Here is a 57,671-nt window from a genome sequence, read left to right on the forward strand (position 1 = left end):
GAATAAATAGTTGATTGGTGTTTAACCTTAGAGGTGTGGCTATGGTTTTGTTTAATAAATCGACGAATTGGTCTTATCTTGTTTTTTTAATTAAATTTGTTGTTTGAAATTTTGATTAAATTAAAATTTTATGTTTATTTTTAATTCAGGAAATTTTCTTAATATTTTAGTTTTTATTAAATGGGTGGTTTTATATTGAGAGTTTTTAAATATAAGATGGTGGGTTTATTTTTTAAATTACTCAAGAAGTTTTGGGGTTTTATTGACCATACTATTCTAATTCTACAAGGCAGTAATATAGGAGGGCGGATATTGAGTGTTAGTACAAATGCTCAATTCCTGTGTAAGAGTCAGTACAAAATATGAATTTTTATCTTAAATAAGTGTCTCAATAAATATGATGTAATGGCTACGACATGCCGTTTTCCTTGATAAACAAATGAGCCAAGGAAAGTTTTCCGAAGTCAGAGTACGCGTGCACACACGATTTTTTATGGAAAAGCTGAATTGAAGAAAGGGGGGAATAGGACGCGTTTTGCTTAAAAGATCAGCATTAATAAAAGCTTTTGTCACATTTTTTCAGTATATTGCTATTAATTTCTTTATTTATAAATTCTAAGTTTGTATGGAACAGGACCAAGCTCGCATACCTAAATATATTCCTATTCGCGATGCGATTGCCCATGATATTGAATCGGGTGTATTAGAAGCCCACGCAAAACTCCCTTCGGAAAGAGTGCTTTCTGAACAATTCCAAACTACTCGCGTGGCTGCGCGTGAAGCTTTGCTGGCTTTGGAAACCGATGGTTTGATTTATCGTTTAGATCGCCGTGGTTGGTATGTTCGCTCTCCTCGTATTATTTACCATCCGCAATCGACAAAAAACTTTAATCAATTTGTGATTGAACAAGGCTATGAACCTTCTACAGAAGTGATTTCGAGTGAACTTACGCAAGCTACTTCTTGGGATGCCAAGCATTTAAAAGTTGAAAAAGGGCATCCGATTTATTCAGTTTGGCGACGTCGTTGTATTAATGGACGACCTGTTTTGGTTGAACATTTACGTGTGAATGCCGAGCTTTTTCCCGAGTTTTTAACTCATGATCTCAAGCAATCCATTACTTTACTGATGGCAAATCAATATAACTGCCATATCACCAGAGCTGATATTAACCTCTATCCAACGGCTTTATCAGAACAGCAGGCCAAAGCACTGCATGTGAATGTTGGCGCGCTTGGTTTATATATTTGCCGTAGCAACAGAAATGAAGAAGGTGTGATTACCGATGTTGACCAAGAATATTGGCTACATGATGTTTTAGATTTACATTTCGAAGCGCGAGCATAAAAATACAATCTGGTTTAAACCAGATTAATTAAACTGTCATATAAAGCTGTTGAAATACCATCATCAAATAATTGCATTCGATGGTTTGCAGATGAAACAGTATATTCAACAGACAATTAAACTTGGCACTGTATCAGTTTTGGGTGTGGTAGTCGCTATTCAAATGGGATGTTCATCAGCAACATCAAAACAATCAGAAGAAATTACAGTCTATACGGCAGTGGAAGCCGATCAGCTTAAGCAATACCAAGAAGAATTACACAAAGCCTATCCAGAGCTAAAAGTAAAATGGGTACGTGATTCAACAGGGGTGATTACCGCTAAACTTTTGGCAGAGCAGAAAAATCCTCAAGCGGATGTGGTTTTTGGTGTGGCTTTAACTAGCTTACTGGTCATGGAAAAAAAAGACATGCTCGAGCCTTTCAAACCTGAAGGTGTGCAAAATTTAAAACCAGAATTTGTAAGTCAAAAATCTATATCAACTTGGACGGGTATGGACGCATGGGAATCTGCAATTTGTGTCAATAAAGTCGAATTAGAAAAACGTAAGCTACCGATTCCAAAAACTTGGAAAGATCTAACCAACCCAATTTATAAAAACCTGATTGTCATGCCAAACCCAGCCTCAAGTGGCACAGGCTATTTGGATGTCACGGCTTGGATGCAAATTTGGGGCGAAAAGCAGGCATGGGATTATATGCAGGCTTTAGATAAAAACATTTCACAATATCCTCACTCTGGCTCAAAACCTTGCAAGATGGCTGCACAAGGCGAAATCCCAATTGGAGTTTCTTTCGGCTATCCGGCATTTAAATTAAAAGCAGAGGGTGCGCCTTTAGAAGTGGTTTATCCAACTGAAGGTTTAGGCTGGGAAATGGAAGCCTCAGCAATTGTGAAAGGAACCAAGAAATTAAGCAGCGCACAGAAATTTATAAATTGGTCGGTAAGCAAAGCAGCAAATGAAGCCTATGCACACAACTTTTCAATGGTGGCCTATAAAGGCATTGAAAATACAACGATGAGCTTCCCGAAAAATCTTCCTCAAATGTTGGTAAAAAATGATTTCTATTGGGCGGCCGAGCAGCGTGAACGTATTTTGGCTGAATGGTCAAAGCGTTTTGAAAAGTGATCTTTTGGATAAGGGCCTCATTATGCAAATTCCTTCTTCATTGCAATCATCGCTGTTGGGTCAAAACCAAAAGGGCGAGTTAGCAGGGCATTTATTGTCGACACTAACGACCTATAAATATCCTGAACATGGCCCTTCGGTTTTAGAAGTGGTAGATATTCAAAAAAAGTTCCAACACTTTCAGGCTCTAACGCATATTAATTTAGACCTGAAAGCTGGCGAGTTCGTGAGCTTTTTGGGACCTTCTGGATGCGGTAAAACCACATTGCTACGCATTATTGCGGGTCTAGAAAAGCCTGATTATGGAAAAGTCATAAAAAAGGGCACGGACATTACCTTGTTGAGTGCTGAAAAACGTCACTGTGGCATTGTGTTTCAGAACTATGCGTTATTTCCAAACTTAAACGTCGAAGAAAATATTGCTTTCGGCTTAGACAAAAAAAAGTGGGATAAAGCACAGCGTAGTCAACGAGTTCAACAGTTATTAGAACTGATTGAATTACCCGATATTGCTAAAAAATATCCAAATCAATTGTCGGGCGGGCAACAGCAACGTGTTGCGCTTGCTCGGGCAATTGCACCGAAGCCTGATATTTTACTGTTGGATGAACCATTGTCTGCACTCGATGCTCAGGTGCGTCTAAATCTAAGACAAAAGATTCGTTCGATTCAATCACAGCTTAATTTACCAACCATTATGGTCACGCACGACCAAGAAGAAGCATTAAGCATTTCTGACCGTGTTGTTGTCATGAATCATGGGGTCATTGAGCAAATTGATACACCGCACAATATTTACTACAAGCCACAAACCCAATTCGTTGCAAAGTTTATTGGCACCATGAACTTTTTGACAGCCACTTGTTCAGTCGCCAATCAGCTCGAAGTTTTAGGTTTTATTCCCCTAAATTTAGAGCAGCAAAAACTTAAAGCAGGGCAAAGCTATAGCATTGGTTTTAGACCCGAAGCTGTCGAGTTGGTTGATGATTTTGGTAGTGATAAAGAGTCGTTGTATTTGCCAGTTAAAGTATTAAGCACTGAATTTTTAGGTGCAAAACGCCGTTTATTTTGCGCTATTCATATCGATGGAATTGAGCAGGCAAAACACCTTTTGCAAATTGAGATTGAAAATACAAAGTTCAAATCTTTGCAAGAACTCATGTTTATAAAAGTGCCTAATCAGCTCATTCATGTCTTTGACGAACAAGGGTACGCACTATGTTAAATGAAGCTGCTTCAGCGGTTTTAAAAACACAGCCGCGTCGAAAAACTGAATATTCATTAAGATCAAATATTGCTTTGGCTAGCGTTGCAATTGCTTTGACTTTAGCGATTATTGCTCCTTTAATGATGCTGTTTGAAACTGCATTTTTTGATGAAAATCAAAATTTTGTTGGTCTTGAAAATTTTTATAATTATTTTGGTAGTCCAGCTTTACTCAGCTCTGTATTTAACTCGGTGTGGGTTGCTTGTGCTGCCACTGTCATTACAGTAATGCTTGCCAGTATTTATGCTTTTGCACTCACCAATGTGAATATAAAAGGTAAAGGCTTCTTTAAACTGGTGGCTTTTTTACCCATTTTAGCGCCATCACTTTTACCTTCTTTGGCATTGGTTTATTTATTTGGTAAGCAAGGTGTGTTTAAAGCTTTGCTGGGCGATATACAAATTTATGGCCCAATCGGTATTTTAATCAGTTATTGCTTTTGGCTATTTCCAGCAATTTTGATGTTGATGATGGTGTCTTTTCGCAGTGTCGATCAGCGTTTAATTGAGGCATCTCTGTCACTGGGTAAAAATATCTGGAAGACGCATTATCACGTCACACTACCTGCAATTCGGTATGGACTCATCAGTGCAAGTCTAGTGGCTTTTATTTATGTGCTGACCGATTTCGGAATTCCGAAAGTCATTGGCGGTTCATTTAACATGATGGCGCTTGATGTCTATAAACAGATTATTGGTCAGCAAAACATGAGCATGGGTGCAGTGATTTCCATCTTCTTATTGCTACCAGCAGTGTTTGTATTTATTTTTGATCGAATACAAAGCAAACGCCATGCGCGGTTTCAGGCCTTTCAGGCTAAACCTTATGTTTCAGCATCGAATAAAAAACTTGAAGTTGTTCTAAGCATATTTTGTGGTTTGGTTTCAGGTTCGATTTTACTGATTATCTTTACTGCAGTGTTGGCTTCATTTATTCAGTCTTGGCCTTATGAGTTGTCTTTGACCTTAGCACATTACAGTTTTGAATATGTCGATGGCGGCGGTTGGGCAGCGTACTTTAACTCGGTTCGCATGGCACTTTTTAGTACGGTTTTTGGAACAGCACTGATTTTTATGGTGGCACTGTTAACCGAACGTTTTAAGGCACATCCACTTATTAAAAACTATGTACAAGCTTTGGTTTTATTGCCACTCGCTGTGCCGGGATTGGTCTTGGGTATTGCTTATATTTTGTTTTTTAACCAGCAAAGCAACCCGTTAAATGTGCTGTATGGAACCATGACCATTTTGGTGATTTCAACCATCATGCATTATTACACTGTGCCGCATCTGACTTTAACCAATGCCATTAAACAGATTCCGATACAACTCGATCAGGCAGCAGGAACTCTAGGTACATCGAAGTGGAAAACCTTTTGGAAAGTCTATTTGCCCATGTGTTTCCCAGCGCTATGCGATGTATCGGTCTATGTTTTTGTAAATGCCATGACCACTGTATCGGCTGCTATTTTCCTCTATTCACCAGACACCAGTTTAGCTGCGGTGGCTGTTTTAAATATGGATGATGCAGGAGATAGCGTTGCTGCTGTTGCCATGAGCATTTTGATTTTAACCACCTCATGTGTTGTAAAACTCATTCACTGGTTATTTACCCGAAAAATTATGGCAAGAAGTCAGCAGTGGCGTGAAAGCTCTCATTAACTAGCGTTTAGCTAAACACAATTTTTATTTAAGCGACACAAACGAAATGCTTTGTTCAACAAGGCAAGGGTTTGTTCATCCTGAATTTCGCAAATTGGAAGTCTTATGAGTAACGTACAGTTTGATTTAATTATTGTCGGTGCTGGTATTTTAGGCTTGTCCGCTGCCATACAAGCGCAAGAACAAGGCTTAAAAGTTTGTATATTCGAGAAAAATGCCAAGCCTGTGGGGGCAACTCGTCGTAATTTTGGTATGGTTGGAACATCGACTTTAACCCATCCAGAGCAACAGTGGCAAAAGTACGCGCTTGAAACACGTTCTTTTTACCAACGTATTCAAGCTGAAACCGATATTTCATTTGTTCAAAGACAAGGTGTTTATCTCGCCAATACGGCACTTGAATGGCAGGTTTTAAATGAGTTTGCCGAGCGTGCAAATAACTACCAAATTCCTGTGCATTTACGAAGTCATGATGAGCTGGTCACCCAATTTTCTTATTTAAATCCTTCGCAGCAGTTTCAAGGCGGCTTGGTTTTTGAAGAAGATTATTCGGTCGAACCACATGTGATTGGGCTGCGACTGTTGGCATATGCCGAAAGTAAAGGCGTAAAGATTTATACCAATGCTTGTGTTGTTCAAACTCAATATCAACATAGAAGCTGTCACGTTCGTTTAGCAAATGGCGAGGTATATCAGGCAAATAAAGTTTTGATCTGTCACGGTGAAATCATCGATGTTTTATATCCAGATCTATTACAAAGCTTGAATCTGAAACGTTGTGGCTTACAAATGGCGCTGACTCAACGGTTTCGCCAAAACTTAAATGCTTCTCTTTATTCAGGTTTATCCATTTCACGTTATCCAGCTTTTGAAATTTGCCCAAGTCATGCTGAGCTGGTTAAAGCATCGCAGCAGGGGCTGATCAAAGAGTTCGGCATTCATATTCTGATTAAACAAAACGAATTTGGCGAACTGATTGTGGGCGATAGCCACGAATATCATTCGATTAATGAAGCGCCTCAGTTTGAGCAGCGTGAAGAGATTAATGAGTTTATTCAAACGTACTGCCACGAAAAACTAGGGCTGACTTTACCTCCAATTCAAAAACGCTGGAATGGTTATTACCTGACCCATGAACATGAGTTGGCCTGTGTCACTGAAGCTGAAAAAAACATCTTTCTGGTGAGTGCGATTGCAGGTAAAGGCATGACCACAGGGGCCGGATTTATGAAAGAAGTTTTAATACAAAATATTTATTAGTTTGTAATCTGATTTAAACCAGATTGATGTGTATTGAAATTAACGCGAACAAGATGAGCAACATTATGAACATGCAACCACAACTCGATATGGACTTAGAGAACAAATATTTGCTTCTAACGCCAGGTCCGTTATCAACATCAGCGACAGTACGCCGTGCCATGCAAAAAGACTGGTGTACTTGGGACCAAGAATATAATTCGCTTGTACAAGATATTCGCTCTCGTCTAGTCAACTTAGCAACCAGCCAACCTGAAAAATATACGGCTGTGTTAATGCAAGGCAGTGGAAGTTTTGCTGTGGAGTCTGTGCTTGGGTCAGCTATTCCGCGTGATGGCAAAATCTTGATTATCAATAACGGCGCATACGGTGCACGTATGGTGCAAATGGCGCGTTGCCTAAATATTGAAGTTGTCGAACTGAACTACTTAGAAACCCAAACACCAGATTTACAAGAGATTGAGCGCGCTTTAGAAGATAAAACCATTAGCCATGTTGCTTGTGTGCACTGTGAAACCACCACAGGTATTTTAAATCCGATTCAAGACATTGGCCGTTTGGTGAAAGCAGCAGGAAAAATCTGGATTGTAGATGCCATGAGTTCATTTGGCGGTGTACCCATGGATATGGCTGAGCTTGAAATTGATTTTCTGATTTCAAGTGCGAATAAATGTATTCAAGGTGTTCCGGGCTTTGGTTTTATTTTGGCGAAGCGTGATTGCTTAGATGCATGTAAAGGTTTAGCTCGTTCAGTCAGCCTCGATTTATATGATCAGTGGAATATCATGGAGCAGCATAACGGCAAATGGCGTTTTACCTCGCCGACTCATGTGGTACGTGCTTTTTATCAAGCATTGCTTGAGCTTGAGGTAGAAGGTGGAGTTGCTGCACGTTATCAACGTTATTTACAAAACCAGCAAACCTTATCGAAAGGTATGCAACAGCTTGGTTTTGAGCTAGTACTCGGTGAAGAGTGCCCGCAATCACCAATTATCACCACATTCCTTTACCCGACAGTTGAAACATTTAGCTTCCAGTCATTTTATGAAACGCTAAAAAAATCGGGCTATGTGATTTATCCGGGCAAAGTCACAGATCTCAACTGCTTCCGTATTGGCAATATTGGCGAAGTTTATATTCACGACATTGAAGGACTTCTTACTGCAATTGCGAGTTACTGCAAAAGCCATCTAAATCAAGCTGTAACAGCATAATTTTTATTAAATTAAAAGGAATACATCATGACAACCAACAATACACAAATTCAGGCTGTTGTTTTTGACTGGGCTGGCACCACTGTAGATTTTGGCTCACGTGCACCCATTTTAGCTTTTATGGCGTTATTTAAAGACAACAAAGTTGAAATTACGGTTGAAGAAGCGCGTGCTCCAATGGGCTTGGAAAAACGTGACCATATTGCTGCTGTTTTAAAAATGCCACGTGTGGCAGCTGCATGGCAGGAAGTCTATGGGAAGCCTGCAACTGAAGCAGATATTGACCGTTTATATAAAGACTTTATTCCGTATCAGTTAAATTCTATTCCGAAATGTTCTGCTTTAATTCCGGGTGCATTGGAAACGTTTGAAAATATTAAAAAGCGTGGTGCAAAAATTGGCAGTAACACGGGCTATGCATCTATGATGATCGGTCGTTTGGTTAAAGATGCTGCCGATCAGGGCTACCGTCCAGACTGTATCGTTACTGCCAGCGATGTGAAATTTGGCCGTCCATATCCTGAAATGTTGTGGAAGAATTTAATTCAACTTGACGTATCCGATATTAAAACCGTTGTAAAAGTAGACGATACCGTGGTGGGTATTGATGAAGGTTTAAATGCAGGATGCTGGACAGTCGGACTTGCGATTAGTGGCAATGAAGTCGGCTTAAGTTTTGATGAGTGGTGTGCATTATCAGCCGATGAACAGATTGTTCTAAAAGATAAGGCATATCAAAAAATGAATGCATCGGGCGCTCACTATGTGATTGATAGTGTCGCTGACTTGCCAAATGTATTAGATGATATTGAACGCCGTTTGGGGCAAGGTGAACGTCCTTAATCAAATATTTGCGTAAAAAAACTGCTATAAAGCGGGTTTTTGAAAGCTGGAAATGCTTTTATTGGTGAGATTTAAAAGAAGAATATGTACATTATGAAGTCTTTTATAATTATTTATAAACTTCATAATGTATTTTTAGGTATTAATGAATCTTCTGGAGTATCTAATAAGATCTTAGGAATTAGTTTTAGTACTCACTATTTTAATAGGTTGATTTTAATATTTTAGCTAGACAACGCATCTCGTCCTATAGTTAAAATTGCAATCGTTAAGAATAGAAGTGATGGAACATAATCAAACCATGATGCTTTTTGTATAATGGATTTTAATTTGCGAGCCATTACACCTACAGTCATATTTACACAGATCCCACCAAAGTTAAATATTAAGCCATATAATAGGAAATATAGCCAAGCTGGATGAGAATCCGAAGATATAAATTGTGGTAACAAACTAACAAAGAAGAGACCAATCTTTGGATTAGACAAGTTAATTAACATACCTTTGCTAAATGAATAACGAGCTGATTCTATAGAATTTTGTGAAGGAATATTTGAGCTTTCTATTGATTTACGTTTGGGCCACGCTACATAAGCAAGATATAGTAAATATAAAGCGCCAGTGAATTGAAGAATTTTATATAACAGAGGAATTTGTTGAAATACAAACATTAATCCAAATGCTGATAACAATACATAGAAAAATACGCCAAATTCAACTCCTGCTGCTGCTTTTAGTCCTGCTTTTATTCCATATTTTAATGATTGATTCATTACATAAAACATAGCAGGGCCGGGTGCTAAATTAATTACTAGCGCAGTTAGAACAAAAGATAAAAAACTATAATTCATTACTTGTTATTTCCATCAAGTTGTTTTTTAGAATGCAAAGTCGGAAAAGGCTTATAATGCTTCAAAATATAATTTATTTCTATGTTTTTTATAATTTTGTTTTTTAAATTGATTGATTAATATATCGGTTTTTAATGGTTGTGAAATTGGATTTTATTGTTAATATTAATTTAAATTTATCTTAACTTTATTTTAAGTAATGTTAATAAATTAAATCTTTTAATTGAGAATAACAAAAAGTGTATTAAGGAATATCTAATATTTTGAAAAATTAGCTATAACAGAAAAACGATCCCAAATTTGAATTTGTTCAGTAAGTTTTGTTGAGTACTATTTATAGTAAAAAAATTTATATCGTATTTTTCTACAACTACGGGGGAATTGAAATGCGAAATTTTACCTAGTGATTAAATTTGTAATTTTAGACTCATCAGTTTTTGGTAGGAAAAACCAGTTGAGCCAATGAAATAGAGGGTTAACATAAGCATTAAAACGTGAATTTTCATCAAATATTGAAGTTGTATAAGGACTAAGGAAAGAAAATCATGAATGCTTATTATCAATTACTGAATAGAACAATTGGTCCTCAAGGCGAAGTTATTGCTCATTATTGCTCAACTGTTCATGCGCAAGGAGCTTGGAACCCTCATGAACAGCATATGGCCCCTGCAAGTGGCGTAATCGCAGCAGAGTTAGAGCAGTTTTCACCACGACAAGATATGCGAATTGGTCGAATTAGTTTTGATATTTTTGGATTGATTGCATTTGGTGAATTTACGATTAAGACACATGTGATTCGTGCCGGTAAAACCATTGAACTGATTGAAGCTGAAATGCAAGCACAAGGTAAAACTTGTATTGTGGCTAGAGCATGGCGTATGTGTACTCAAGACAGTTCCGATATTGCTGGGCTTGAAGATCAGCCAGTTCATCATCCAGATACTTTTACCGAATGGACAGGTATGAAAAGATGGCCGGGTGGTTTTATCCAGACACTAGTCACTAAAACTGATGATCAGCATCGCGCGGGTAAAGGCATTGTTTGGCTCAATAACGATAACGAAATGGTTGAAGGGCAGCCGACGACAGATTTTGCCCATTTGATTGGCATGATAGATACAGCAAACGGGATTGTGCCAAGACAAGAAGGCGAATTTACGTGGGGCTTCCCAAATCTTGATTTGCAAGTTCACATGCACCGTTATCCGCAAGGTAAATGGTTAGGTCTGGAAACCGTTCAGCAATATGGCTCAGATGGTATTGGTTTAACCAGTGCGGTTTTACATGACGTGTATGGCCCATTTGGACGAAGTGAGCAGATTTTGACGTTACGTAAAATGACTAAATAAATTTTTGAGCCAATAAAAAAGTCATCCCTATGGATGACTTTTTTATTTTGAGATTTAATTTTTAGTTACGGACTTTTAGCAGTGTTGGTGTAAGTTCATCCCAACGTTGTTTTGCAGCGTCCATTGCTTTCATTTTGATATGTCCATAACCGCGGACTTCTGCTGGTAATTTTGCAATTTGCTCAGCAACTGCCAAGTTATGATTGTCTGGTGCTTCAACAAGTGCTTCAACAAATGCGATGTAACGATCACGCCATGCTTGTTCGTGTTGACGTTCTTCTTGACGTGCAAATGGGTCAAGGAAAGTTTCACGAAGCCATTGTAAGCGAGCAAGCATCATCATTGGGAAGCGCATCCAGTAACCAAACGCACGTTTACGGACATTTTTCAGACCACCAAGTAATGCTGGTGGAGCAAGATGATATGTTAAACGTAAGCCTTTACCAAACTGGGTTTCAATCGATTCTTTGAAGCTCTTACCTGTTAAAAGACGGGCAACTTCATATTCATCTTTATACGCCATAACTCTATAAAGCTGAGTTGCAATGGTACCCGTTAATTCTTCTGGTAACTTTTTAGCTGCAAGTTCTACAAGTGTGCGGTATTTAGCTGCATAAGCTTCATTCCAGTAGTCTGTTAAACGAGCAGAACGGTCTTCAACAAGTTCAGTCAAAGTTTGCGGAGTTTTGGTTTTTGGCATTGCCGCAACTAAGCGTGCAGCTAAAGTCGGGTCACTTGCAAGATGACAACCCACACGGAAAGCTTCTAGGTTCTTTTCAACAGCAGTACCATTTAAGCGAATTGCTTTTTCAATGCTTTCACGTAATAGCGGAATGCGACCAGACTGCCATGCCATACCGAGTAATAACTGGTTGGTATAAATTGAATCACCTAAGAGTTGTGTTGCAATACGAGCTGCTGGCAAAGAAACCAGTTGACCTTGACGAACACGACCACGGAGGCGATCAATTAAATCGCTAATAGGTGCATACCAGTCACGAGATTTAATAAACTCAGAAGTAGGAGTACTGTCTTCATTCACAATGACTAGAGCATCATCTTTTAAGCGAGAGAGAGCAGCACTACCACCAGCGACTACCGCATCTGCACCAATGAGTAATTCACATTGACCTGCCGGAATTTTGGTAGAAGAAATTTGCTCATCAGTTGCTGCAAGTTGTACGTATGAATAAACCGTACCGCCTTTTTGGGCAAGTCCAGCCATGTCCATAACACGTGTTGCTTTACCTTCGAGGTGAGCCGCCATACCAAGCAGTGCACCAATAGTCACAACACCTGTACCGCCAATACCACCGACCATAATACGACTTGGAACATCATATAACTGAGGAATAACGGGTGATGTCGGCCAGCCTGCACCAATACCTTCAAATTTAGCTGGACGTTTCATATCACGTGTATGAACAGTCACGAAACTAGGGCAGAACCCTTCGGCACAAGTGAAGTCTTTATTACAGCTACTTTGGTTAATTTGACGTTTAGTCCCTAAAGCAGTCTCTACAGGTTCAATAGATAAACAGTTTGATTTTTTAGAACAGTCGCCACAACCTTCGCAAATATCACTATTAATGTATAAACGCTCAGCTGGGTCAGGGTAGGCATCACGTTTACGGCGACGGCGTTTTTCACTGGCACAGGTTTGTACATAAATTAAAGCGGTTACACCTGAAACTTCACGTAGCTCACGTTGAACTGCATCAAGCTCATTACGGTGGCGAATTTCTACACCCGCTGCAATACCGTCTTCTTCATTTAATAATTTAACTTCATCAGTGACAATCACTTGTTTTTTAATACCTTCGGCAGCGAGCTGGCGAGTTAACTGTGCAACGCTCAAATGCCCATCTACATGCTGACCACCTGTCATAGCGACCGCATCGTTGTAGAGAATTTTGTAGGTAATATTAATTTTTGCAGCGATAGATTGACGAATTGCTAAGTAACCAGAGTGGAAATAGGTTCCATCACCAAGGTTTGCAAAAATGTGTTTTTCATTGGTAAATGGTGATGCACCCACCCAACTTACACCTTCACCGCCCATTTGAGAGAACGTTTCGGTACCACGGTCAAGTGAAACGGCAATATAGTGGCAACCAATACCACCAAGTGCACGGCTACCTTCAGGGACGACTGTTGATGAGTTATGTGGGCAACCACTACAGAAATACGGTTTACGTTCAGCAAGGTCAATCACACGTTTTGATTCTTGCTCTGCTTTTAGCAGTAAGTCGATTCTGCTTTGAATTTGTACTTTTAAGCTTTCTGGAATATCGAGTTTTAAGAAGCGAGCAGCCAGCATTTTTGCAATCGGTTCAGGCTGATACTCATAGTGACCAATGAGTGGTGCTTCTTCAATAGAGGTACTCCATTCACCTTTGCCATCAATCGCTTTACCAATAACACGAGGACGTTTGTCATCAGGAAGTGAGTACAACTCATCTTTAATTTGTGTCTCAAGAATTGGTCGTTTTTCTTCAACAACAATTAGCTCTTCTAAACCTTCGGCAAATTCACGTAGACCTTGTGGTTCTAGAGGCCAAATCAGCCCAACCTGATAAACACGTAACCCAAGCTGTTGGGCAGTTTCATCTTCAATACCTAAAATGCGTAAGGCTTCAATCGTATCTAAATAACCTTTACCACTTGCAGCAATACCAATACGGGCATTTTCACAAGGCCATGTAACGGTGTTGATTTTATTCGCACGGGCATAAGCCAAAACAGCAGGTAAGCGATATTTATAAAGACGTTCTTCTTGCTGAATGCCATGATCTGGCCAACGAATATTGACGCCACCCTCTGGGAAATTGACATCTTCAGGTATAACCGGGGTAACACGGTCTAGGTCGACATGAACTGAAGCGGAAGTTTCCACAATTTCACTGACTAGCTTCATTGAAGACCAAAGGCCAGAAAAACGTGAAACTGCAATGGCGTGAACACCAAAGTCTAAAATTTGTTGAACGGATGTTGGGTAGAAAATTGGAATACCGCAACCAATCATGACATGTTCAGACTGGTGAGGGATTGTAGAAGATTTACATGAGTGGTCATCACCAAATAAAGCAACGACACCACCACGTTCAGAGGTACCAGCTAAGTTAGCATGGCGGAGTACATCGCCTGAACGGTCAACACCCGGGCCTTTACCATACCACCATGAAGACACTCCATCATATTTGCCTTGGCCTGAAAGGTTAACTTGTTGCGTACCCCAAATTGCGGTAGCAGCCAAGTCTTCGTTTACACCAGGTTGAAATACAACATTATGGGATTTAAGTAATCCTTGAACTTGCCAAAGGAAACTATCATAGTTACCAACAGGAGAACCGCGATAACCAGAAATAAAACCAGCAGTATGATAACCATTAATTGCGTCACGGCGAGTTTGGGCAAGGGGCAACCGAACAAGTGCCTGAATGCCAGTCATATATGCTGTACCGTTATCACTTACATATTTATCTTCAAGTGACACATCCTTTGTTGCAATAATATTTGGAGTGACTTTTGTAGCTATATTCATTTATATCTCCTTAGAATTTTTAGTAGCTCGGACTACTTTCTTTTTTCAACATCCAGTTGAATATTTGGAGCAAGTGACATACGAAATAAAAAAAGATCGGTTCCTCTTCTTAAAAAGAATTAGTGCCAATGTATGTACATTTAGTCATTGTGGTTGAACTAAACTGGTGCAACAATCCGTAATTTAGGAAAACATATTTACGTTATGCGCAAAAATCTCGATGGTGGACTATTGCATGCAATGCATGCATTCCTGAAAGTGATTGATAGCGGGAGTTTCACAGCAGCAGCTGAGCAGATGGATCTGACCACAGCACAGGTTTCACGTCTTATCAGCGAGCTAGAAACACGCTTAGGTACAAAATTAATACAACGCTCAACCCGCCAGCAGGCACTGACCGATATTGGTGCGACTTATGCGGAGCGGTGTCGCCAAGTTATTTCAATGGTGGATGAAGCGGAGTCAGAAGTAACAGGAACGGCTTCTAAACCGAAAGGACGTTTACGTGTATTAAGCATGGGCAGCTTTGGGCATCATTATGTTTTTCCAGTAATGGCCGAGTTTTGTAAGCATTACCCCGAACTAACCGTGGAATATACGACCTCACAGTACGTTCCAGATCTATTGGCAAAAGGGGTCGATGTCAGTCTTTATCTGACTGAATCATTAACAGACTCTCGTTTTGTTGCGCGCAGAATTGGCACTATTTTTTCTGTTTTATGTGCTTCACCTGCTTACCTCGAAAAACATGGTGTGCCTGAGTCCCCAGAAGACTTAAAAAATCATGCCTGTTTACGCTTAGTAAACCCGTCTATTACACCAGATTGGCACTTATTAAATGCAAAGGGTGAGTCTTACCAAATTGATACTGGCGGGCAACTCATTGCAGATAACCCTGAATTATTGTTAGATGTGGTGCAACAAGATATGGGCGTGGCGTTATTGCCGATGTTTTCGGCTTTAGATGCGGTTCAAAATGGAAGATTATGTCATATATTGCCAGAGTGGCGTTCGCCCGATATAGGGGTTTATACCTTGTTGCCTTCACGCCATTTTATCGATGCCAAAACACGTGCATGGTTAGATTGGGTGGAAGAATATATTTCCCCAAGAATTGAAATGGATGCATCTTATTTTTATAAATAATGAGATAAATTTTTAAGGATTAAGCTAGAAAAGGATGAAGAATAATACGGGTTTAGAACAAAAATAGGTTAGAGAATGCTTCTTTTAAAAGAGGCATTTAATACAGAGATAAATAATAGATTTTAAAAAAATTGCATGAGGGATTTATTCCCAATTCCTGAACAGAATGAGATAAAAAAGAGAGAGGATGATCTGGTACTTTGCCTAATATTAAGCCTTATACCAGATGCAGACCTATTTTAATTGATTATTAGGCACACTTGGTTTGCCAATACGCATTTGCATAGTTCGACAAGCTTTTTCGGTTTAATACGTTGCTAATATTTTTGCTGGCTTGCATCAGTTTTTCTAAGTCAATGCCAGTTTCAAAGCCCATGTGTGACAGCAAATAAAATAGATCTTCGGTCGATACATTGCCAGAAGCACCTTTGGCATAAGGGCAACCGCCAAGTCCTGCAAGAGACGAATCAAAAACACGAATGCCTTGTTGTAAAGACTGATAAATATTGGCAATCGCCATGCCATAGGTATTGTGGAAGTGCCCAGCCAAAACCTTGCTGTCGAGTTCAGCGAGGCATGCTTGCCAAACCTTTTGAACGCGATCTGGTGTTGCTGTGCCAATAGTTTCACCTAAAGACACCTCATAGCAGCCCATGTCATAGAGCCGTTTCACAACTTTCACCACTTGCTCAGGAGCAATTGCACCTTCATAAGGACAGTCGACAACACAAGAGACATAACCGCGCACACGGATGTTATGTGCTTTTGCCGCGCTCATGACATCGCTAAATTTTTCAAAGCTTTCATCAATAGAGCAGTTGATATTTTTGCGGGTAAAACTTTCAGAAGCTGCGGTAAACACCGCAACCTCTTTGCATCCTACCGCTTGAGCAGTTTCAAAACCTTTAATATTGGGAGTGAGCAGACTAAATTGCACATCGGTTGTTTGAGGTAATAACTTAAATAGCTCGTCACTTTGAGCCATTTGCGGTACCCATTTTGCCGAAACGCATGAACCGACTTCAATGGATTTTAGGCCTGCACTGATTAGGTCATTAATAAAGTTTAAGCGTTGTTCGACAGTTAAAGCCTGCTTTTCATTTTGGAGGCCGTCTCTGGGACCGACCTCCACGATTTTGACAAACTCACTCATGCAACTTCCTCCTGAGCAGGCTGAAATTCCACAAGCTCATCGCCAGCTTTGACCTGATCACCGACTTGGAAATAGGAGTCTACAATCACGCCATCTTTAGGGGCGCGGATGGTATATTCCATTTTCATTGCTTCAAGCGTCATTAAAATATCGTCTTTCTTCACGCTATGATTTGCACTGACTAGCACTTGTGTAACCACACCCGGCATTGGTGCTTTTAAGTGACCTTCATCGGCTTGGCTATCTGCCTGATTAAAGTCTTGGCGAATATAAGCAAACTTATAGCTTTGACCATTTTGGAACAAGGTAATGCCTTGCTGACTTTGGTTAAAAGGTAGCTTTTGCTGAGTCTCACCAATTTGAACAGAGGCAGTATGTGCATCAATCAATTGACCTGAAATTGGGTAGCTTTGCCCATTATATTCTGCGGTGAAGCCATCTTCATTTGAGGCAAATTTAATTTGAATATTTTGGTTTAAATAGTTCAGTTTAATACTGTGCTGATAGGCAATATTTAAACGCCAAAGCGGTTGAGCCTGCCAAAGCTGTTTTTGGCTTGAACTGTTGTTATTAAGTTGGCTTAAAAACTCAATAAATGCCGCTGCTACCACCAGTTCCGGTTTGATCTCTTCAGGGCTAAACAAGAAGTTTTGTTCACGTTGAATCAGGTTGGTATCAAGCTTGGCTTGTTTAAACGATTCGCTACGAACAATCTTTTCCAGAAAGGCAATATTGTTGCCTAAACCATCGACATGGAATTGGCTTAAAGCATTTTGCATTTGAATAAGTGCAGCTTCACGGTTTTTACCCCATACGATGAGTTTGGCAATCATTGGGTCGTAATAGGTCGTGATTTCATCGCCTTCAATAATACCGCTGTCTACACGCACATATTGGTTTTGAGTTGGATAGCGCAAATAGTCGATTTTACCAATAGCAGGTAAAAAGCCTTTTTCTGGTTCTTCAGCGTAAATCCGCGCTTCAAGCGCATGTCCGTGAATTTTTAATTCGTTTTGTAGTTTAGGTAAAGGTTCGCCATAAGCGACGCGAAGTTGCCACTCGACCAAGTCTTCACCTGTAATCATTTCAGTAACAGGGTGCTCGACTTGCAGACGGGTATTCATTTCCATGAAATACGCCGTACCGTCTTGTTCCACAATAAACTCAACCGTACCTGCACCAACATAATTTACCGCTCGTGCAGCATCAATTGCAGCTTGGCGCATTGCATCGAGCTTCTCGCTTGGCATTTGTGGAGCAGGGGCTTCTTCTAACACTTTTTGGTGACGGCGTTGTACCGAACAATCACGTTCAAACAAATGTACATAGTTGCCATGTGTATCGCCAAACACTTGCACTTCAATATGGCGCGGTTGAATCACATAACGCTCAATCAAGACATCATCATTACCAAAGCTCGATTTGGCTTCACGTTTACAAGAGGCTAAGGCATGCAGAAAATCTTCACTGCGTTCAACTAGACTCATGCCTTTACCACCGCCGCCAGCACTGGCTTTAATTAAAACAGGATAGCCAATTCGGTCTGCCTGTTGCTTTAAAAAGTCAGCATCTTGGTTGGTTCCGTGATAACCCGGTGTTAAAGGAACACCTGCTTTTTCCATTAAAGCTTTAGAGGTTGCTTTTAAGCCCATCGCTAAAATGGCGTCCACTGGCGGGCCAATAAAGCAAATGTTGTGTTGTTGGCAAGCGAGTGCAAACTGGTCATTTTCAGAAAGGAAGCCGTAACCCGGATGAACCGCTTGGCTGCCTGTATCAATCGCCGCTTGTATAATACGGTCAACCTGTAAATAACTTTGTGTTGCAGGGGACTGACCAATATAAACCGCTTCATCTGCAAGTTTGACGTGTTGTGCATTTGCGTCTGCATCTGAGTAAACGGCAACCGTTCTAATACCTAATTTTTTAGCTGTACGAATTACGCGGCAGGCAATCTCGCCACGGTTCGCAATTAAAATCTTTTCAAACATGATGATCGTCCTTAATTGTTGTTATTCGAGTTAGAAACCCAAGCAGGCTGTTGTTTATTTAAAAAGGCACTTAGACCTTCTTTTGCCTCACTGCCTTGACGAACTTGAGCAATATGATGTGCTGTCTGTTGCAGCAAGTCATTGCTCATGGTCTGGTTGCTCACCATTTGAATGAGTTGTTTTGAAGCCGCTTGAGCGTGCGGGCCACCGAGTAATAGAGCATCAATAATTTCTTGAACTTTTTTATCTAAGTCTTCAGCATCTGCTACTTCGTGTGCTAAACCAATTTGCTTGGCTTCACGTGCTGAAATCCGCTCGGCAGTTAAGAAGTAACGGGAAGCTTGTCTTGCACCAATCGCACGAATCACATAAGGACTAATGGTAGATGGAGCAAGACCTAAACGAACTTCAGAGGTTGCAAACTTGGCATCAGTGCTGGCAATGCAAATATCACATGCCGATGCTAAGCCCATACCGCCGCCAAAGGCAATGCCATGCACGCGAGCAATAGTCGGTTGTTTAAGTGTTGCAAGTGCATCAAGCATTTGCGCAAGTTTTAATGCATCTGCTTCATTTTCTGCTGAAGATGCCTGACCTGCCTGTTTCATCCAGTTGAGGTCGGCACCTGCCGAAAAGCTTTTGCCGCGACCCGCTAAAACCACAACACGAATATCATCACGTGTATTGATTTGTTTAAAGCAAGCATGCAGCTCTTCAATGACTGTGGTGTTGAATGCATTGTGCAATTCAGGGCGGTTCAGCCAAATATAGGCAACCTGACCTTGTTGTTCGAGTTGTAAAAATTGATAGCTCATATACACCTCTTACATGCGGAACACGCCAAATTTGGTTGGCTGGATTGGAGCGTTCATAGCGGCGGCAAGGCTTAAACCAAGTACCTGACGAGTTTGAGCTGGATCAATTACGCCGTCATCCCAAAGGCGGGCAGAAGCATAGTAAGGATGGCCTTGACGTTCATATTGTTCACGAATCGGTTGTTTAAATTCATCTTCTTCTTGTGCTGACCACTCGGCACCTTTCTGCTCAATCTGATCACGTTTTAAAGTCGAGAGTACGCTTGCTGCTTGCTCACCGCCCATCACTGAAATACGAGAGTTAGGCCATGTCCATAAAAAGCGTGGTGAATAAGCACGTCCGCACATACCGTAGTTACCTGCACCAAAAGAACCGCCAATAATTAGGGTGAGTTTTGGTACATTTGCGGTTGCAACTGCCATCACTAATTTGGCGCCGTTTTTTGCAATTCCTTCATTTTCATACTGGCGACCGACCATGAAGCCAGTAATGTTTTGTAGGAATAACAATGGAATATTACGCTGGGTGCATAACTCAATAAAGTGCGCACCTTTTTGTGCAGACTCAGAGAATAAAATCCCGTTATTGGCAATAATGCCAACTGGCATACCATAGAGTGAAGCAAAACCAGTAATCAGTGTTGAGCCAAAGCGTGCTTTAAACTCATCAAAACGAGAGCCATCTACAATACGGGCAATCACTTCACGTACATCAAAAGGCTTACGCGCATCACTTGGCACCACGCCATAGAGTTCCGATGCATCAAATAGAGGCTCATCGACTTGTTTATTTAAGTCATTTGGCTTTTTATTAAGGTTAGCGACAATGTTTCGTGCAATCGCAATTGCATGTTCATCATTTTCAGCTAAATGGTCAGCTACACCCGAAAGACGTGTGTGGACATCACCACCGCCTAAGTCTTCACTACTCACCACTTCGCCAGTTGCAGCTTTTACTAGAGGAGGGCCGCCTAAGAAAATCGTACCTTGATTACGTACAATAATCGTTTCATCAGACATGGCCGGAACATAAGCACCACCTGCGGTGCAGCTTCCCATTACCACAGCAATTTGGGCAATACCAAGACTCGACATGCGTGCCTGATTATAGAAAATGCGCCCGAAATGATCTCGGTCTGGGAAGACTTCGTCTTGCATTGGTAAATAGGCACCGCCTGAATCTACCAAATAAATACAAGGTAAATGATTTTGTTCGGCAATTTCTTGTGCGCGTAAATGCTTTTTAACCGTAAGTGGGTAATACGTTCCACCTTTAACCGTTGCATCGTTGGCAACGATCATACAAGTAATGCCGTTGACTTGACCAACACCTGCAATCACACCCGCAGCAGGAACATCATCTTCATAAACGTTGTACGCTGCCAACTGACCAATTTCTAAAAATGCCGTACCGACATCAATCAGTTGATCAATACGTTCACGGGGTAAAAGTTTACCTCGAGCCAAATGTTTTTGACGGGCATTTTCACCACCGCCTAAAGCAATACGCTGGGCAACTTGTTTGAGATCTGTGACCAATGTTTGCATGGCTTGCTGGTTAGTTTTGAAGTCTTCACTTCGAACATTAATCTTGCTTTGTAATTGGTTCATAAGATGCATCCTTATTTATAATTATTATTTGGTTTCATTGAAGAGTTCGCGGCCAATCAACATACGGCGAATTTCAGAAGTTCCTGCACCAATTTCATAAAGTTTTGCATCACGCCATAAACGGCCAGCAGGGAATTCATTGATATAACCGTTACCGCCTAAAGTTTGAATTGCTTCACCAGCCATCCATGTTGCTTTTTCGGCAGCATATAAAATGGCACTTGCGGCATCTTTACGTAGGCTGCGGTCATGGTCAGCTTTGTCACACGCAGCACCAACAGCGTAGACGAGGGCTTTACATGCCAACCATGTTGAATACATATCGGCAAGTTTGCCTTGCATAAGCTGGAATTCACCTAAAGCTTGGCCAAACTGTTCACGTTGATGTAAATAAGGAATCACGACATCTAAACAGGCATCCATAATACCTAAAGGGCCAGCACTTAAAACTGCACGTTCATAGTCCAAACCACTCATGAGTACTTTTGTACCGTTACCCACGCCGCCGAGTACGTTTTCAGCAGGTACTTCTACATTGTCAAAGAACAGCGGGTAAGTGTTAGAGCCACGCATACCGAGTTTGTCTAAATGGTTACCGTGACTAAAGCCTTTCATGCCTTTTTCAATTAAGAAAGCGGTCATGCCTTTCGCACCAGCTTGCGGATCAGTTTTAGCGTAAACCACAAGTACATCTGCATCACCACCGTTGGTGATCCACATTTTTGAACCGTTTAAAACGTAGTGATCACCTTTTTGCTCAGCACGTAATTTCATGCTGACGACATCAGAACCCGCATTCGGTTCAGACATCGCAAGGGCACCCACATATTCACCGGAAATTAATTTTGGTAAATACTTTTGTTTTTGCTGCTCGTTACCGTTACGGTTAATCTGGTTTACACATAAATTAGAATGAGCACCGTAAGACAAACCAATGGCTGCCGAAGCACGAGAAATTTCTTGCATAGCAATAATATGAGCTAAATAACCCATATTGGCACCGCCATATTCTTCAGAAACCGTCATACCTAAAAGGCCCATATCTCCGAATTTTTTCCAGAGATGTGCAGGGAATTTGTTGTCTTGATCAACTTGTTGGGCAATTGGTGCGATTTCCTTTGCACAAAATGCGGCTACCGAATCTTGAAGCGCAATTAAAGTTTCATCTAGACCGAAATTCAAGCTGCGTAGGTTCATGATATTTTCATCCTATTGGTTATATTTGTTGTCCATAAAATATTTTGTGGGTATTTGATAAGTAACATACAATGATTTTTTGAAAAAGTGAATACAGATTCATAAAATGATTTACAATTCATTTTATTTGTTAGAGAATAAATTATGAGCTATAAACGATCATCTTTAATGCAAGAGCGGATGGAGCAAAATCGTAAATCGATTTTGAATTCAGCCAGAAAAATAATTTCAGAGGGAGGATTTAAGGACGCGCAAATACAAACAATTGCAGAGCAAGCGGGTGTATCTAGTGGACTGGTTTATCGCTACTTCGATAATAAAAGCCAAGTGCTAATTGAAGTTTTGTCTGATGCCATTAATACAGAGCTATTGGTGATTGATTCGATTACCGAAAGTGATTTATCGGCAAAGCAGAAATTACACAAGGCGGTGGCAACCTTTGTAAAACGGGCACTCAATAGTCCTCAGCTTGCATATTCACTCATGTTTGAACCCGTCGATTCAACGGTTGAACATGAGCGTTTTCGTGTGAAGCAATTGATTAAACAAAGTATTAAAAAAATACTTGCGGATGGAAATGCAAGTGGTGAGTTTGTCTTGGATGATTTAAACACAGCAGCACTTTGTGTAGTCGGTGCTATGACCTATGTGGTGGTTGAACCCCTAGACCCAGCTCAAAATACAAAGTTTGATCATGCGCATAAAGACTATTTTTCAAAACAGATTGCTGACTTTTGTGTAGACGCTGTGCAGAAGAAATAGGGCATATAAAGGTTAAAACAACACAAAATAAGTAGTTTGGAAAAGTAGTTGCAGTAACAACAATTAGATCAGGTAAGAAGAGAATTAGAAGAATCAAGGAGAATGATTCAATGCAACAAGAACGGTTAAGCTACGCCTCGGGACCAAGCACACAGCCCTTATTGGGTATGACCATTGGTGAACAATTTGATCAGGCCTGTCGGCAATATGCTGAAAAGGAAGCAATCGTTAGTTTTCATCAAAACAGACGATTAACCTATAAAGCTTTACAAGATGAAGTAAATGCTTTTGCTTGTAGCCTTTTAAAATTGGGATTAAGAAAAGGAGATCGATTAGCGATCTGGTCGCCTAATTGTGTGGAATGGACGGTAACCCAATTTGCAGCTTTTAAAGCAGGGATTATTTTAGTCAATCTCAATACAGCTTATAAAAGCCATGAACTTGAATATGTGTTGAATAAAGTCTCATGCAAAGGATTGATTATTGCTTCTCAATTCAAAACGACTGATTACCAAGAATTACTCACAAAAATTGCCCCTGAATTAACTAATAGTCCAGATAAAGTGCTCAGTTCAGAGCGACTACCACATTTAAAATTTGTCATTAAAATTGATGACCAACAACATACGGGTATTTATCGCTTTAGTGATTTAGTTGCTACCCCAACTTCTGAACAGCTAGAACAATTAAAACAATTAGCGAAGCAACATCAGTTTGATGAAACCATTAATATCCAATTTACCTCAGGTACAACAGGTAACCCTAAAGGGACCATGTTGACCCATCATAATATTTTAAATAATGGTTATTTTGTCGGTGAAGGGATACGTTTAACCCCTCAAGATAAAGTCTGTATTTCTGTGCCTTTATTTCATTGTTTTGGCATGGTGATGGGGAATCTGGCGTGTGTGACGCATGGGTCAACCATGGTCTATCCATCGGCGGTATTTAATCCTTTAGAAACTTTAAAAGCGATTCATCAAGAACGTTGCACGGCAGCTTATGGCGTGCCAACCATGTTTATTGCGACATTAGAACATGAACAGTTTAATGAATTTGATCTATCGAGCTTAAGAACGGGCATTATGGCGGGAAGTCCTTGTCCACGTGAAATTATGCAGCGTGTTATAGACCGAATGCATATGTCAGAAATTACCATTTGTTATGGCATGACTGAAACCTCGCCAGTGAGTGTACAAAGTTCGGTAAACGATTCAATCGATAAACGGGTAAGCACAGTTGGGCATGTTCATCCGCATGTTGAAATTAAAATTGTCGATTTAGAAGGACAGATTGTTCCGCAAGGGACTTTAGGTGAATTATGTGTTCGTGGTTATTCCGTGATGGCTGGTTATTGGGGTGAAGAAGAAAAGACCAAAGAGGTCATTGATTCAGCTGGCTGGATGCATACGGGTGATATTGCCGAAATGGATCAAGACGGTTTTATTAAAATTAAAGGCCGTATTAAAGATGTGGTGATTCGTGGTGGGGAAAATCTGTTTCCAAAAGAGATTGAAGACTTTTTATATACCCATCCAGATGTAAGCGATGTCCAAGTCATTGGCTTACCAGATGCCAGATATGGTGAAGAACTCTGTGCTTGTATTATTTTGCATGAGCATCATCAAATTGATGAAGACAGCATTCGTCAATTCTGCAAAGAACACATTTCCCATAATAAAGTGCCGCGTTATGTCCGATTCTTCAATGAGTTTCCAATGACTGCTTCTGGTAAAGCTCAAAAGTTTAAATTGCAGGAAATTATGCGAGCTGAACTTAATTTAACGGGAAATGTCTTTGACTAAATAAGTCAAAAGCTCGGTCAAAGTGCAGCAAAGGAAAATCGAAATACGGTTTAAATAGAGGACACGCAAAATGGCAAAAGACTTTAATAGCCCTAAAGTAGTCGAAGGATATGATGCGCATATTCGTAAATTAATTCCGGGCTATGAAGTGATCCACCCACAGGTGGATGCCATTTTGCAATCGGTGTTGAAACCTAATGCTCATATCTTAATTGTGGGCTGTGGTACGGGTTACGAACTCGAATATTTACTTAAAAGACATCCAAACTGGCAATTTACAGCGGTTGATCCATCTTTAACCATGCTGCAAAAAGCTCAGGAGCAGGTGGAGATTTTAGGTAAATCTGCCCAAGTCACTTTTGTTCACGGTGAAACTTCAGCTTTACCTCTCGAGAATTGCTTTGATGCTGCACTTTCTATTCTTGTGGCTCATTTTATTGCAGATGACATAAAACCAGCCTTCTTTAAGGATATTTATAAGCGCTTAAAAGAAAAAGCGCCTTTACTTACCTATGACCTCATGACTTGTGTAAATCCACAGCAGCTTCAAGCATTACATTATTTGTGTTTGGCTCAAGGGTTAACAGAAGAACAATGTCAAAAAATGTTGGAGCGTATGGCGGAGGACTTTTTTAGTTTAACGACTGAAGGATATATAAAACTTTTGGAAGAGACAGGCTTTGAAAGCGTACAGCCATATACGCAAATTTTGACTTATCAAGGGTTTATTGCAAAAAAATAATACTATTGGGGAATATAAATAAGGGTTTAAAACCGAATATTCTCAATGTGGAAGAGAATATAAAAAATGGAAAATTAAAAAGTTGCTTTTGCTGCACTAGGGAGGGTGGATCTAAAAAATATGAGGGAACGTCTTTCTTGTGAAAGAAAGGCAAATTTTCAAGGATCTATTTTAGATAGGTACATAACAAAAAGGATGTCGAGACTTTTAAGACTACTTAAAGGTCTAAAGGAAAACTTCATGATGAAAATTTTAAATACAACGATTCAAAAAAGCTTGTTGGCAGTTTCTGTGACTCTGCTTATGTCTTCTGCTTTTGCAGGCCAAGTAAACCCTGAAATAGAGCAACTTCGCCAAGAAATAAAAGAACTACGAGCTATGCTACAAATTAATATGGAGGCTCAAAAATCTTTAGCTCAAAAAAGAGTAGAACAAGCTGCTCCTGTAGTTACTCAAGCTCCGCAATCTATACAGCAAGTATTAACTAAATCTGGTACAGAATTTAACTTATATGGATATATACGGGCAGATGCTTCTTATCAAATTAAGGGTGCATCTACGATGTATAACAATATTAGTGGGGTTCCACTTGAACATACGCCAGAAGAATCTGCCCAGAAGGACCAATTGCACAGTACGGTTTATGTGACCCGTTTCGGATTGAATTTTAAAACACCGACAACTGCTGGCGATGTGGGTGGAAAACTGGAAATGGACTTCTTTGGGGCTGCTACTCGTGATCAGTTTCGTATACGCCATGCTTATTTAACCTTTGATAAATGGTTGATTGGTCAAACATGGTCGACATTTATTGCACCTGAATATTACCCAGAAACGATTGATGCAGGTACATTTGTAGGTAGTGCCTTGCTTAGATCGCCAATGGTTCGCTATAGCGATAACTTAACGGCAAATACAAGTTTTGCAGTATCAGTTGAAGACCCGAAATATACAGCGGCAACAGACCCAGATAACAAAATGCGTTTACCTGCTTTAGTCGGACGTTTAAATCATAAATTTGCCAATGGTTCGATGTTATCAGGCCGTAGTTTTGTTGCAGAAAAAAGAACCAATAATGACAGTGAATGGTCTTGGGGCGTAGGTTTTGGCGGTAAATACCAAATGACACCAGATACTTTACTTAAAGCCGATTATTACCATGTCAAAGGCGATGGACGTTTCTTATTGTGGAGCAATAGTGGCTATGCAATAGATGATCAAAACAATATGCATAGTAATGAATTCGACACGGTTTCTTTAGGTATAACTCATCAATTTACACCGAAAATTCGCTCGACTTTGGGCTATGGCTATATGAAAGCTAAAGACGATAACCGTTTTGCCGAATTACAGCACAATAGCACGACTCAAAACAAACAGCTTTGGCAGGGCTGGGTAAATACGATGTATAACCCATACAAGCCAATTACCTTAGGTGTTGAATATGTATATGGCGAACGAGAAACTTTCGATGGTCGTAACGGGATTGATAACCGCTTTAACATGATAGCGAGTTACGATTTCTAAATAGTTATTCCCATCAGGTGAATAGGTTCACCTGATGGAGCAATTATTAATTTTTAATAATCTGGTCTAACTGTACCAATTCTGCCATGTGTTGATTACCGTGGTCATTGGGGTGTAAATGATCTCCTGAATCATAAATTGGATTTAACCGATTGGGATGTTTTGGATCTTTTAAACCTTCATCAAGATCAAGTACACCATCAAAAGTATGACTGGTTCTTATCCATTGGTTAATGCGCTGACGTAATTGATCTTTGTTGGGTTGATAGTAATTATCTAAAGGGGTGTTAGGTAAAGCGCTTGAAAACGGAAGTAAAGTAGCACCAACCACCTGAATACCGTGTTGGTGAGCTTCATTTACAACACGTTGATAACCTTTAGTTAAGACTTCAAAAGAAGGTATTTGCTGTTTAGGAGCAAACGCTGTACCGGGCCATGAAATGTCATTGATACCAATCAAAACGATTAAAGTTTTAACACCAGAATATTGAAATACTTCACTGTTTAAACGTTTTAAGACGCTATCGCCCATACCATCGGTAAGCAGTCGATTTCCTGAAATTCCGCTATTAATTACTGCTACTTGATGTGGAGATAAACGCTTAGCCAAAAAATCGGTCCATCTCGTATTAGCATCTAAGGTTGCAGTCGCCCCATCGGTAATTGAGTCTCCAATAACAGCAACCACCTGAGCTTTCTCTTTGGGTTTTACCTCGATTGCCGACAGTAATAATCGTGCCGTTGTTGTTTTGGCATCGGTTGGCGCAGTTAAATTTGTTGTCTGGTTTCCAGCAATGATCCAACTGGTTTGTTTCGCATCCCAATGGAATGTTTTAAACGTTGTTGGTTTTCGAATAAAGCTATTCACCACCAATTGAGCATGATCGGGAACAGCTAACTTGATTGGATCACTCACCAGTTGTTTACCTGGTAAAACTCTTGCTTTAAGTTGACCAGAAAAATAAACAGGATAGGTGCTTTTAGATTTCAGGCTTGCTGCGTTCGCTAAACCAATTGTTGTTTGATCTATATAAAGAGGTTGCTCACCATATTGATTGGTAAAAACAAGCCGAACGGCTTTACCACCTAAACTAATTTGGCTTACCTGCCTAATTGTTTGGTTGGATATTTGCTCTGGAATAAGGGTTGGAAAAACGAAGTCTTTATTCCAAACTTTTTGAGGACTCGCAGACCAAGTGGTAATCCATTGGTGCTTTGGTACTTCAGCTTGTGCAACGCTCGTAAATAAATCCAAAGAAAATAGGATGGCTTGATAAAGTTTCATCTCGTGAACTCTTTAAAACAAATTAAAGATATCTTGAAATAAATTGATGCCTTGTTATAGCGGGCTAAGCGGAATAAGATTTGTGAATACAATTCATAAATAAATTTTGTTATGTCTTATTTTGATATTAATCGATCTGGCGAGTTGGCAATTTTTATACGTGTGGTCGAGCTTGGAAGTTTTTCAGCCGTAGCAAGGGCATGTGATATGACGCCGTCTGCGGTCAGTAAGTTAATTTCCCGTTTAGAAAAAAGACTTGGTGTCAGATTATTGAACCGTTCAACACGTCAGTTTCAGCTTACCAGTGAAGGATGCCAATTTTATGAGCAAGGTCTTCAAATACTCAATAATTTAGATGAACTTGAACAATCCGTTACCGCAAATCATATACCGAAAGGGCGAATTAGAATCCATACCAGTCTTTCATATTGGACGCATTTTTTATTACCGTGTATTTCCTTATTTAATCAGCGCTACCCACAAATTGAGTTAGAGGCTCATTTGAGTGACGAAGTCATTAATTTGGTTGAGCAAAGAATTGATGTTGCAATTCGGACAGGACCATTAAAAAGTTCCAATTTGGTGGCTCGCTCACTCGGTAGTACGTATAAAGTTTATGTATGTTCACCCGCGTACATTGAACAGCATGGTTGCCCTGAACATCCAGATGAACTACATGAACATCAGCTTTTAGATGTAAGTTATCAGCGCCAGAATAAAACTTGGCTATTTAAAAGAGCAGATCAGGAAATTAATCTAACCCCCTCTAGAGTTTTGAAAGTAAACCACGGTGAAGCAATTTTACAGTTGGTACTAGCAGGTGTTGGTATTGCTCAACTCAATGAATTTCAAATCCAAAAAGCATTACATCAAAAACAACTCGTCAAAATTCTTGAAGACTGGAATATTCGTGCTTCTGAAGAGTTTCATGCTGTTTGGATTGGTCATGATAAATATGTCCCTAATCGTGTACGTGCATTTTTAGATTTTTTGGTAGAGCATGCTCCTATAGGTTAGTACACTATTTTCTTGCGCTAAATTGGCACTGTTGCATTGTTTTATTCATGGTTTCTACAAAATTCATTTTGGTATCAATGTTCTGCAAACTCACTTTGGGTAAGCTTTCCACAAACTGTGGCGAATAGTGCTGCTCTAACGAGTTATAAATACAATTACACTGTGAAAGGTCATGTCCCGCCCACACACAACGCGTATTAAATTCATTTTTACTCATGGGTCTACAGCCCATTAGATTTAAAACACTGATTGTAAGAAGGCTCACCAAAACAAAACGATAGAGAAAAAACATTATTGTTACTCTGCATAGGTTGTTGTTATCGTTAAGTGATGTTGATAGAAGTTCTAATCTTTATGATGTGGAGTTTGTATACATAAAACTTTTGATCCCAACTTATATAGATGGGTAGGCAAAAGGATTAAGTAAACAATTTTTGAACTCTATATAAGGGTTTTATTTTAGAGGGGTGAGTAGAGCGATCTCTAAAAAATGCCTGAATAAATAAAAGATGTCTAATGTAAGTAAGATCAATAAGAGAATGTAAAAAAATAGAATAATAGTCATGAGTGACTCCTTGATTAAAAGAAGTTACGCCCACTCATTGCTAATCATTATGGTGGTGAAACGAAAGGGGGTTAGCAGACTGATACCTAAGAAACCAGCACACCCGAAGGTGTCCCACTCTCGTTCCTCCATCAAAGGCACGAGGGGCTTCACACCAAAAAACATGTTTTTAGTGCACTTAGGTAGACGGTCTGCTAAAACCGACTGACAAAATTTGTCAGCGCGAGCATCATAAGCTGAGCATTAGAGTGGGTCAATTGCAAAAATAAAAGATTGATTTATATAAATTGATATAAATATTTACCTGTTTTTATTTAGAAAATAGAAAAATTAAAAAATATTATATGGCTATAACTAATTTTTATTTTACTGGCGGTGTCGTTTTTTAATCATATATATCAAATATTTATTAATTGTTTATTTATATAGTATATCAATGCCGTTAATTAGATGTGTTGTTTGGCTAAACTATTTAATAATTCGATTTTTATAATTTGAGCTATGGAGTATATCCACTGCTTGCCAAAAAATAACCAAAATTTCAATTGCAAGAAATATAATTTTATTAATCATATTTTAGGGTTTTTACATAAGCTTGCATAATCTACAAAAGTTAAGAGAACCACTGCGGTAGGCCAACATAAGATAATGTTATTCATAAACCTACATTTTAATATTTATAAAGGTGATCTAAATGGTAAGAATCTTTTGTGCAGTGAGTATGGTGCTTGCAATTGCTATGGGTATGAGCGCTTGCCAAGACCGCAATTCAAGAAATGATGGAATGCATGAAGCAAGTGATCCTGCAGCACCTCATGATATGAATAGAAACTCACAATAATTAGTTTTTCTTAAAAAAGTCTGCTTATTAAGTGGGCTTTTTTTATAGGTATTTTATCTAGGAAAGATTGCTTAATAAAAATTAAATACGTGAAAATATAATATTAATCAATTAATTATATTGAGTTGGTGGTCTGGGTTGTTAGTGTTTCTGAATTGTTGCAAACTAAATATATCTTTTCAAAAAGTTAATAAAACAAACACAATAGCTTACTTATATTCATCCAAAATTCATTTTAGTAATAATGAACTATAAAGGTAAGGATATGCCCCAATATTTAAAAATAGCTGAGAAAATATATCAAAATGTTAAAGAAAAAAAAGGTTTTACGGATGAACCAATGGAAGATCTTAACAATTTGATGATTGAGCTCAGACATGAAATTAAGGGGACACAGCTAAAGCTTTTATATAATTATATTGATTTCGCTGAGCTGTTAATTAAGCCTTTACAAGAGTCAAAAATTAAATTGGATTTAAGTCTTATTCCTAAAAGTAAGAATACACAGGAGTTTGTACTTTGGCTTGCTGGTTTTATTGAGCGGATTACAACAGGTGGGCAAGAGAAATTACCCCCAATTCAGGCCAAAATTACATTACCAGCCTATGCCTATGAGGAAACTTATCCTTCACAGAAAAAGCCGGTAAATAATGGTGAAGAAATAATTGAATATTTTAAGAAAAATCAAAATTGATTTTAAAGGAAACCTGACTTGATGATTTAAGTCAGGTTTTTATTTTGATAAGCCAGTAATTATGGATATTCAAGGGGACAGATATGTTTATGTATTTTTACAGATGGTACTTGCATTAACGATTTTGAGATTTATGGCGTAAAAGCAAAACGTGAGCAAAGCAAAAACAATAAAAAAGCCTATTTCCCAGGGCCAATAGGAAATAAGCTTATAGCTTTGGACCGTTTGAGGGCGTTAAATGTCATCCCATGCATCTTTAATGGCTTGTTTCGCGTGTTCCCATTTTAAGCGAGACTCAGCTTTGAGTTCTTCCCATTTTTGCTGCAAACTACCTTCCATGTCTTCAAACTGAGTTCCTTCCTTAGATTCAGAACGAGCCCGATGACCAAGTTCATAAGCAGCAGAAAAATCACGATCATAATCTAGATCTGGTGTTGTTAATTGCGCTTCTTGGTAATAAGGTCGGGTAAGATAGCTTTCACGCCAGCGAGAGTCAGAATAGTTATGATCGCCAGCTACTAATTGAGCATGATCTGTATTTTGATCTGTCATCAGAATTCCCTCATATTTTATTGAATTTTATGCTTATATTAGATTTAGGAAGGTGAGTTCACCTTCCTAAATGATCGACCGCATCAAAGAACAACTACAAACAATTAACGTTGTTGGTTGTTATTTGAATTTTGTTGGCCAGAATCTTTTTGGTTAGATCCTTGTTGTTGGCCGCGGTTATCATTTTGCTGTTGCTGCTGATTATTGCGTTGTTGATTGTCTTGTTGCTGTTGGTTGTTACGAGAGTCATTTTGCTGTTGTTGCTGTTGCTGATTATTGCGTTGATTTGCTTGATTATTAGTAGTGCTCATTTTTAATTACCTCATATCAATTATGACGATGTGTTTTATCTGAGAGCTTCAGATAGGGTTATTAAAACATGTAGCTTTTAAATGTGTAGGGTAGGGGTGTTACCCTATATTTAAATGTAAATTTAAAAACTATCAATTTTAAATAACTTACTGATTTTTAGTGAATGTGATTTTTAGGCATAAACATTATTAATATGAATGTTTAAAAAATTACATTTCAGCAAATAATATTTAAGAAAGATAATAAATATTTCCAAATGTATATTTGTTAACTTTTTATATAATTTAAGAGGCTTTTTCATCTAATATAATAAGTTTTATATCTTGAGTAATATAGTACGTCAACTTTCTAAGTTTTAAAAAGGCTGGTCCTTTTAAAACACGTCTAAAATTATAAAAATTGTTTTTATAATATATTGAATAAAAGAACGTTCCTACAGGTTTTTCCTCTGTTTCAGATCCTCCTTTTTTTAAGAGACCTGTGCAGGCAACATACAGATCAGCATGCAAAAGTTCTTTTCCTTTATTAATCATTTCAACAGTCACTTGCATTGATTCGGCTGTATATTTTTCAATAAGTTGCTCTGAAATGTGTAGGGTGTTTTCCTTTACACGAAGGTCATAACTTACAAGACTACCTATAAGAATATCTCCGGAATAAGGACTCAAAGAGAAACGATAAGCAAGATAGCCAGCAGAAGCGCTTTCAAAAAAAGCAATTTTAATTTTTTCATCTGCTAATAATTTGCAACATGAATTAAACATTTTAATTCTCCATTTAATTGTTTTTAAAATGTTATAAAACTATTTAACTGTTTGCTTTGTTATTTTTTTAATGTTTATAATTTTGATGGTGAAATTAATGTAAATTTAGATTAAGTTTTGCAAATTTTATATAAAAACAGCAGCTTAAATAATTCTAAAAGTTTAAATGTAATTTTGCGTTAATTTGTATATCTTTGAATTTTTTTGATTTATGTGGTTTGTCCTAATTTTTAATAACGCAAAATAACAAACTTAAAACTTGATTATAGTTCGGGTGACGTATGGTAATTGATATCTCACAAACGGAGAATGAAAATGCCTGTTGTAGTGAAAAAAAGATTATTAGACTTATTACAAGATAATCAACAAAATTATTATGAATTATTCGTTTTTTTCCTTGATCCTGATGTTTCGAGTTTTGAGAAAGAGAAAAAGGCAAGAGATTTTCTGATTAAAGAGATTGAAAAATTAGAGATGAAGGAAATAGATTTTCCTTCAGATATCAATTCGATTAAAACATGGTGTGAGAACGATAATAAAAAAAATTGTCAGGAATTTCAGGCATATTTAAACCGTAGGCAAGCTGGTCAAGATAGAGAGTATTTTCAGAATGTTGCTCAGGCGTTTGAATTTCTCATAAAAGTATCGCCGACTAAAAAGGTCGATGGTGCATGGTTATATAGCTCAGTGCATTATTGGAATGATCCAGTCTTTCATGAGCTCATTATTATTTATTTGGAAGAACTTGGTTTAGGTGAACCGAAAGCGAACCATGTCTGTATTTATGATGATCTTTTACGTAGTCTTGGACTCGACAGTTTCGATTTGCTTTTAGAAGACGAATACTATCATCAAGCAGTCGTTCAGCTAGCACTAGGGTATGCACCACCTGAGTTTATTCCTGAGATGGTTGGTTTTAATTTAGGATATGAACAGCTTCCACTGCATCTTTTAATTTCAAATTATGAGCTTGCCGAATTAGGCATTGATTCTAAATATTTTAATCTACATATCACCATTGATAACATTGACAATGGCCATGCCCATAAAGCCATTAAAGTTATTGAAGATATTTACAACAAATACAGAGATAAAGAGCTTTTCTTTAACAAGTTAAAACAAGGTTTTGCCTTGAATAACCGTGGTGAATCTTCCTCAAATATTATCAAGAATTTAAGTCTTGAAGACTTTGTTCATAAAATTTTGAAAAGAAAAGCACTTGTCGGGCAGCTAATTCATAACGAAACCAGACAGTTTGGCTGCAAAACCATTAATCAGTGGCTATCAAACCCTGATGATATTGCAGGTTTGATCACTCATTTAACTGAACAGAAATGGATTAAGTTTAATACCGACCCTGAACAGAGCGTGTTCTGGCGAATGATTAATGAAGAAAATGGAAAAATGTTTGGGGTGTTTAACCCTGTAGAGCGCCAAATTATTCATGACTGGATTGCTGGTAGTGATCATTCTTCTAACTTCTTGGCATACAGCAGGGAACTTAAGAATAGCCAGCGTATTCAGGACTATTTATTTAGTTATATCTCTGATGGCGAGCTTGATGCACTGCAAGAGCGCGTGCTGCAATCAAGCGATCTTGCAATAAAAATATGCAAACTTACCCCATTTCTAGCCCCCGATTCTCATCATAAAAGTATTGGTCTTTGGAGTACTCGTAAATACGTAGAACTTCTTTTTCCTTATTTAGGTACGTTTAAAAACTAGTTTGATAAACGTTTTCAACTTCAACCCCAAGTTTAACTTTCAAAACATAGGTAATGGACATGAACGACAAAACTAAATTAACTAATAAAACAAGTGAAATGGCTGGCGCCGATGCAGCAAATAAAGCCAATACTACCCAGAAAACTGAACAGTTAGACACCGTAAGAGATGATGCAACCAATGAGGCATTAACCACCAATCAGGGAGTTAAAATAGCGGATAACCAAAATAGCTTAAGAGCGGGTATTCGTGGCTCAACTTTATTGGAAGATTTCATTTTAAGAGAAAAAATCACCCACTTTGACCATGAGCGTATACCTGAGCGTATTGTGCATGCACGTGGTGTAGGGGCACATGGTTATTTTCAGGCATATGAAGGAAATGAACGTTTAACCAAAGCTGGTTTTTTAACAGACCCAACTATTCAGACGCCTATTTTTGTACGTTTTTCAACAGTGCAAGGACCACGTGGTTCAGCCGACACTGTCCGTGATATTCGTGGTTTTGCAATTAAGTTTTATACCCAAGAAGGTAACTTTGACTTAGTGGGAAATAACGCACCTGTCTTTTTTGTGCAAGACGGTATTAAGTTTCCAGACTTTGTGCATGCAGTAAAACCTGAACCCGATACAGAAATCCCGACGGGTGCAACTGCGCATGATACTTTCTGGGATTTTGTGTCTTTAGTTCCTGAGTCTGCACATGCAGTGATTTGGGCAATGTCAGATCGTGCGATTCCTCGTAATTTTCGTTCAATCCAAGGTTTTGGTGTACATACGTTCCGTTTAATTAATGCTGAAGGTAAATCACATTTCGTAAAATTTCACTGGACACCAAAACAAGGTTTGAGTGCATTGGTATGGGATGAAGCTCAGAAACTTGCAGGTAAAGACCCTGATTTCCACCGTCGTGATCTTTATGAAGCAATTGAGCAAGGTTTTTATCCAGAATGGGAACTCGGCGTGCAGATTGTCGAAGAAGAAGATGAAATGAACTTTGACTTCGATTTATTGGACCCAACCAAAATTATTCCTGAAGAATTAGTTCCTGTTACGCCAATTGGCCGATTTGTTTTAAATAGAAATGTCGATAACTTCTTTGCTGAAACAGAGCAGGTGGCTTTCTGTCCGGGCCATGTAGTACCTGGTATCGATTTTACAGATGACCCACTTTTACAAGCACGTTTATTTTCATACACAGATACCCAATTAAGCCGTTTAGGTGGACCAAACTTCCACCAAATTCCGATTAACAAACCAGTGTGTCCATTCCATAACAATCAACGTGATGGCATTCATCAACATACTATTCATAAAGGCCAAGCCTCATATCAACCAAATTCAATTGATGGAAATTGGCCAGTCGAAACTCCACCAGCGGCTTCAAATGGTGGTTTTGAAAGTTATCCTGAAAAAATCAGCGGACATAAACTCCGTCAAAGAAGTGAGACGTTCTCTGACTATTTTTCACAGCCTCGACTTTATTACAAAAGCCTTGCACCGCATGAGCAAAAGCACGTGGTCGATGCCTATACTTTTGAGTTAAGTAAAGTTCAAAGAAAACATATTCGTGAGCGCCAAGTTCAACAAATTTTGGCAAATATTGACCTCGATTTGGCACGTCAAGTCGGTGCGAACCTAGGTATTGAAGTGCCTGACTTAACCTTAAACTATAAGAAAACAGCAGTTGAAAAATCTGCCAAGTTATCTCTTTTAGCTTTCCCACCTGAGGATATTCAAGGTAGAAAAGTTGCTGTACTTATTCATAATCTTGTGAAGTCAGATACACTTGAAGCTATTAAAAATTGGGCGATTAAAGAAGGTGTGGTTGTTCATTTACTAGCGCCGAGCTTGGCTCCAGTAAAAGACCATAAAGACAATATTATTGTAGCTGATGGTATGCAAATGGCTGAACCTTCAATTGCTTATGATGCTGTAATTGTTCCAGATGGCGATAATTTAAATGCAGTAATGCAAGATGGGGTAGCACGCCATTATGTACTCGAAGCTTATAAGCATTTAAAACCAATTGCATTTTTAGGTAATAAATCTGATTTGCTTGAGCCACTTGGTTTGGTTGCCGATGAAGGAACTTTAATAGAAGATGAGTTCCAGCATATTGCGGAAAAATTTAAAAATCTGATAAAAGCTCATCGTGTTTGGTCACGAGAACAAATAGCCGCACACGTACCGGCTTAAATAAAAAAGCCCTGAAAGTTGAAGCTTTCAGGGCTTTTTCAAATCATGTTAGTGCTTAGCCATTAACGATTTGTCCACCGTTTACATGAATAACCTGACCCGTAATATAACTTGCATCGTCTGAGGCAAGGAAAAGGTAAGCAGGGGCGACTTCACTTGGCTGGCCCATTCGACCCATTGGGGTATCTTTACCAAATTTTTCGACGGTTTCTGCATCGAAACTACTTGGAATGAGAGGAGTCCAAATTGGCCCTGGCGCAACACCATTTACACGAATCCCTTTTTTCTGTTTCATTAAATTGTTCGATAAGCTACGAGTAAAAGAGGTGATCGCACCTTTAGTACTTGCATAATCAATGAGCTCATCATGACCTTGATAGCTAGTAATACTGGTGGTGTTAATAATACTGTCGCCTTCTTCCATATAAGGAATCGCTTCTTTGGTTAAATAAAACATGGCAAAAATATTTGTTTTAAATGTCTTTTCTAATTGCTCATTACTAATACTTTCAATTTCTTTTTGCTGATATTGAACACCAGCATTATTTACTAAGATATTAATTTTACCGAAGTGCTGTAAAACCTTATCAATATTTTGTTTGGCAAGGTCTGCATCGGAAATATCACCTTTTAATAAAAGACAATGTTGTCCTTCCTTTTCAACGAGCTGTTTGGTGATTTCGGCATCTTGATCTTCTTCAAGATACAGTACAGCAACATCGGCACCTTCACGAGCAAACAACACGGCAACGGAACGGCCTATACCACTATCACCACCACTAATGACAGCAACTTTACCTTTTAGTTTCTCACTACCTTTATGCGATGCTTTAATAATTTCTGGTTCAGGATGCATCTTCTCCTGATCACCTGGTTGATGAGGTTGAACTTGTGCAGGAACTGCAGATGGATACTCATTTGTTGTATTTTCCATGTTTAGACTACCTCTATTTAAATTTCAGTCCCTCTATAGTGATTAATCTGCACGTGAATATGAGTAAATAGTCTTTTTTAAAAAGTTGACTTTGTTATTTTATATATAAGGATGTAAAAAAATATAACATTGAGAGTTTATTAAGTAATATCTAATAATTTAATCTTATTTTTATCAATCATACTTTCAATAATAGATCGGTTGCCTGTGTCATTTAACCAATTCTCTATAGGTATATAATTAGATAAATCTAAAATTTCTTTTATTAAGGTTTCTGCTTCTACTATTGTCTTTAAATTATATTTATTTTTATTATTTTTGGAAGCTACTTTATCTACTAGCTTTTTTATGTCTTCTTTTTCAATATCTTTTGATTTAATAATATATAAGTCTCTTTGGAAAGGGTGACTTGCATGAGGCGGGTCTAATCTGTAGCTCCATTCTTGGTTATAATTCTGCCAAGAGTTTTTAATCCGTATATTACCAAGTAAAATTTCAGGTACAGAAATATGAATATATTGTAGCGTTGGCTGTGTTTGAGTTAATGGCATGATTCATTTCCCATAAATATTATATATTAATTTTAAATCTTGATTTTGTTCGCTCAAGTGAATTGTTTTTAGAAGAGTAATCATTTATGTTATTGTTTTTAAATAATTTTAATTTTATTTTTGATTTGTTTCTTCAAGAGAGAAGATGTTTTTGTTTTTTATTGATTTGTACATTCTGAAAGTTTATGTTATTTAAAATGGATTTTTAAATGCATTTGTAAAAATATATTGTTATGTAGGTTTGAGTAATAATAAGTATGATGAGTATTTAAAAGGTAAAAGTGCATAATAATTTATAAATATTTTAATTGATAAAATCTTTATTTAAATAATCATCTTAGTGTATTTATCTCTATTTTAATTTATATACATTTAAAAAGATTGAAACATAGCATCGGTATAAAAATATTCTAAATCTCTTATCTTAAATTTATCCGTTAAGTAAAAGCGGTAGCGACTATAATTTTAATATAGGAAGATATAACTATGGCTAATACTAGATATGAAGATCAAGATAACAATAGTTCAGGTACTTCAAATCGTGGATTTGCAAGTATGGATCCTGAAAGAGTCAGAGAAATAGCCAGTAAAGGTGGGCGTGCTGCGCATGCAAGTGGCAATGCACATGAATTTACTTCAGAAGAAGCTCGTGAAGCTGGACGAGCTGCACATGCCAGTGGTAACGCACATGAATTTACCTCAGAAGAGGCTCGTGAAGCTGGTGCTTTAAGTCATAAAAATGATGATCGTAATGGTCGTGGTCGCAGCCGTTATGACGACGACGAAGATGATGACCGCGGTCGTTCAGGTGGTCGAGGCCGTAGCCGCAGCCGTTATGATGACGATGAAGATGATGATCGTGGTGGCCGTTCAAGTGGCCGAGGTCGTGGTCGCAGTCGTGATGACGACGATGAAGATGATGATCGCGGTCGTTCAGGTGGTCGAGGCCGTGGCAGTAGCCGTTATGATGACGACGAAGATGATGATCGCGGTCGTTCAGGTGGCCGAGGTCGTGGTCGCAGCCGTGATGACGACGATGAAGATGATGATCGCGGCGGCCGTTCAGGTGGCCGAGGTCGTAGCCGTTATGATGACGACGAAGATGATGATCGTGGCCGTTCAGGTGGCCGAGGCCGTGGTCGCAGTCGTGATGACGACGATGAAGATGATCGCGGCCGTTCAGGTGGTCGAGGCCGTGGCCGTAGCCGTTATGATGACGACGAAGATGATGATCGTGGCGGCCGTTCAAGTGGCCGAGGCCGTGGTCGCAGTCGTGATGACGACGATGAAGATGATGATCGCGGTCGTTCAGGTGGCCGAGGCCGTGGCCGTAGCCGTTATGACGACGACGAAGATGATGATCGTGGCAGCCGTTCAGGTGGCCGAGGTCGTGGCCGCAGCCGTCGTGATGACGACGATGAGGATGATGATCGCGGTGGCCGTTCAAGTGGCCGAGGCCGAGGTCGCAGTCGTTATGACGATGACGAAGATGATGATCGTGGCCGTTCAAGTGGCCGAGGCCGTGGTCGCAGCCGTGATGACGACGATGAAGATGATGATCGCGGTCGTTCAGGTGGCCGAGGTCGTGGTCGTAGCCGTTATGATGACGATGACGACGATGATCGCCGTGGCCGTTCAGATGGTCGTGGACAAAACTCTCGTAATCAAAAACGCGATGCGTATGGACGCTTTACGTCTTAAGCAGACAGTTTTTGAGAATAAAGGAGGCATTATGCCTCCTTTATTTTTATAATTTTTATAAACTTATGAATGAGTAAGAGGCTGTAAGCCTTTTACAATATCTGTAAATTCTGAGCCATTTATCCAAAAAGATTTCTTTAAAAATAGTGTCGTCATAATACTTTCGGCTGCTTCACTTTCCGGATTTTCACAGAAAATTCCGTAGCTTTCGCCTAATACCGCATCATTTTCAATAAGACGGATAAAATAAGCATGTTGTTCATTTGCATAACCTAAAACTGCATCACGTTGATTTTTCATTTCGCATGTCTCCATACCAAAAAAACTGAATCTAACTCATATTTAAGTGTTCAGAATTTCATTTGATAAAAATCAAAACAGTCAGTAATAAGGACTATTTCACAATGGGTTTTGATTCTCTTCAAATTGCCATTTTCGTTTTAGCATCCCTGTTAAAAGTAAAATGGATTAAAATCTGATCATGAAATTTATTGTTATGCAAAAAAAATATTTCGTCAACTTGAAAATGTAACTTTTTCAAGTTACATTGTTTGTGTAGGATTTGAACGGTGAGATGGAGGCGGTATGCCAAAGAAAAAAGAATTCGAGCATGGCGGTGCGCGGGAAAATGCCGGCCGTAAAGCACAGTTCAATGAACCCACCAAAGTGATTCGTGTTCCTGAGTCTCAAGTTAACTTTATCAAAAATTGGTTACTGAATAATGTCAAAACCGATAACCAGACAGATTTCACCTCAAAACTAAAAATACAGCAGGTGCATCCAAACAACGATAAAATTTATCAGATTCCTTTAGCAACAGAACGTGTGGCTGCAGGTTTTCCTTCGCCTGCGCAAGATGATATAGAGCAAGCACTCGATTTAAATGAATATTTAATTAGAAATGAAAATGCCACCTTTATTGTCAAAGCCAATTCTTTATCCATGCTAGACGCTGGAATTGATATTAATGACCCGCTTATTGTAGACCGTAGCATTCCTGCTAAATCGGGTGATATTGTGATTGCACTCATCGACAATGATTTCACTGTGAAGCGCTTAATGATTGATAGTCAATTTAAGCCGCCTAAAGTGTGGCTGAAAGCAGAAAACCCTGATTATCAAAATATTTATATTGAAGAGGGGCAAGAACTGGTGATTTGGGGAGTGGTGACTTATAACCTCAAACGAATGAGATAAATTTTTCTTATATTTTACTATTTAAGTTACTGACCTGAAATGGAGGCCAGTAACTTTTGTTGAATGACTTTTAAATTTGCCCAATCAATAAACATGTTGCGATAACAACCATCAAGCCACCCGAAAAACGGCCAACTAATTGAGCTGCTTGAGGTCTGGTTTTCAAAATAGCTTCTGAACCATAACCCACCATTAGGTAAATAATTGCGCAGCTAATCATGTGAACAATACCAAAGGCAAGAATTTGTGTTGTCACTGACCATGAAGCAGTAGTGTCAATAAATTGAGGAAGCAGCGCTAAAAAGAGTAAAAAAACCTTCGGGTTTAATCCACTTACATAAACGCCTTTAGTTGCCCAGCTTAACCATGACTGAGCTTTTTCAGAACCAGACTCGTTCGGAGTTGGAGGGACAAGTAATAAGTTTATTCCCATCCATAGCAAATAAGCAGAACCTGCAATTGTTAGGATCATGAGTGCAGTTGGATTATTTGCTACAAGCAGCCCAACACCAGCCGCTACCAATAAAATCGTAATAAAGTGCCCAAATAGCATACCTGCAACAGCTGGTACAACGACTTTGCCTTTAATGCCTGCCGAAATGGCATAGGCCCAGTCTGCCCCTGGCGTAATAATAAAAAGAATGGAGACACTCCAAAATGCAATAAAAATGTTAAAAGCCATATGCTTATCTCGGCAAACTATTTTCCAAAGGTTTCGCTCGTGGTTTAGAAAAAATCCCTATTTATTCGAGCTTGTTGAAAATAATATGCTCATATATTTAGAATGTGCTTTTAAATGTTTGCTCATATCACACTCATTTGGGGTAAATTTTTCTAAATGGATCGCACAGATAAAAAGATTCTTGCTGAATTGCAATTAAATGGCCGATTATCTATCACTGAATTGGCAGAAAAAGTCGGTTTGAGCATTTCACCTTGTCACAGACGAGTGAAGGCTTTAGAAGAGTCGGGAGCTATCAAAGGCTATCGGGCAGAACTCGATCCGAATTTAGTCGGTTTTGAATTTTCAGCGATTGTTTTTATTACGCTTAAAGAAGGTGATAAACAGGCCGTCGAGAAGTTTGAAAATGCAGTGATAGACATCCCGCAAATTATTCAGGCTCAGCGTTTGTTTGGTGAGCCAGATTACTTGTTGCATGTGGTGGCTAAAGATTTACCGGCTTTTCAGCGTTTGTATGATGAAAAATTATCTGCTATCCCAAGTGTGCAACGACTCATCTCAACCATTGTGATGAAAGATGTAGTGCCTGAACGTTTATTTCCGATTGGCTAAGAATCATCAGATATAAAAAAAGAAGCTTTAAAGCTTCTTTTTTAGTTTACGAATATTTAAGCATCGAGTGTTTTACACAAAGAACAGATCGTGCCGTTATGTTTGTGAGAGAACATAATATCTGGACGCTCATAACCTTGCTCACATACGCGGCAGTGGTAAACCGTTGCAACTGGTGTACCTTCAGCATCGTAACGTGGTTCTTTAATGCCGTCATCGTGTGACTTGATGTAGTATTTTCCTTTGGTTAATAAACCCATGATTGGTGTTAATACAAAAGCAAGTACAAGCGCGATAAGCGGAGAGTAAGGCGCCAAGAAGCTACCAAGTAAACCGAAGAATGCTGCAATTGATAAGCCTGCTGATACAAGGAATGCAACCATACCGACAGGGTTCACGTTGTATAGCATGTCACGGCGATATTCTGGTTCTTTCGGTGAAAGTTTTAAAACATATTTGTTGATTGAAATGTCTGTTGCGACAACCACAACCCATGCAATCGCAAAGTTTGAATAGAATCCTAAGATTTTACCCAATACCGCAAACATATTGCCTTCCATCAAAGCAAGCGCAATTGCCAAGTTCACCATCACAAAGACAATACGACCCGGATAATGTTTGCTAATACGTGTGTAGGCACTTGTCCATGCAAGGGAACCAGAGTAAGCATTGGTCACATTAATTTTAATTTGAGAAATAACCACCAAAATAACCGCAAGTGTTAAAGCCGCCCAGCCCGGAAGCATGTCATGAAACGCCGCATTAAACTGTTGAACAGGTTCAGTGCTGTTTACGCCCGGTATTTTAGTGAGTAAATAGAAACCTAAAAATGCCCCAATAATTTGTTTAATCGCCCCCAAAATCACCCAGCCTGGACCCGCTGAAATAACTGCAGCCCACCATGCTTTGCTATTTTCTTTTGTTTTAGCAGGCATGAAACGTAAGTAATCAATTTGCTCACCAATTTGCATGATTAATGATAAACAAATACCCGCACCAAGCATGATCGCTGCCATATCTACAGGTGCGAAACCTTCGTTACCAGTAAAAGTTGCAAATTGGCTGACTAAAGTAGGCTCTTGATAAATCAAATAGGCCACAGGACCAATCATCAGAACGAGCCAAAGTGGGGTAGTCCAGACTTGTAATTTACTCAAGGCTTTCATGCCGTAAATGACGAGTGGAATGACCATAACGGTTGAGATGAGGTAACCAGCCCAAAGCGGAATGCCTAAACCAAGCAATAACCCTTGTGCCATGATTGAGCCTTCAAGGGCAAAGAAAATAAATGTGAAACTGGCGAAAATGATACTAGTAAGAACCGAACCGATGTAACCGAAGCCTGCGCCGCGGGTAATCAAGTCAAGGTCGATGTTATAGCGCGCTGCGTAGTAGGCTAAAGGAATGCCAGTTAAGAAGATAATAATCGCTGCAAATAAAATGGAGAAAACAGCATTGGTTGTTCCGTAAGACATACCAATACTGGCACCAATAGAAAAGTCAGCAAGATAGGCAATACCACCAAGTGCAGTAATAGCGACAACTTTGGGACTCCAGCGCCGAAAGCTGTGTGGAGCATAACGTAAAGTATAATCTTCTAAGGTTTCATTCACTGCTTTTTGTGAATCTGTACCTTGCACAGTGTCCAGATTTGGATGTTCAGATACACTCATAACATCAACCTCCCAATCATTTTCGGTCAATCAACACAAATATTGATCATTGTTTTTTGATGGATTTGAGTGTGTGATTTTTGGGAAAAATTGAAAATACGTTATTTTGCGTATATGTGCGTATTAGAGAAAATCGCCATGATAACTGACTTTTGGCATAAGGATTGCTGGGTTTAATACAGCCCTATCCAAAACATGAGTGTTATGCCAGATTCTTCACGCCCCCAACAAGCGCCACAACGTGTGATCAAAACACGCCGTGAATATAATATTTGGGTGGCCGATGAAAGTATCGAAGATTATGCGCTTCGCTATGCACCTACCTCTGTACGTAAATGGTCACCTTGGACCGTGACCAATACCGCAATTTCAACCGTTAGCTTTTTGGCTATGGAAGCCATTGGGGCAACCATGCTTTGGCAGTATGGCTTTAGCAATGCGTTATGGGCAGCAATTGTCGTATGTACCATCATATTCTTAACCAGTTGGCCGATTAGTTACTACGCTGCAAAATATAATGTAGACGTCGATTTGCTTACTCGTGGTGCAGGTTTTGGCTACATTGGCTCGACCATTACCTCTCTGATTTATGCCAGCTTTACCTTTATTTTGCTTGCGTTTGAAGCCGCAATTATGGCGATGGCACTTGAGCTGGCTTTAGGCATTCCACAAGTTGTTGGTTACTTAATTTCTGCATTAGTGATTTTACCTTTGGTGGTCAAAGGTATTGGTTTTATTAATAAAGTTCAGGCAATCACTCAGCCAATCTGGCTCTTATTACTATTATTACCGTGGTTTTTTGTACTTTGGAAACAGCCACAAATTTTAAGTAGTAGCCTGCATTTTGTTGGTGCGGTTTCAAACTCGACCGATTTTAATCTGTATTACTTTGGTGCGGCGTGCACTCTTATTTTTTCATTTGTGATCCAAATTGGTGAACAGGCCGACTATTTACGTTTCTTACCGCAAAAAGAAAAGAACAGAACCGCATGGCGTTTTGCTGTTTTCTTAGGTGGTCCATCTTGGATTATTTTTGGATTTCTAAAAGTATTGATGGGCATGCTGCTAATGGTATTGGCTTTTCAGCTGTTTATTCCTGTCTCTGAACTGGACAATCCGACTTATCTGTATTGGGTTGCCTATCAGCAATTTATTCCAAACCCTCAGCTTGCTTTAATATTAACTTTAGCACTGGTTTGCTTGGCGCAAATTAAAATTAATATGACCAATGCCTACGCTGGCTCATTGGCATGGTCTAACTTTTTTGCGCGCTTAACTCATAGCCATCCGGGGCGAATTGTCTGGCTACTTTTTAACGTTTTTATTGCCATTGTTTTGATGGAAATGGGAATTAGCCATGCTGTTGAACGCATTTTGGGGCTATATAGCAATATCGCTTTGGCATGGATTGGTGCCGTTGTTGCCGATTTAATTATCTGTAAACCTTTAGGTTTAAGTCCAAAGGGAATTGAATTTCGCCGTGCTTATTTATATGACATTAACCCCGTAGGTGTGGGTGCTTTACTGATTGCCTCTGTGTTATCGATGCTCAGTTATTTGTGCTTTTTCGGACTCATGGCAAAAGGATTGGCGAGTTTTATTGCTTTGGGGAGTGCGGTGTTATGTGTGCCTGTTATTGCTTACTTAACCAAAGGCAAATATTACATTGCACGCCAACCTGAAAAAATTCAGGCGACTTCGGTTGCTAACTGTGTGGTATGTGAAAGGGACTATGAACTTGCTGATATGGCTGGCTGTCCAGCATATAACGGTACGATTTGCTCTTTATGCTGTTCACTTGAAGCACGCTGTCATGACTTATGTAAACCTGATGCACGTTGGTCAGTACAACTCAAAAAAGCCATTTGGCACTATTTACCAGAACGATGGGCCAGCCGTTTAAATAGTCGGGTCAGTTTGTATTTATTACTGACTTTAGGGCTGTCGATCGTTTTGGCAGTAAGTTTGAGTCTGGTTTATATCCAAGAAAAAACCTATTTAGAAACCATTGATGCAGCAGCCGTTCCTCAGTTATTTACGCTATTTGTTAAAATTTACACCATTTTATTTTTATTAATGAGTGTTGCTGCATGGTGGTTAGTGTTAAACGATGAAAGCCGTCGTAATGCTGAAATCGAAACACATCAACAAACAGCATTATTGATTGATGAAATTGCTGCCCATGAAGTCACTTCAAAAGACTTACAAGACGCCAGAATTTCAGCAGAACGGGCTAATGATGCAAAAAGCCGTTATGTCATTGGTATTAGCCACGAATTACGAACACCTCTAAATAGTATTTTGGGCTATAGCCAATTGCTTCAAAAACAAGAGCAGCTTTCAGAACAAGGCAAAATGGCGCTCGGGGTAATTAGCCGTAGTGGGCAGCATCTAACTTCACTGATTGATGGTTTACTGGATTTAGCACGCATTGAAACAGGTAAAATTTCTTTAAATGTAGTAGATGTTCATTTCCCTAATTTTATAGAACAGATTATTCAAATGTTTCAGACACAGTTTGAACAGAAGAATTTACAGTTTGTTTATGAAATTGGAGAGAACCTACCGCACTATGTTCGTACCGACAAAAAACGCTTAGAGCAAGTGCTCATCAATTTATTGGGTAATGCTTTAAAGTTTACGACGAGCGGCACAATTACTTTAAAAGTCGAGTACCGTTTTCAAACGGCTTATTTTGAAATTAGAGATACGGGCTGTGGTATTGCCGAGGCAGATTTAGAGCGAATCTTTAACCCGTTTGAACGGGGCAGCAATGTCGTGCAAGGCGGATTTACCGGAACAGGACTCGGACTACCCATTGTAAAATTGTTGGTCGATTTACTCGGTGGCCAGCTATCTGTGACCAGTCAGCTCAATCAGGGTTCACAGTTTAAGATTAAGTTTTATTTACCTTCAAAAGAAGTGGTTCATCCAATTTCTAATGTTTACTCCAACCAGATTACTGGTTATCAAGGCGAACGAAAACGAATTTTGGTTGTCGATAATGAAGCGGTGGACCGAGGTTTGGTTGCTAATTTTCTAAAACCGTTAGGATTTATGATTGAAGAAGCCGAGTCGGGCATTGACTGTTTAAGACGTGTACCTATTTTTCAACCTAACCTGATTTTGATGGATTTAAATATGCCTTTGATGGGCGGGTGGGAAACAGCGCGATTATTGCGTCAGAATAATATTACCAATGTGCCGATCTTAATTATTTCCGCCAATGCGGGTGAGCGTGAAGTCAATCCACAAGATGCAGTCTTAAGTGAAGACTTTATGCTAAAACCAATCGATCTGAATTTGTTGCTCAGTAAAATTGGAGATAAGTTAGGCTTAGTTTGGATTGATTCCAAATCAGAGACATTCCTTGAAAATAATGAAGTTAAAGCACTTGATGTAAAGGTGTTTAAGCAGGAGCAAGCTGCTGTTCATACATCAATTACACAACCAGAAAATAATGATCTGCTTGATTTACCGCAAAGCTTACAACAGTTAAATGATTTAATTGGACAGGGTTATATTCGAGGAATTCAACAGACTTTAATGCAATGCCGGCAAAATTTTCCGGAGTATGATGAGTTATGGGAACAGCTGGAACAGGCTATTCGAAAGTTTGATTTAAAACACGCACAACGATTGATTCAGGATAAGCAATGAGTACGCAACATGTTTCTTTTCAGCAAGCTTCGCCAAACGAGCAGGCTGTTATCCTGATTGTGGATGATGTGCCGGAAAATTTGGGCTTGTTACATGAAAGTCTGGATCAGGCAGGTTATCGCGTGCTTGTTACAACGGATGGATTAAGTGCTATTGAAATTGCACACCGATGCTTACCGGATATGATTTTACTCGATGGCAATATGCCACATATGGATGGTTTTGAAAGTTGTATACAGCTTAAAGCGAGCCCAATTACGCAGTTTATTCCCGTCATTTTTATGACAGGTTTGTCTGAGACAGAGCATATTGTGCGTGGTTTTCAGGTCGGTGGAGTGGACTATGTAACCAAGCCCTTAAATATTGAAGAAGTATTAGCAAGGGTAAAAACACATTTGGCACATGCCAAATTATTGCAACAACAAAAACAGGTGATTGATGCAACGGAAACAGCCATTCTCGCGCTAGATGTTCACGGTAAAATTGTGTGGAAAACTCAAAAAGCCAGCGATTTACTGAATCAATATTTACCTGAATTAGAGGGTTTTGAGGCAGGTTTAAAAGCTTGGTTTTCAGACTTAGAGCAAGAAAAAGACCCCAAAAAATTAACCAGCTGTTCTTATTCAACACCATCTCAGCAATTACAGCTTTTATTGCTCACGCCGTGGGAGACCGAGCCAAGTGTGGCTAAAAATTATCTTATCCAGATAAAAACTTCTACACCAGCTTTGGAAATGGCTGATATTTTGAAATATTGCCCACAGTTGACTCAACGTGAGGCAGAAGTCATGCACTGGTTGTTGTTGGGGAAAACCAATAAGGATATTGCAGAAATTTTGGAGCTTAGCCCACGGACGGTGAACAAACATTTAGAGCATGTTTTTGAAAAACTTTGCGTTGAAAACCGAACTGCTGCTGTTGCACACATTAATAGCTTGGTACAAGAGTTTCATTAAGTAAATTGAAGATTGTATTTAAAAAGCATACAGACTCGCTGCTAAAAATAGTCTATTTTTTTACACTTAAATTTGTTCTTATAGATAAAGATATATAAAGTCATTTTTAAATAAATTTGAGCCATAATACGAGGAATTCATTGTGAATATTCAACAAAAAGATGATGCAAAACACGGCAGCTTTAGCTTACTTGATGGTGAAACCGTTGCGGGTGAAATGACTTATACATGGGCAGGCGAAGGCATGCTGATTATTGACGCTACAGATGTAAATGAAAATTATCGGGGACAAGGTGTAGGTCGCCAATTACTTGATGCTTTGGTGGCTTTTGTTCGTGAAAAAGACATAAAAGTAATTCCGCTTTGCCCATATGCTAAATCGGTTTTTGATAAAGACCCAAGCATTGGTGATGTACTTAGAAAGTAAGCAATAAATTAAAAATCATTTAATAGGAATCGGGCGTTAGTGTCCGATTTTTTTATTCATCTTTGTTTTAGTGAATATGTTTTAAGCGGTTGTCTTCAACTGATTTTAAGGTTTTCGATTGCCAGATCGAATTTATCAAACTTATAGAAAAGCTTATCTAATAAAAATAGTTTTAGACCAATTAGGAAAAAAATAAACTCGTTGCACAAATATTTAATGGCTGAAGAAAGCTAAATATTTATAACGTTTTAATATTATTTTTGGAATTTTCCTTGAACTGGCAGTATATCCATAGTGTTTTGCCGCAATTTTTCTCTGCAACTTTGACCACGCTAAAAATCTCAATTATCAGCATTATTTTGGCAATTATTGTAGGACTAATTTGCAGCATTTTAATCACATATCGCGTGCGGGTGCTAAATAGAATTGCCCAGTTCTATATTGAGTTATCTCGAAATACCCCTTTATTAATTCAACTGTTCTTTTTGTATTACGGTTTGCCAAAGCTTGGCATCAAAATCGATGGTTTTGCCTGTGGTGTGATCGGACTGACCTTTTTAGGTGGAAGCTATATGGCTGAAGCCTTCCGAGCAGGTTTGCAGTCTGTTGCTAAAGGGCAGATTGACTCTGCAAAAAGTATTGGTCTGCAACCGATTCAAATTTTTAGATATGTCATTTTTCCTCAAGCACTGGCTATTTCAATTCCGGCAATAGGGGCAAATTGCCTATTTCTAATTAAAGAAAGTTCTGTGGTCAGTGCAATTGCTGTCGTTGAACTGCTTTTTGTCACCAAAGACTTAATTGGCATGGACTATAAAACCACAGAAGCTTTGTTTTTACTCATCATGGCCTATCTCATTATTTTATTGCCCGTGTCTATTTTAACCAGCTATCTGGAGCACAGAAGTCGGAAGGTGAGCCATGGAACTTGATTATTTATTTCAAGCGAGTCACCTCGAACGTTTAATGTGGGGACTTTGGGCAACTGCAAAAATTGCATTTATTTCAGTGTTTTTTTCTGCAATTTTCGGCACAGTTTTCGGCGTCATTATGACTTCTAAAAACATAGTCGTTAAAGCACTGTGCCGCCTGTATTTAGAAGCCATTCGAATCATTCCAATTTTAGTTTTGCTGTTTGTGTTTTATTTCGGCTTTGCGACATGGTTTAACTGGCAGTTTTCAGCAATGTGGGTGTGCGTTGTTGTGTTTGTTTTATGGGGTACGGCTGAAATGGGCGATTTGGTTCGTGCAGCCATTACTTCAATTGACCAGCATCAACGCGATTCGGCCTATGCGCTTGGACTAACTCATGTTCAAGCTTTGGTGTATGTCATTTTTCCGCAAAGTCTAAAACGAGTAACACCAGGTGCGATTAATTTATTTACCCGAATGGTGAAAACCAGCTCTTTGGCAGTGCTTATTGGTGTGGTTGAGGTCATTAAAGTTGGCCAGCAAATTATTGAAAACTCGCTGTTGACCGTGCCGAGCGCTTCTCTTTGGATTTATGGCTTTATTTTTATTTTGTATTTTCTGATTTGCTATCCCTTATCTCGTTTGGCGGCACATTTGGAAAAGGTCTGGGAGTAATTATGCCTTTGTTATCGATACAAAAATTACAGAAATCATTTGCACAAAGTCATATTTTACAGGGCATTGATCTGGATGTAGAACAAGGAGAGGTGGTTGTTATTTTAGGTCCATCGGGCTGCGGTAAAAGTACCTTATTGCGCTGTATTAACGGCTTAGAACCGATTCAGGGTGGCGAAATCCGTTTAACAGGCTCAGGTGTGCTTGGTAAAGATGTGGACTGGACTAATGCTCGTCAAAAAATTGGCATGGTTTTTCAGAACTATGAGCTGTTTGGGCACATGAACGTCATTGACAACATCTTGCTCGGACCACTCAAAGTACAAAAACGCCACCGCGATGAAGCAGAACAAGTAGCAGATGAATTGCTAAAGCGAGTGGGATTGTTTGAGCGAAAACTTGATTATCCACGACAACTTTCAGGTGGACAAAAACAACGTATCGCCATTGTTCGTTCACTCGTGATGCAACCTAAAGTCATTTTACTTGATGAAATTACCGCTGCGCTTGACCCAGAAATGGTTAGGGAAGTGCTCGATGTAGTACTTAAGTTAGCGAATGAAGGAATGACCATGTTGATTGTGACACATGAGATGTCCTTTGCCCGCAAGGTTGCTGACCGCATTATTTTTATGGATAAGGGCAAGATTATTGAACAGGCTTCACCAGAAGAATTTTTTGAACAGCCGAAAACAGAACGAGCGAAAGCCTTTCTAAATATTTTGTCGTACTAAATTTTTATTATTTGAATCATGAGGAAGTGAATGTTTAAACGTAATTCAATAAAAATATTAAGCAGTCTTGCCGTTGCTGGGGTTTTATTAACTGCATGTAGTAAAACGCCATCAACTGAACAGGCAAGTAATGCTCAAGAAGACCATTCTTTAGAACAAGTCAAAAAAAATGGGGTTCTACGCGTTGCCGTTTTTGCCGATGATCCGCCGTTTGGTTTTGTAGATAGTGCGGGGAATAATCAGGGCTTCGATGTAGCTCTAGCAAAACGGGTGACTAAAGATTTGCTCGGTGATGAAAAGAAAGTTGAGTTTATTGTGACTGAAGCTTCAAATCGGGTGGAGTTTTTAAAATCAAATCGTGCCGATGTGGTGTTCGCGACATTTACAGTAACCCCTGAACGTAAGGAAGTTGTCGATTTTGCCGAGCCTTATTTAAAAGGTGCGTTTGGTATTGTCTCGCCTAAAGCCAAGCCGATTACCGACATTGCCCAATTAGAAGGTAAAACCTTAATTGTAAACAAAGGCACAAGTTCAGATACCTACTTTACCAAGCATTATCCAAAAGTAAATTTACTCAAGTTTGAAAGAAACTCGGATGCTTTTAAAGCCTTAACTGATGGTCGTGGTGACGCAATTTCACAAGATAGTACCTATGCTTTGGCATGGGCTGCGAAGAACCCAAGTTATGTTGCAGGTATACAGTCTATTGGTGATCAAGAGTTTATTGCGCCAGCAGTGAAAAAGGGCAATACCCAACTATTGAATTGGCTCAATACTGAAATTAAGCAGCTTAGAACAAGTGGTGAAATTAAGAAAATTTATGATGAAACCTTGAAGCCAATTTACGGTGACTCGGTCAATCCGAATGTGTTTTTAGATGTAGGCCAATAATTTTCGATATCGCTAGAGCAGTGTCTAAAAGTAGGCGCTGCAATTTTAAATAAGACTTTTACAAGAACGATAGGGTGAAATAATGACAACATTAACATTTCAAAACGTGAAGCATATTTTAGCTGCGTCTTTACTGAGTTTAGGTTTAGTTGCATGTGACAAAGGAACTCAGTCTACTGAAAAAACGGCAGATACCAAGCAAACTACGTCAAGTATTGAACAGATCAAAAAGAATGGCGTGGTACGAATTGGCGTATTTAGTGATAAACCGCCGTTTGGATATTTAGATGCTCAAGGTAAAAATCAGGGCTTTGATGTAGAAATTGCTAAGCATGTCGCTAAAGACTTGTTGGGTGATGAAAACAAAGTTGAGTTTGTTTTAACTGAAGCGGCGAACCGTGTCGAATACTTAAAAGCCAATAAAGTGGATATTATTTTTGCAAACTTTACAGTTACACCAGAACGTAAGGAAGTGGTCGATTTTGCTAAGCCTTACCTAAAAGTGGCGCTAGGTGTGGTTTCTCCTAAAAGCCATCCGATTACTGATGCGGCTCAACTTAAAGATAAAACTTTGTTGGTAAACAAAGGTACAACGGCTGATTCATTCTTCACCAAGACTCATCCTGAAATTAAACTACAAAAGTATGAACAAAACACTGAAACTTTTGATGCTTTAAAAGATGGACGTGGTGCTGCGCTTGCCCATGATAACTTGCTGGTTTTAGCTTGGGCTAAAGAAAATCCAAATTACACTGTTGGCATTACTAATTTAGGTGAGCAGGACTTAATTGCACCAGCAGTGAAAAAAGGCGATAAAGAGTTACTGGACTGGTTGAACCAAGATTTAGAGAAACTGGCAAAAGAAGGTGTGATTCATCAGGCTTATGAAAAAACGTTAAAACCAGTCTATGGCGATACGATTAATCCAAAAGATTTATTGGTTGAATAATCGTGCTAATAACGATTAGAACTCTAGATAGTCTTTGCTCTAGCTAAGATTCATCTACAGCCTGCCCATAATTTATAAAGATAATGTTTTTGCAATATTTTTTATAGATGTAAACAGTGGTCAGGTTCTGTAGATGAGAAAGTTTTTTGGTTACTTTTTTCAAAAAAAGTAACAGAATTAGCTGATTGCTTTAGAGGTTAAAAGGTTGGATTCCATCGTGCTAATTCTTTGACTTTATATTACTTTAACTTAAATAAAGTCGGCTCTGCTGCTAATTTATCTGCCAAATATTGAATCAACACACTCAATTTAGGCGGGACATGCCGTGTCGGTGGGTAGAGTAACCACAGCCCACCGCTATAATAGGTCTTAAAATACCAATCTGGTAAAACCTGAACTAAGGTACCTTGTTGTAGAGCATGGCGTGCAACGAAGTACGGCAAGCTCGCAATACCTAAATGCTGTAATGCAGCACTCCAACGCACACCCGTATGGTTTGCTGCATAACGACCACGCACGGCAACACTTATCGATTTATTTCCTTGCTGAAATTTCCATTTTGAGTCACTGGCTTGTTCACCTAAGTAAATACATTCATGCTGCTTTAAATCATGAGGGTGGTTCGGTATGCCATGCTTGGCCAAATACTCAGGCGTAGCACAAACCAAGTGATCAATATTAATGAGTTTTCGACCCATAAGGCCACCGGGTGGTTGCTCTGTAATTCGAAGTGCTAAATCGACTCCATCATCAATGAGATCTACATAGCGATCTTCTAAAAGCATTTGTATATCAATTTTCGGGTAGCGTTCTAAAAATTCGGGTAAATGTGGGTGAATCATAAAATGTCCCACAGCTTTGGGAACACTCATGCGAATAATACCTTCGGGTTCGACATGAAATTGCGCAGAACTTTCCATGACTGCTTGCGCAGCATTCACCATATCTAAACAACGTTGATAAACCTGTTGTCCACTTTCACTTAAACGAAGTTTCCGTGTAGTCCGATAGAGTAAGCGGGTGCCTAAAGCACGTTCTAATCGAGCAATCGCACGGCTAACAGCAGAAGGCGTAGTTCCGAGTTGCCTTGCGGTTTCAGAAAAACTTTCCGATTCGACAACCTTAACGAAGGTCGCCATTTCATTTAACAGAACCAGACTTTGATTTGTGCTCATGAGGCAAAAGTTATTTGGATTTTGATTGGATTATCGCGTCTAAAAAATCGCAATACAATCTTTTAGGTGATTTTCAGGAAACTAAATTGTTATGTGGCAGTTGTATGGACATGAGTTTTTAACGCTAGCTCTTATTCACTTTATGGCGGTGATTTTACCGGGACCAGATTTTGTGATTACGGTAAGGCAAAGTGTACGTTATGGCTATTTGATTGGTTGTCTAACCGCAATTGGTATTGGTGTCGGAATTTCAGTCCATGTGTTTTATACACTGGTTGGTATTGGCTTTTTGATTCAGCAAAGTGAATGGCTTATGTCACTGATCAGAACAGTAGGGGCGGCTTACTTAGTGTATTTAGGATGGCAGTGTTTACGTAGCCAGCCGAATACTAATATTGAAATTAATGGCCAAGCAAACGGTGATAGGCCAAGTTTATTTAAAGCTTTTACTATGGGTTTTCTTACCAATGCATTAAACCCAAAAGCCACTATCTTTTTTCTGGCAATTTTTACGACAATTGTGAGTACAACCACACCAATGAAAGTTCAGGTTTTTTATGGGGTCTGGATGTGTATGGTTAATGCCATTTGGTTTATGGTGGTGAGTGTGCTGTTTGCTCAGCCTATCGTACGTAAAAGATTTTTGGAGTTTGGGGTTTATTTTGAGAGGGTGATGGGAGTTTTATTAATTGGGATTGCATTGAGATTGATTTGGGGATTGTTTGTTTAAGTTAGTTTTATTTATAAGTGGATGGACTGTCACGACGGAGTCTTACCGTTTATACATCAGAAGAACGTAGCTAATTCTGTTACTTTTTGGGAAAAAGTAACCAAAAAACTTTGTCATCTACAGAACCTGTTCACTGCTTTCATCTATCAGAAAATGTTGCGAAAACATTATTTTTATAAATTATGGGCAGGCTGTAGATGACTCTTAGCTCAAGCCGAAGGCTAACCTAGAAATCGAATTTTAAATAACAAGACTCCGCACTGATAACTGCTTTGATTTGTCCGAACTATTGATGACTCTTAATTCGAGCTAAAATCATCTGCAACCTGCGTGGTATTAAACAGTTTATGTTTCTGCGATATATCGATTAGATATAAGAAGAGGACAGGTTTTGAAGATGAAAATGCTTTTGCTTACTTTGGGCGAAACCAAAGTAAGTCTAGCCGAAGGCTAATTCAGAAATTGAATTTAAAATAACAAGACTCCGCCGTGATAATTACTTTTACTTGTTCTTATATATGAAGTTGAGCTCAAGACGGTTCAGTAAATAATCCATAAAAGAGACTGCTCGAAAGCAGTCTTTTCTAGTCTAGAAATAGATTTAATTGCTACGCCTATTACGCGTCAGTTGATGTAACACTGAAACTAATAAATCAATTTCTTCAGTTGTGTTATAAAAAGCCAAAGACGGACGCACGGTCTGTTCTACCCCAAAACGACGTAAAATTGGCTGTGCACAGTGGTGCCCAGAACGTACCGCAATACCATGTTGATTTAAAGCTTTACCCACTTGTTCAGTTGAATAGCCTTGTAAGGTAAAGGACATAACACTGGCTTTGTGATGTGCCGTTCCGATCAAACGTAAACCAGACACACTGCTCAGTGCATTTTGACCATATTCGAGTAGATCATGTTCATAGCGAGCAATGTTATGAATGCCTAGACTCTCGACATATTCAAGCGCAGCGCCTAATCCGACAGCATCGGCAATATTTCCAGTTCCAGCTTCAAACTTGTTTGGTGCAGGTTGGTAAACTACTTGTTCGAAGGTAACATCCTGAATCATGTTACCGCCGCCTTCCCAAACAGGCATGCTTTCTAGCAACTCTGGTTTTGCATAAACCGCGCCAATACCCGTTGGACCAAACACTTTATGTCCAGAAAACACAAAAAAGTCTGCATCAAGGGCTTGTACATCGGTAGGGATGTGCGAAACAGATTGAGCACCGTCAACTAAAACACGTACACCTTTGGCATGCGCAATTTTAATGACTTCAGCAACAGGTGTGACTGTTCCTAAAGCATTCGAAACTTGAGTAATCGACAGCAGTTTAGTGCGTTCATTAATCAGTTTTGGCAACTCTTCTAAAATAATCTGGCCCGTGTCATCCACAGGAATGACTCTTAATTTTGCTCCAGTTTTTTTAGTAAGTTGATACCAAGGCACAATATTGGCATGGTGTTCTAAGTGAGAAACGATAATTTCATCACCTTCACCAATATTTTGCTCACCCCATGTTTTTGCAATCAGGTTAATGCCTTCGGTTGTTCCTCGAACAAAGATAATTTCTTTAGAAGAGGGTGCACCAATAAATCGGGCAACTACATTTCTTGCATGCTCATAGGCATCGGTTGCACGAGCCGCTAATTCATGTGCAGCACGGTGAATATTTGAATTTTCATGCTGATAAAAATAAGCAATTCGATCAATCACGCGCTGCGGTTTTTGTGTGGTCGCAGCATTATCCAACCAGACCAGAGGACGACCATTTACGCGTTCCTGTAAAATTGGGAAATCGCGACGTATAGCATGTACATCGAGTGGTTGAGCACTACTTGCTACAAAGGTAGGTTGCGATGGTTGATAGTGACTATAACTTTGTCCACTTTGAGGCAAGTCTAAAAAATAAAATGCAGAGCTTGCCGAACTTTGGGGCGGAGTGTTCGTTGCAAAACGATCTTCAGTTAGCAATGATTTCAGCTGGTCACCATGTGGCAACTGAAAAGACTGCGCAACCGAATAATTATCCTCAACACCTTTAACAGA

51 protein-coding genes and 1 pseudogene (1 of these 52 running past the window's edge) are annotated in these 57,671 nt (G+C 39.1%); 31 read left to right on the forward strand and 21 right to left on the reverse strand.

Features of this window, described 5'->3' with window-relative positions; genetic code table 11:
- The first annotated feature begins 625 nt into the window (after window positions 1-625).
- The 7 genes from ACH8JV_RS09580 (at window position 626) to phnX (ending at window position 8,722) form a co-directional block, all read left to right on the forward strand.
- Entirely contained in the window at window positions 626-1,348 is a 723-nt protein-coding gene (locus tag ACH8JV_RS09580; RefSeq protein WP_000434318.1) for a UTRA domain-containing protein, read from the forward strand.
- 91 nt (window positions 1,349-1,439) lie between these two features.
- Window positions 1,440-2,477, forward strand: a complete 1,038-nt coding sequence (locus ACH8JV_RS09585) for a putative 2-aminoethylphosphonate ABC transporter substrate-binding protein (protein WP_396520933.1) — start codon at window positions 1,440-1,442, stop codon at window positions 2,475-2,477.
- 22 nt (window positions 2,478-2,499) lie between these two features.
- A complete protein-coding gene (locus ACH8JV_RS09590; protein WP_396520935.1) occupies window positions 2,500-3,702 on the forward strand; it encodes an ABC transporter ATP-binding protein in 1,203 nt (400 codons plus the stop codon).
- Complete coding sequence (locus tag ACH8JV_RS09595) at window positions 3,696-5,405, forward strand: putative 2-aminoethylphosphonate ABC transporter permease subunit (RefSeq protein WP_396520937.1); 1,710 nt, start codon at window positions 3,696-3,698, stop codon at window positions 5,403-5,405. Before ACH8JV_RS09590 ends, ACH8JV_RS09595 begins: the two co-directional genes overlap by 7 nt.
- Before the next feature lie 105 nt (window positions 5,406-5,510).
- Window positions 5,511-6,665, forward strand: a complete 1,155-nt coding sequence (locus ACH8JV_RS09600) for a TIGR03364 family FAD-dependent oxidoreductase (RefSeq protein ID WP_396520939.1) — start codon at window positions 5,511-5,513, stop codon at window positions 6,663-6,665.
- 26 nt (window positions 6,666-6,691) lie between these two features.
- Entirely contained in the window at window positions 6,692-7,879 is a 1,188-nt protein-coding gene (phnW, locus tag ACH8JV_RS09605; RefSeq protein WP_396520941.1) for a 2-aminoethylphosphonate--pyruvate transaminase, read from the forward strand.
- A 27-nt stretch (window positions 7,880-7,906) separates the two neighbouring features.
- Window positions 7,907-8,722 carry a phosphonoacetaldehyde hydrolase gene (phnX, locus tag ACH8JV_RS09610; RefSeq protein WP_396520943.1) on the forward strand — a complete coding sequence of 272 codons (816 nt, stop codon included), beginning with the start codon at window positions 7,907-7,909 and terminating at the stop codon, window positions 8,720-8,722.
- Between the two features lie 224 nt (window positions 8,723-8,946).
- Here the strand turns inward: phnX and ACH8JV_RS09615 are convergent, their stop codons facing one another.
- Entirely contained in the window at window positions 8,947-9,573 is a 627-nt protein-coding gene (locus ACH8JV_RS09615; protein ID WP_396520945.1) for a LysE family translocator, read from the reverse strand.
- Window positions 9,574-10,118: 545 nt separating this feature from the next.
- Here ACH8JV_RS09615 and ACH8JV_RS09620 point away from each other — a divergent pair.
- A complete protein-coding gene (locus ACH8JV_RS09620; protein ID WP_202724020.1) occupies window positions 10,119-10,922 on the forward strand; it encodes a thioesterase family protein in 804 nt (267 codons plus the stop codon).
- A gap of 61 nt (window positions 10,923-10,983) precedes the next feature.
- On the opposite strand, the gene ACH8JV_RS09625 is transcribed toward ACH8JV_RS09620, so the two are convergent.
- Window positions 10,984-14,466 carry an indolepyruvate ferredoxin oxidoreductase family protein gene (locus ACH8JV_RS09625; RefSeq protein WP_396520947.1) on the reverse strand — a complete coding sequence of 1,161 codons (3,483 nt, stop codon included), beginning with the start codon at window positions 14,464-14,466 and terminating at the stop codon, window positions 10,984-10,986.
- Window positions 14,467-14,670: 204 nt separating this feature from the next.
- Here ACH8JV_RS09625 and ACH8JV_RS09630 point away from each other — a divergent pair, with 204 nt between their 5' ends.
- Window positions 14,671-15,612 (forward strand): LysR family transcriptional regulator, encoded by a 942-nt coding sequence (locus ACH8JV_RS09630; protein ID WP_004793070.1) that lies wholly within the window; start codon window positions 14,671-14,673, stop codon window positions 15,610-15,612.
- 250 nt (window positions 15,613-15,862) lie between these two features.
- Here the strand turns inward: ACH8JV_RS09630 and ACH8JV_RS09635 are convergent, their stop codons facing one another.
- Genes ACH8JV_RS09635 through ACH8JV_RS09655 form a run of 5 tightly spaced genes read right to left on the reverse strand, consistent with a single transcriptional unit; the run spans window position 15,863 to window position 22,376 of the window.
- A complete protein-coding gene (locus tag ACH8JV_RS09635) occupies window positions 15,863-16,765 on the reverse strand; it encodes a hydroxymethylglutaryl-CoA lyase (RefSeq protein ID WP_396520949.1) in 903 nt (300 codons plus the stop codon).
- Window positions 16,762-18,753 (reverse strand): acetyl/propionyl/methylcrotonyl-CoA carboxylase subunit alpha, encoded by a 1,992-nt coding sequence (locus ACH8JV_RS09640; RefSeq protein ID WP_396520951.1) that lies wholly within the window; start codon window positions 18,751-18,753, stop codon window positions 16,762-16,764. The genes ACH8JV_RS09635 and ACH8JV_RS09640 overlap by 4 nt, the downstream gene beginning before the upstream one ends.
- An 11-nt stretch (window positions 18,754-18,764) precedes the next feature.
- Window positions 18,765-19,568 (reverse strand): enoyl-CoA hydratase/isomerase family protein, encoded by an 804-nt coding sequence (locus tag ACH8JV_RS09645; protein WP_029424159.1) that lies wholly within the window; start codon window positions 19,566-19,568, stop codon window positions 18,765-18,767.
- Window positions 19,569-19,577: 9 nt separating this feature from the next.
- Window positions 19,578-21,179, reverse strand: a complete 1,602-nt coding sequence (locus ACH8JV_RS09650) for a carboxyl transferase domain-containing protein (protein ID WP_017481557.1) — start codon at window positions 21,177-21,179, stop codon at window positions 19,578-19,580.
- 24 nt (window positions 21,180-21,203) lie between these two features.
- Entirely contained in the window at window positions 21,204-22,376 is a 1,173-nt protein-coding gene (locus tag ACH8JV_RS09655; RefSeq protein ID WP_114271627.1) for an isovaleryl-CoA dehydrogenase, read from the reverse strand.
- A gap of 144 nt (window positions 22,377-22,520) precedes the next feature.
- On the opposite strand from ACH8JV_RS09655, the gene ACH8JV_RS09660 reads away from it, so the two are divergent.
- The 4 genes from ACH8JV_RS09660 (at window position 22,521) to ACH8JV_RS09675 (ending at window position 27,212) form a co-directional block, all read left to right on the forward strand.
- A complete protein-coding gene (locus ACH8JV_RS09660; RefSeq protein WP_000120687.1) occupies window positions 22,521-23,138 on the forward strand; it encodes a TetR/AcrR family transcriptional regulator in 618 nt (205 codons plus the stop codon).
- Window positions 23,139-23,248: 110 nt separating this feature from the next.
- A complete protein-coding gene (locus tag ACH8JV_RS09665; RefSeq protein WP_396520954.1) occupies window positions 23,249-24,943 on the forward strand; it encodes an AMP-binding protein in 1,695 nt (564 codons plus the stop codon).
- 70 nt (window positions 24,944-25,013) lie between these two features.
- A complete protein-coding gene (locus ACH8JV_RS09670) occupies window positions 25,014-25,685 on the forward strand; it encodes a class I SAM-dependent methyltransferase (protein WP_396520956.1) in 672 nt (223 codons plus the stop codon).
- 243 nt (window positions 25,686-25,928) lie between these two features.
- Window positions 25,929-27,212 (forward strand): DcaP family trimeric outer membrane transporter, encoded by a 1,284-nt coding sequence (locus ACH8JV_RS09675; protein ID WP_396521049.1) that lies wholly within the window; start codon window positions 25,929-25,931, stop codon window positions 27,210-27,212.
- 46 nt (window positions 27,213-27,258) lie between these two features.
- Here ACH8JV_RS09675 and ACH8JV_RS09680 read toward each other — a convergent pair whose 3' ends face one another.
- Window positions 27,259-28,497 (reverse strand): SGNH/GDSL hydrolase family protein, encoded by a 1,239-nt coding sequence (locus tag ACH8JV_RS09680; protein ID WP_396520958.1) that lies wholly within the window; start codon window positions 28,495-28,497, stop codon window positions 27,259-27,261.
- Window positions 28,498-28,608: 111 nt separating this feature from the next.
- On the opposite strand from ACH8JV_RS09680, the gene ACH8JV_RS09685 reads away from it, so the two are divergent.
- Complete coding sequence (locus ACH8JV_RS09685; protein ID WP_396520960.1) at window positions 28,609-29,514, forward strand: LysR family transcriptional regulator; 906 nt, start codon at window positions 28,609-28,611, stop codon at window positions 29,512-29,514.
- 4 nt (window positions 29,515-29,518) lie between these two features.
- On the opposite strand, the gene ACH8JV_RS09690 is transcribed toward ACH8JV_RS09685, so the two are convergent.
- A complete protein-coding gene (locus tag ACH8JV_RS09690) occupies window positions 29,519-29,806 on the reverse strand; it encodes a hypothetical protein (RefSeq protein WP_263613470.1) in 288 nt (95 codons plus the stop codon).
- A gap of 967 nt (window positions 29,807-30,773) precedes the next feature.
- On the opposite strand from ACH8JV_RS09690, the gene ACH8JV_RS09695 reads away from it, so the two are divergent.
- A complete protein-coding gene (locus ACH8JV_RS09695) occupies window positions 30,774-30,920 on the forward strand; it encodes a hypothetical protein (protein WP_263613471.1) in 147 nt (48 codons plus the stop codon).
- A 265-nt stretch (window positions 30,921-31,185) separates the two neighbouring features.
- Window positions 31,186-31,614, forward strand: coding sequence for a hypothetical protein (locus ACH8JV_RS09700; RefSeq protein WP_343569479.1), 429 nt, complete (start codon window positions 31,186-31,188; stop codon window positions 31,612-31,614).
- A 234-nt stretch (window positions 31,615-31,848) separates the two neighbouring features.
- Here the strand turns inward: ACH8JV_RS09700 and surA1 are convergent, their stop codons facing one another.
- The 3 genes from surA1 to ACH8JV_RS09715 form a co-directional block, all read right to left on the reverse strand.
- Window positions 31,849-32,166, reverse strand: a complete 318-nt coding sequence (gene surA1 / locus ACH8JV_RS09705; RefSeq protein ID WP_000132044.1) for a surface antigen protein 1 — start codon at window positions 32,164-32,166, stop codon at window positions 31,849-31,851.
- Window positions 32,167-32,270: 104 nt separating this feature from the next.
- A complete protein-coding gene (locus tag ACH8JV_RS09710) occupies window positions 32,271-32,477 on the reverse strand; it encodes a hypothetical protein (RefSeq protein ID WP_263613473.1) in 207 nt (68 codons plus the stop codon).
- A 285-nt stretch (window positions 32,478-32,762) separates the two neighbouring features.
- On the reverse strand, window positions 32,763-33,242 hold the full coding sequence (locus tag ACH8JV_RS09715) for a CinA family protein (RefSeq protein ID WP_263613474.1): 480 nt from the start codon (window positions 33,240-33,242) through the stop codon (window positions 32,763-32,765).
- 315 nt (window positions 33,243-33,557) lie between these two features.
- Between ACH8JV_RS09715 and ACH8JV_RS09720 the strand changes: the two genes are divergently transcribed.
- On the forward strand, window positions 33,558-34,967 hold the full coding sequence (locus tag ACH8JV_RS09720) for an iron-containing redox enzyme family protein (RefSeq protein WP_396520962.1): 1,410 nt from the start codon (window positions 33,558-33,560) through the stop codon (window positions 34,965-34,967).
- A 53-nt stretch (window positions 34,968-35,020) separates the two neighbouring features.
- Window positions 35,021-37,165, forward strand: a complete 2,145-nt coding sequence (gene katE / locus ACH8JV_RS09725; protein ID WP_396520964.1) for a catalase HPII — start codon at window positions 35,021-35,023, stop codon at window positions 37,163-37,165.
- A gap of 55 nt (window positions 37,166-37,220) precedes the next feature.
- On the opposite strand, the gene ACH8JV_RS09730 is transcribed toward katE, so the two are convergent.
- Window positions 37,221-38,099 carry an SDR family oxidoreductase gene (locus tag ACH8JV_RS09730; RefSeq protein WP_396479473.1) on the reverse strand — a complete coding sequence of 293 codons (879 nt, stop codon included), beginning with the start codon at window positions 38,097-38,099 and terminating at the stop codon, window positions 37,221-37,223.
- A 140-nt stretch (window positions 38,100-38,239) separates the two neighbouring features.
- Window positions 38,240-38,650, reverse strand: a complete 411-nt coding sequence (locus ACH8JV_RS09735) for a DUF6367 family protein (protein ID WP_396520966.1) — start codon at window positions 38,648-38,650, stop codon at window positions 38,240-38,242.
- A gap of 486 nt (window positions 38,651-39,136) precedes the next feature.
- Here ACH8JV_RS09735 and ACH8JV_RS09740 point away from each other — a divergent pair, with 486 nt between their 5' ends.
- Window positions 39,137-40,351 (forward strand): KGG domain-containing protein, encoded by a 1,215-nt coding sequence (locus tag ACH8JV_RS09740; protein WP_396520968.1) that lies wholly within the window; start codon window positions 39,137-39,139, stop codon window positions 40,349-40,351.
- 63 nt (window positions 40,352-40,414) lie between these two features.
- On the opposite strand, the gene ACH8JV_RS09745 is transcribed toward ACH8JV_RS09740, so the two are convergent.
- A complete protein-coding gene (locus tag ACH8JV_RS09745; protein WP_191014963.1) occupies window positions 40,415-40,651 on the reverse strand; it encodes a hypothetical protein in 237 nt (78 codons plus the stop codon).
- A 285-nt stretch (window positions 40,652-40,936) separates the two neighbouring features.
- Between ACH8JV_RS09745 and ACH8JV_RS09750 the strand changes: the two genes are divergently transcribed.
- A complete protein-coding gene (locus ACH8JV_RS09750) occupies window positions 40,937-41,548 on the forward strand; it encodes a LexA family transcriptional regulator (RefSeq protein ID WP_024433330.1) in 612 nt (203 codons plus the stop codon).
- 70 nt (window positions 41,549-41,618) lie between these two features.
- Here the strand turns inward: ACH8JV_RS09750 and ACH8JV_RS09755 are convergent, their stop codons facing one another.
- The gene (locus ACH8JV_RS09755) at window positions 41,619-42,230 is read right to left on the reverse strand and encodes a LysE family translocator (RefSeq protein ID WP_199999692.1); all 612 of its coding nucleotides are present in this window, start codon (window positions 42,228-42,230) and stop codon (window positions 41,619-41,621) included.
- A 156-nt stretch (window positions 42,231-42,386) separates the two neighbouring features.
- On the opposite strand from ACH8JV_RS09755, the gene ACH8JV_RS09760 reads away from it, so the two are divergent.
- Window positions 42,387-42,842, forward strand: coding sequence for an Lrp/AsnC family transcriptional regulator (locus tag ACH8JV_RS09760; protein ID WP_000376211.1), 456 nt, complete (start codon window positions 42,387-42,389; stop codon window positions 42,840-42,842).
- A 56-nt stretch (window positions 42,843-42,898) separates the two neighbouring features.
- Here ACH8JV_RS09760 and ACH8JV_RS09765 read toward each other — a convergent pair whose 3' ends face one another.
- Window positions 42,899-44,515, reverse strand: coding sequence for a purine-cytosine permease family protein (locus ACH8JV_RS09765; protein WP_396520970.1), 1,617 nt, complete (start codon window positions 44,513-44,515; stop codon window positions 42,899-42,901).
- Window positions 44,516-44,710: 195 nt separating this feature from the next.
- On the opposite strand from ACH8JV_RS09765, the gene ACH8JV_RS09770 reads away from it, so the two are divergent.
- The 3 genes from ACH8JV_RS09770 to ACH8JV_RS09780 all read left to right on the forward strand — a co-directional run bounded on the left by ACH8JV_RS09770 (window position 44,711) and on the right by ACH8JV_RS09780 (window position 49,558).
- Window positions 44,711-48,175, forward strand: a complete 3,465-nt coding sequence (locus ACH8JV_RS09770) for an ATP-binding protein (protein WP_396520972.1) — start codon at window positions 44,711-44,713, stop codon at window positions 48,173-48,175.
- Window positions 48,172-49,131: a response regulator transcription factor gene (locus tag ACH8JV_RS09775; RefSeq protein ID WP_017392948.1), complete on the forward strand. Its 960-nt coding sequence runs from the start codon at window positions 48,172-48,174 to the stop codon at window positions 49,129-49,131. Before ACH8JV_RS09770 ends, ACH8JV_RS09775 begins: the two co-directional genes overlap by 4 nt.
- Window positions 49,132-49,273: 142 nt before the next feature.
- Complete coding sequence (locus ACH8JV_RS09780) at window positions 49,274-49,558, forward strand: GNAT family N-acetyltransferase (RefSeq protein WP_032034655.1); 285 nt, start codon at window positions 49,274-49,276, stop codon at window positions 49,556-49,558.
- A 95-nt stretch (window positions 49,559-49,653) separates the two neighbouring features.
- On the opposite strand, the gene ACH8JV_RS09785 is transcribed toward ACH8JV_RS09780, so the two are convergent.
- The gene (locus tag ACH8JV_RS09785; protein WP_206261336.1) at window positions 49,654-49,767 is read right to left on the reverse strand and encodes a hypothetical protein; all 114 of its coding nucleotides are present in this window, start codon (window positions 49,765-49,767) and stop codon (window positions 49,654-49,656) included.
- Window positions 49,768-49,830: 63 nt separating this feature from the next.
- Between ACH8JV_RS09785 and ACH8JV_RS09790 the strand changes: the two genes are divergently transcribed.
- From ACH8JV_RS09790 to ACH8JV_RS09810, 5 genes are all read left to right on the forward strand, one after another.
- Complete coding sequence (locus ACH8JV_RS09790) at window positions 49,831-50,490, forward strand: amino acid ABC transporter permease (protein ID WP_002114214.1); 660 nt, start codon at window positions 49,831-49,833, stop codon at window positions 50,488-50,490.
- Window positions 50,480-51,145, forward strand: a complete 666-nt coding sequence (locus tag ACH8JV_RS09795) for an amino acid ABC transporter permease (RefSeq protein WP_000418067.1) — start codon at window positions 50,480-50,482, stop codon at window positions 51,143-51,145. Before ACH8JV_RS09790 ends, ACH8JV_RS09795 begins: the two co-directional genes overlap by 11 nt.
- A 2-nt stretch (window positions 51,146-51,147) precedes the next feature.
- Window positions 51,148-51,879, forward strand: a complete 732-nt coding sequence (locus tag ACH8JV_RS09800; protein WP_396520975.1) for an amino acid ABC transporter ATP-binding protein — start codon at window positions 51,148-51,150, stop codon at window positions 51,877-51,879.
- 30 nt (window positions 51,880-51,909) lie between these two features.
- A complete protein-coding gene (locus ACH8JV_RS09805) occupies window positions 51,910-52,770 on the forward strand; it encodes a transporter substrate-binding domain-containing protein (protein ID WP_024438647.1) in 861 nt (286 codons plus the stop codon).
- A gap of 82 nt (window positions 52,771-52,852) precedes the next feature.
- Window positions 52,853-53,719, forward strand: coding sequence for a cysteine ABC transporter substrate-binding protein (locus tag ACH8JV_RS09810; RefSeq protein ID WP_396520978.1), 867 nt, complete (start codon window positions 52,853-52,855; stop codon window positions 53,717-53,719).
- A gap of 43 nt (window positions 53,720-53,762) precedes the next feature.
- Here the strand turns inward: ACH8JV_RS09810 and ACH8JV_RS09815 are convergent, their stop codons facing one another.
- Entirely contained in the window at window positions 53,763-53,882 is a 120-nt protein-coding gene (locus ACH8JV_RS09815) for a hypothetical protein (protein ID WP_002114211.1), read from the reverse strand.
- A gap of 76 nt (window positions 53,883-53,958) precedes the next feature.
- Window positions 53,959-54,894, reverse strand: coding sequence for a LysR family transcriptional regulator (locus tag ACH8JV_RS09820; protein WP_396520980.1), 936 nt, complete (start codon window positions 54,892-54,894; stop codon window positions 53,959-53,961).
- A 91-nt stretch (window positions 54,895-54,985) separates the two neighbouring features.
- Here ACH8JV_RS09820 and ACH8JV_RS09825 point away from each other — a divergent pair, with 91 nt between their 5' ends.
- On the forward strand, window positions 54,986-55,624 hold the full coding sequence (locus ACH8JV_RS09825) for a LysE family translocator (protein ID WP_396520982.1): 639 nt from the start codon (window positions 54,986-54,988) through the stop codon (window positions 55,622-55,624).
- 90 nt (window positions 55,625-55,714) lie between these two features.
- Window positions 55,715-55,832, forward strand: a pseudogene (locus ACH8JV_RS09830) (hypothetical protein); the annotation flags it as partial.
- Between the two features lie 393 nt (window positions 55,833-56,225).
- Here the strand turns inward: ACH8JV_RS09830 and ACH8JV_RS09835 are convergent.
- Window positions 56,226-57,671, reverse strand: partial view of a family 2A encapsulin nanocompartment cargo protein cysteine desulfurase gene (locus ACH8JV_RS09835; protein WP_396520984.1) — the 3' portion only. It continues 516 nt past the right edge of the window; the window shows 1,446 of its 1,962 coding nt (coding positions 517-1,962); the start codon falls outside the window, past its right edge; it ends in the stop codon at window positions 56,226-56,228.

This window comes from Acinetobacter sp. ABJ_C5_2 (assembly GCF_044538485.1).
Classification (GTDB): Bacteria; Pseudomonadota; Gammaproteobacteria; order Pseudomonadales; family Moraxellaceae; genus Acinetobacter; species Acinetobacter nosocomialis_A.

What these genes read in the sequence shown, in the direction of transcription:
- phnX (WP_396520943.1), top strand. Translation starts at nt 7,907, where the DNA reads ATGACAACCAACAATACACAAATTCAGGCTGTTGTTTTTGACTGGGCT.
- ACH8JV_RS09600 (WP_396520939.1), top strand. Translation starts at nt 5,511, where the DNA reads ATGAGTAACGTACAGTTTGATTTAATTATTGTCGGTGCTGGTATTTTA.
- ACH8JV_RS09685 (WP_396520960.1), top strand. Translation starts at nt 28,609, where the DNA reads ATGTCTTATTTTGATATTAATCGATCTGGCGAGTTGGCAATTTTTATA.
- ACH8JV_RS09660 (WP_000120687.1), top strand. Translation starts at nt 22,521, where the DNA reads ATGAGCTATAAACGATCATCTTTAATGCAAGAGCGGATGGAGCAAAAT.
- ACH8JV_RS09625 (WP_396520947.1), bottom strand. Translation starts at nt 14,466, where the DNA reads ATGAATATAGCTACAAAAGTCACTCCAAATATTATTGCAACAAAGGAT.
- ACH8JV_RS09810 (WP_396520978.1), top strand. Translation starts at nt 52,853, where the DNA reads ATGACAACATTAACATTTCAAAACGTGAAGCATATTTTAGCTGCGTCT.
- ACH8JV_RS09675 (WP_396521049.1), top strand. Translation starts at nt 25,929, where the DNA reads ATGAAAATTTTAAATACAACGATTCAAAAAAGCTTGTTGGCAGTTTCT.
- surA1 (WP_000132044.1), bottom strand. Translation starts at nt 32,166, where the DNA reads ATGACAGATCAAAATACAGATCATGCTCAATTAGTAGCTGGCGATCAT.
- ACH8JV_RS09620 (WP_202724020.1), top strand. Translation starts at nt 10,119, where the DNA reads ATGAATGCTTATTATCAATTACTGAATAGAACAATTGGTCCTCAAGGC.
- ACH8JV_RS09580 (WP_000434318.1), top strand. Translation starts at nt 626, where the DNA reads ATGGAACAGGACCAAGCTCGCATACCTAAATATATTCCTATTCGCGAT.
- ACH8JV_RS09590 (WP_396520935.1), top strand. Translation starts at nt 2,500, where the DNA reads ATGCAAATTCCTTCTTCATTGCAATCATCGCTGTTGGGTCAAAACCAA.
- ACH8JV_RS09670 (WP_396520956.1), top strand. Translation starts at nt 25,014, where the DNA reads ATGGCAAAAGACTTTAATAGCCCTAAAGTAGTCGAAGGATATGATGCG.
- ACH8JV_RS09825 (WP_396520982.1), top strand. Translation starts at nt 54,986, where the DNA reads ATGTGGCAGTTGTATGGACATGAGTTTTTAACGCTAGCTCTTATTCAC.
- ACH8JV_RS09770 (WP_396520972.1), top strand. Translation starts at nt 44,711, where the DNA reads ATGAGTGTTATGCCAGATTCTTCACGCCCCCAACAAGCGCCACAACGT.
- ACH8JV_RS09750 (WP_024433330.1), top strand. Translation starts at nt 40,937, where the DNA reads ATGCCAAAGAAAAAAGAATTCGAGCATGGCGGTGCGCGGGAAAATGCC.
- ACH8JV_RS09695 (WP_263613471.1), top strand. Translation starts at nt 30,774, where the DNA reads ATGGTAAGAATCTTTTGTGCAGTGAGTATGGTGCTTGCAATTGCTATG.
- phnW (WP_396520941.1), top strand. Translation starts at nt 6,692, where the DNA reads ATGTGTATTGAAATTAACGCGAACAAGATGAGCAACATTATGAACATG.
- ACH8JV_RS09775 (WP_017392948.1), top strand. Translation starts at nt 48,172, where the DNA reads ATGAGTACGCAACATGTTTCTTTTCAGCAAGCTTCGCCAAACGAGCAG.
- ACH8JV_RS09820 (WP_396520980.1), bottom strand. Translation starts at nt 54,894, where the DNA reads ATGAGCACAAATCAAAGTCTGGTTCTGTTAAATGAAATGGCGACCTTC.
- ACH8JV_RS09745 (WP_191014963.1), bottom strand. Translation starts at nt 40,651, where the DNA reads ATGAAAAATCAACGTGATGCAGTTTTAGGTTATGCAAATGAACAACAT.
- ACH8JV_RS09795 (WP_000418067.1), top strand. Translation starts at nt 50,480, where the DNA reads ATGGAACTTGATTATTTATTTCAAGCGAGTCACCTCGAACGTTTAATG.
- ACH8JV_RS09715 (WP_263613474.1), bottom strand. Translation starts at nt 33,242, where the DNA reads ATGTTTAATTCATGTTGCAAATTATTAGCAGATGAAAAAATTAAAATT.
- ACH8JV_RS09735 (WP_396520966.1), bottom strand. Translation starts at nt 38,650, where the DNA reads ATGCCATTAACTCAAACACAGCCAACGCTACAATATATTCATATTTCT.
- ACH8JV_RS09740 (WP_396520968.1), top strand. Translation starts at nt 39,137, where the DNA reads ATGGCTAATACTAGATATGAAGATCAAGATAACAATAGTTCAGGTACT.
- ACH8JV_RS09655 (WP_114271627.1), bottom strand. Translation starts at nt 22,376, where the DNA reads ATGAACCTACGCAGCTTGAATTTCGGTCTAGATGAAACTTTAATTGCG.
- ACH8JV_RS09630 (WP_004793070.1), top strand. Translation starts at nt 14,671, where the DNA reads ATGCGCAAAAATCTCGATGGTGGACTATTGCATGCAATGCATGCATTC.
- ACH8JV_RS09585 (WP_396520933.1), top strand. Translation starts at nt 1,440, where the DNA reads ATGAAACAGTATATTCAACAGACAATTAAACTTGGCACTGTATCAGTT.
- ACH8JV_RS09690 (WP_263613470.1), bottom strand. Translation starts at nt 29,806, where the DNA reads ATGTTTTTTCTCTATCGTTTTGTTTTGGTGAGCCTTCTTACAATCAGT.
- ACH8JV_RS09665 (WP_396520954.1), top strand. Translation starts at nt 23,249, where the DNA reads ATGCAACAAGAACGGTTAAGCTACGCCTCGGGACCAAGCACACAGCCC.
- ACH8JV_RS09755 (WP_199999692.1), bottom strand. Translation starts at nt 42,230, where the DNA reads ATGGCTTTTAACATTTTTATTGCATTTTGGAGTGTCTCCATTCTTTTT.
- ACH8JV_RS09800 (WP_396520975.1), top strand. Translation starts at nt 51,148, where the DNA reads ATGCCTTTGTTATCGATACAAAAATTACAGAAATCATTTGCACAAAGT.
- ACH8JV_RS09765 (WP_396520970.1), bottom strand. Translation starts at nt 44,515, where the DNA reads ATGAGTGTATCTGAACATCCAAATCTGGACACTGTGCAAGGTACAGAT.
- ACH8JV_RS09650 (WP_017481557.1), bottom strand. Translation starts at nt 21,179, where the DNA reads ATGAACCAATTACAAAGCAAGATTAATGTTCGAAGTGAAGACTTCAAA.
- ACH8JV_RS09700 (WP_343569479.1), top strand. Translation starts at nt 31,186, where the DNA reads ATGCCCCAATATTTAAAAATAGCTGAGAAAATATATCAAAATGTTAAA.
- ACH8JV_RS09640 (WP_396520951.1), bottom strand. Translation starts at nt 18,753, where the DNA reads ATGTTTGAAAAGATTTTAATTGCGAACCGTGGCGAGATTGCCTGCCGC.
- ACH8JV_RS09635 (WP_396520949.1), bottom strand. Translation starts at nt 16,765, where the DNA reads ATGAGTGAGTTTGTCAAAATCGTGGAGGTCGGTCCCAGAGACGGCCTC.
- ACH8JV_RS09760 (WP_000376211.1), top strand. Translation starts at nt 42,387, where the DNA reads ATGGATCGCACAGATAAAAAGATTCTTGCTGAATTGCAATTAAATGGC.
- ACH8JV_RS09730 (WP_396479473.1), bottom strand. Translation starts at nt 38,099, where the DNA reads ATGGAAAATACAACAAATGAGTATCCATCTGCAGTTCCTGCACAAGTT.
- ACH8JV_RS09615 (WP_396520945.1), bottom strand. Translation starts at nt 9,573, where the DNA reads ATGAATTATAGTTTTTTATCTTTTGTTCTAACTGCGCTAGTAATTAAT.
- ACH8JV_RS09645 (WP_029424159.1), bottom strand. Translation starts at nt 19,568, where the DNA reads ATGAGCTATCAATTTTTACAACTCGAACAACAAGGTCAGGTTGCCTAT.
- ACH8JV_RS09595 (WP_396520937.1), top strand. Translation starts at nt 3,696, where the DNA reads ATGTTAAATGAAGCTGCTTCAGCGGTTTTAAAAACACAGCCGCGTCGA.
- katE (WP_396520964.1), top strand. Translation starts at nt 35,021, where the DNA reads ATGGACATGAACGACAAAACTAAATTAACTAATAAAACAAGTGAAATG.
- ACH8JV_RS09680 (WP_396520958.1), bottom strand. Translation starts at nt 28,497, where the DNA reads ATGAAACTTTATCAAGCCATCCTATTTTCTTTGGATTTATTTACGAGC.
- ACH8JV_RS09710 (WP_263613473.1), bottom strand. Translation starts at nt 32,477, where the DNA reads ATGAGCACTACTAATAATCAAGCAAATCAACGCAATAATCAGCAACAG.
- ACH8JV_RS09720 (WP_396520962.1), top strand. Translation starts at nt 33,558, where the DNA reads ATGCCTGTTGTAGTGAAAAAAAGATTATTAGACTTATTACAAGATAAT.
- ACH8JV_RS09805 (WP_024438647.1), top strand. Translation starts at nt 51,910, where the DNA reads ATGTTTAAACGTAATTCAATAAAAATATTAAGCAGTCTTGCCGTTGCT.